Source organism: Hydrogenophaga intermedia, assembly GCF_023715105.1.
In the GTDB taxonomy this organism is placed as follows: Bacteria; Pseudomonadota; Gammaproteobacteria; order Burkholderiales; family Burkholderiaceae_C; genus Hydrogenophaga; species Hydrogenophaga intermedia_A.
The window spans coordinates 1-54,538 of sequence record NZ_JAMBNO010000019.1 but is presented as its reverse complement, the minus strand read 5'-3'; the positions used below and the strand labels follow the sequence as shown (position 1 = coordinate 54,538).

57 protein-coding genes and 1 tRNA gene (1 of these 58 cut by a window edge) are annotated in these 54,538 nt (G+C 64.2%); 16 read left to right on the top strand and 42 right to left on the bottom strand.

Annotated elements, in window-relative coordinates; genetic code table 11:
- The 7 genes from M3149_RS17410 to merT all read right to left on the bottom strand — a co-directional run.
- Nucleotides 1-56: the beginning of a DUF3330 domain-containing protein gene (locus M3149_RS17410; RefSeq protein ID WP_005413391.1), read on the bottom strand. Its footprint begins 148 nt before the window's first position; 56 of the gene's 204 nt are visible here — the first part of the coding sequence; it begins with the start codon at nucleotides 54-56; the stop codon falls past the left edge of the window.
- A gap of 132 nt (nucleotides 57-188) precedes the next feature.
- Entirely contained in the window at nucleotides 189-425 is a 237-nt protein-coding gene (gene merE / locus M3149_RS17405) for a broad-spectrum mercury transporter MerE (RefSeq protein ID WP_005413392.1), read from the bottom strand.
- On the bottom strand, nucleotides 422-787 hold the full coding sequence (merD, locus tag M3149_RS17400; RefSeq protein WP_005798827.1) for a mercury resistance co-regulator MerD: 366 nt from the start codon (nucleotides 785-787) through the stop codon (nucleotides 422-424). Before merD ends, merE begins: the two co-directional genes overlap by 4 nt.
- Before the next feature lie 17 nt (nucleotides 788-804).
- Nucleotides 805-2,490 carry a mercury(II) reductase gene (merA, locus tag M3149_RS17395; RefSeq protein ID WP_005798829.1) on the bottom strand — a complete coding sequence of 562 codons (1,686 nt, stop codon included), beginning with the start codon at nucleotides 2,488-2,490 and terminating at the stop codon, nucleotides 805-807.
- 38 nt (nucleotides 2,491-2,528) lie between these two features.
- On the bottom strand, nucleotides 2,529-2,954 hold the full coding sequence (gene merC / locus M3149_RS17390; RefSeq protein WP_000522996.1) for an organomercurial transporter MerC: 426 nt from the start codon (nucleotides 2,952-2,954) through the stop codon (nucleotides 2,529-2,531).
- A 27-nt stretch (nucleotides 2,955-2,981) separates the two neighbouring features.
- Nucleotides 2,982-3,257 (bottom strand): mercury resistance system periplasmic binding protein MerP, encoded by a 276-nt coding sequence (gene merP, locus M3149_RS17385; RefSeq protein WP_004178136.1) that lies wholly within the window; start codon nucleotides 3,255-3,257, stop codon nucleotides 2,982-2,984.
- Nucleotides 3,258-3,270: 13 nt separating this feature from the next.
- On the bottom strand, nucleotides 3,271-3,621 hold the full coding sequence (gene merT, locus M3149_RS17380; RefSeq protein WP_005798838.1) for a mercuric ion transporter MerT: 351 nt from the start codon (nucleotides 3,619-3,621) through the stop codon (nucleotides 3,271-3,273).
- A gap of 71 nt (nucleotides 3,622-3,692) precedes the next feature.
- On the opposite strand from merT, the gene merR reads away from it, so the two are divergent.
- Nucleotides 3,693-4,127 (top strand): Hg(II)-responsive transcriptional regulator, encoded by a 435-nt coding sequence (gene merR, locus M3149_RS17375; RefSeq protein WP_005798840.1) that lies wholly within the window; start codon nucleotides 3,693-3,695, stop codon nucleotides 4,125-4,127.
- Nucleotides 4,128-4,304: 177 nt separating this feature from the next.
- Here merR and M3149_RS17370 read toward each other — a convergent pair whose 3' ends face one another.
- Entirely contained in the window at nucleotides 4,305-4,613 is a 309-nt protein-coding gene (locus M3149_RS17370) for a putative quinol monooxygenase (protein ID WP_034303872.1), read from the bottom strand.
- Nucleotides 4,614-4,714: 101 nt separating this feature from the next.
- On the opposite strand from M3149_RS17370, the gene M3149_RS17365 reads away from it, so the two are divergent.
- Nucleotides 4,715-5,677: a GlxA family transcriptional regulator gene (locus M3149_RS17365; RefSeq protein ID WP_034303871.1), complete on the top strand. Its 963-nt coding sequence runs from the start codon at nucleotides 4,715-4,717 to the stop codon at nucleotides 5,675-5,677.
- A gap of 97 nt (nucleotides 5,678-5,774) precedes the next feature.
- Nucleotides 5,775-6,842 (top strand): DNA-binding protein, encoded by a 1,068-nt coding sequence (locus M3149_RS17360; RefSeq protein WP_251710806.1) that lies wholly within the window; start codon nucleotides 5,775-5,777, stop codon nucleotides 6,840-6,842.
- On the opposite strand, the gene M3149_RS17355 is transcribed toward M3149_RS17360, so the two are convergent.
- The 7 genes from M3149_RS17355 to M3149_RS17325 all read right to left on the bottom strand — a co-directional run bounded on the left by M3149_RS17355 (nucleotide 6,839) and on the right by M3149_RS17325 (nucleotide 11,974).
- Nucleotides 6,839-7,075 carry a transposase gene (locus tag M3149_RS17355; RefSeq protein WP_251710805.1) on the bottom strand — a complete coding sequence of 79 codons (237 nt, stop codon included), beginning with the start codon at nucleotides 7,073-7,075 and terminating at the stop codon, nucleotides 6,839-6,841. The two genes, M3149_RS17360 and M3149_RS17355, sit on opposite strands and share 4 nt — an antisense overlap.
- Nucleotides 7,076-7,369: 294 nt before the next feature.
- Nucleotides 7,370-7,801: an antitoxin Xre/MbcA/ParS toxin-binding domain-containing protein gene (locus M3149_RS17350; protein ID WP_251710804.1), complete on the bottom strand. Its 432-nt coding sequence runs from the start codon at nucleotides 7,799-7,801 to the stop codon at nucleotides 7,370-7,372.
- 116 nt (nucleotides 7,802-7,917) lie between these two features.
- On the bottom strand, nucleotides 7,918-8,589 hold the full coding sequence (locus M3149_RS17345) for a helix-turn-helix transcriptional regulator (protein WP_251710803.1): 672 nt from the start codon (nucleotides 8,587-8,589) through the stop codon (nucleotides 7,918-7,920).
- A 439-nt stretch (nucleotides 8,590-9,028) separates the two neighbouring features.
- A complete protein-coding gene (locus tag M3149_RS17340) occupies nucleotides 9,029-9,775 on the bottom strand; it encodes a TIGR02391 family protein (RefSeq protein WP_251710802.1) in 747 nt (248 codons plus the stop codon).
- 72 nt (nucleotides 9,776-9,847) lie between these two features.
- Nucleotides 9,848-10,096 (bottom strand): hypothetical protein, encoded by a 249-nt coding sequence (locus M3149_RS17335; protein WP_251710801.1) that lies wholly within the window; start codon nucleotides 10,094-10,096, stop codon nucleotides 9,848-9,850.
- A 16-nt stretch (nucleotides 10,097-10,112) separates the two neighbouring features.
- Nucleotides 10,113-11,321: an XRE family transcriptional regulator gene (locus tag M3149_RS17330; protein ID WP_251710800.1), complete on the bottom strand. Its 1,209-nt coding sequence runs from the start codon at nucleotides 11,319-11,321 to the stop codon at nucleotides 10,113-10,115.
- Nucleotides 11,318-11,974 (bottom strand): alpha/beta hydrolase, encoded by a 657-nt coding sequence (locus tag M3149_RS17325; protein WP_251710799.1) that lies wholly within the window; start codon nucleotides 11,972-11,974, stop codon nucleotides 11,318-11,320. Before M3149_RS17325 ends, M3149_RS17330 begins: the two co-directional genes overlap by 4 nt.
- Before the next feature lie 324 nt (nucleotides 11,975-12,298).
- On the opposite strand from M3149_RS17325, the gene M3149_RS17320 reads away from it, so the two are divergent.
- Both M3149_RS17320 and M3149_RS17315 read left to right on the top strand, forming a co-directional pair.
- The gene (locus tag M3149_RS17320; protein ID WP_251710798.1) at nucleotides 12,299-14,245 is read left to right on the top strand and encodes an ATP-dependent nuclease; all 1,947 of its coding nucleotides are present in this window, start codon (nucleotides 12,299-12,301) and stop codon (nucleotides 14,243-14,245) included.
- The gene (locus tag M3149_RS17315; RefSeq protein WP_251710797.1) at nucleotides 14,242-15,903 is read left to right on the top strand and encodes an ATP-dependent helicase; all 1,662 of its coding nucleotides are present in this window, start codon (nucleotides 14,242-14,244) and stop codon (nucleotides 15,901-15,903) included. The genes M3149_RS17320 and M3149_RS17315 overlap by 4 nt, the downstream gene beginning before the upstream one ends.
- Before the next feature lie 220 nt (nucleotides 15,904-16,123).
- Here the strand turns inward: M3149_RS17315 and M3149_RS17310 are convergent, their stop codons facing one another.
- From M3149_RS17310 to M3149_RS23055, 3 genes are all read right to left on the bottom strand, one after another.
- Nucleotides 16,124-16,846 carry a helix-turn-helix transcriptional regulator gene (locus M3149_RS17310; RefSeq protein ID WP_251710796.1) on the bottom strand — a complete coding sequence of 241 codons (723 nt, stop codon included), beginning with the start codon at nucleotides 16,844-16,846 and terminating at the stop codon, nucleotides 16,124-16,126.
- A gap of 34 nt (nucleotides 16,847-16,880) precedes the next feature.
- Nucleotides 16,881-17,318 (bottom strand): hypothetical protein, encoded by a 438-nt coding sequence (locus M3149_RS17305; protein ID WP_251710795.1) that lies wholly within the window; start codon nucleotides 17,316-17,318, stop codon nucleotides 16,881-16,883.
- Nucleotides 17,319-17,518: 200 nt separating this feature from the next.
- Nucleotides 17,519-18,205 (bottom strand): ACT domain-containing protein, encoded by a 687-nt coding sequence (locus M3149_RS23055; RefSeq protein WP_285887239.1) that lies wholly within the window; start codon nucleotides 18,203-18,205, stop codon nucleotides 17,519-17,521.
- On the opposite strand from M3149_RS23055, the gene M3149_RS17295 reads away from it, so the two are divergent.
- Nucleotides 18,204-19,151, top strand: coding sequence for a fatty acid desaturase family protein (locus M3149_RS17295; RefSeq protein ID WP_251710794.1), 948 nt, complete (start codon nucleotides 18,204-18,206; stop codon nucleotides 19,149-19,151). The two genes, M3149_RS23055 and M3149_RS17295, sit on opposite strands and share 2 nt — an antisense overlap.
- Nucleotides 19,148-20,416 (top strand): hypothetical protein, encoded by a 1,269-nt coding sequence (locus M3149_RS17290; RefSeq protein WP_251710793.1) that lies wholly within the window; start codon nucleotides 19,148-19,150, stop codon nucleotides 20,414-20,416. The genes M3149_RS17295 and M3149_RS17290 overlap by 4 nt, the downstream gene beginning before the upstream one ends.
- Here M3149_RS17290 and argP read toward each other — a convergent pair.
- The gene (argP, locus tag M3149_RS17285; protein ID WP_251710792.1) at nucleotides 20,318-21,376 is read right to left on the bottom strand and encodes an HTH-type transcriptional regulator ArgP; all 1,059 of its coding nucleotides are present in this window, start codon (nucleotides 21,374-21,376) and stop codon (nucleotides 20,318-20,320) included. The genes M3149_RS17290 and argP overlap by 99 nt on opposite strands.
- 695 nt (nucleotides 21,377-22,071) lie before the next feature.
- Between argP and M3149_RS17280 the strand changes: the two genes are divergently transcribed.
- A complete protein-coding gene (locus M3149_RS17280) occupies nucleotides 22,072-22,377 on the top strand; it encodes a hypothetical protein (RefSeq protein ID WP_251710791.1) in 306 nt (101 codons plus the stop codon).
- Nucleotides 22,378-22,393: 16 nt separating this feature from the next.
- On the opposite strand, the gene M3149_RS17275 is transcribed toward M3149_RS17280, so the two are convergent.
- From M3149_RS17275 to M3149_RS17225, 11 genes are all read right to left on the bottom strand, one after another.
- Nucleotides 22,394-23,569 carry a competence protein CoiA family protein gene (locus M3149_RS17275; RefSeq protein ID WP_251710790.1) on the bottom strand — a complete coding sequence of 392 codons (1,176 nt, stop codon included), beginning with the start codon at nucleotides 23,567-23,569 and terminating at the stop codon, nucleotides 22,394-22,396.
- A 412-nt stretch (nucleotides 23,570-23,981) separates the two neighbouring features.
- Complete coding sequence (locus M3149_RS17270) at nucleotides 23,982-24,146, bottom strand: helix-turn-helix transcriptional regulator (protein WP_034693553.1); 165 nt, start codon at nucleotides 24,144-24,146, stop codon at nucleotides 23,982-23,984.
- Nucleotides 24,147-24,468: 322 nt separating this feature from the next.
- Nucleotides 24,469-24,544: transfer RNA gene (locus M3149_RS17265), tRNA-Asn, on the bottom strand.
- A 74-nt stretch (nucleotides 24,545-24,618) separates the two neighbouring features.
- On the bottom strand, nucleotides 24,619-25,671 hold the full coding sequence (locus tag M3149_RS17260; RefSeq protein WP_251710788.1) for an NAD(P)/FAD-dependent oxidoreductase: 1,053 nt from the start codon (nucleotides 25,669-25,671) through the stop codon (nucleotides 24,619-24,621).
- Between the two features lie 4 nt (nucleotides 25,672-25,675).
- The gene (fdxA, locus tag M3149_RS17255; RefSeq protein WP_251710787.1) at nucleotides 25,676-26,005 is read right to left on the bottom strand and encodes a ferredoxin FdxA; all 330 of its coding nucleotides are present in this window, start codon (nucleotides 26,003-26,005) and stop codon (nucleotides 25,676-25,678) included.
- Between the two features lie 110 nt (nucleotides 26,006-26,115).
- Entirely contained in the window at nucleotides 26,116-27,408 is a 1,293-nt protein-coding gene (locus tag M3149_RS17250; protein WP_251710786.1) for a sulfate adenylyltransferase subunit 1, read from the bottom strand.
- Nucleotides 27,408-28,367: a sulfate adenylyltransferase subunit CysD gene (gene cysD, locus M3149_RS17245; RefSeq protein ID WP_251710785.1), complete on the bottom strand. Its 960-nt coding sequence runs from the start codon at nucleotides 28,365-28,367 to the stop codon at nucleotides 27,408-27,410. Before cysD ends, M3149_RS17250 begins: the two co-directional genes overlap by 1 nt.
- A complete protein-coding gene (locus M3149_RS17240; protein WP_251710784.1) occupies nucleotides 28,364-29,113 on the bottom strand; it encodes a phosphoadenylyl-sulfate reductase in 750 nt (249 codons plus the stop codon). Before M3149_RS17240 ends, cysD begins: the two co-directional genes overlap by 4 nt.
- Nucleotides 29,114-29,123: 10 nt before the next feature.
- Complete coding sequence (locus M3149_RS17235; RefSeq protein WP_251710783.1) at nucleotides 29,124-29,507, bottom strand: DUF934 domain-containing protein; 384 nt, start codon at nucleotides 29,505-29,507, stop codon at nucleotides 29,124-29,126.
- Nucleotides 29,508-29,517: 10 nt separating this feature from the next.
- Nucleotides 29,518-31,299, bottom strand: a complete 1,782-nt coding sequence (locus M3149_RS17230) for a nitrite/sulfite reductase (protein ID WP_251710782.1) — start codon at nucleotides 31,297-31,299, stop codon at nucleotides 29,518-29,520.
- Nucleotides 31,300-31,318: 19 nt separating this feature from the next.
- Entirely contained in the window at nucleotides 31,319-32,110 is a 792-nt protein-coding gene (locus tag M3149_RS17225; RefSeq protein ID WP_251710781.1) for a sulfite exporter TauE/SafE family protein, read from the bottom strand.
- A 183-nt stretch (nucleotides 32,111-32,293) separates the two neighbouring features.
- On the opposite strand from M3149_RS17225, the gene M3149_RS17220 reads away from it, so the two are divergent.
- Nucleotides 32,294-33,082: a hypothetical protein gene (locus tag M3149_RS17220; RefSeq protein WP_251710780.1), complete on the top strand. Its 789-nt coding sequence runs from the start codon at nucleotides 32,294-32,296 to the stop codon at nucleotides 33,080-33,082.
- 27 nt (nucleotides 33,083-33,109) lie between these two features.
- Here the strand turns inward: M3149_RS17220 and M3149_RS17215 are convergent, their stop codons facing one another.
- Both M3149_RS17215 and M3149_RS17210 read right to left on the bottom strand, forming a co-directional pair.
- Complete coding sequence (locus M3149_RS17215; protein WP_251710779.1) at nucleotides 33,110-34,237, bottom strand: FAD-dependent oxidoreductase; 1,128 nt, start codon at nucleotides 34,235-34,237, stop codon at nucleotides 33,110-33,112.
- Nucleotides 34,238-34,290: 53 nt separating this feature from the next.
- Nucleotides 34,291-34,566, bottom strand: coding sequence for an oxidative damage protection protein (locus M3149_RS17210; RefSeq protein WP_251710778.1), 276 nt, complete (start codon nucleotides 34,564-34,566; stop codon nucleotides 34,291-34,293).
- Nucleotides 34,567-34,802: 236 nt separating this feature from the next.
- Between M3149_RS17210 and M3149_RS17205 the strand changes: the two genes are divergently transcribed.
- Entirely contained in the window at nucleotides 34,803-35,573 is a 771-nt protein-coding gene (locus M3149_RS17205; RefSeq protein ID WP_251710777.1) for a ferredoxin--NADP reductase, read from the top strand.
- Nucleotides 35,574-35,580: 7 nt separating this feature from the next.
- Entirely contained in the window at nucleotides 35,581-36,093 is a 513-nt protein-coding gene (locus M3149_RS17200; protein WP_251710776.1) for a disulfide bond formation protein B, read from the top strand.
- A 3-nt stretch (nucleotides 36,094-36,096) separates the two neighbouring features.
- On the opposite strand, the gene argA is transcribed toward M3149_RS17200, so the two are convergent.
- Nucleotides 36,097-37,434 (bottom strand): amino-acid N-acetyltransferase, encoded by a 1,338-nt coding sequence (gene argA, locus M3149_RS17195; protein WP_251710775.1) that lies wholly within the window; start codon nucleotides 37,432-37,434, stop codon nucleotides 36,097-36,099.
- 132 nt (nucleotides 37,435-37,566) lie between these two features.
- Between argA and hrpA the strand changes: the two genes are divergently transcribed.
- Nucleotides 37,567-41,379, top strand: coding sequence for an ATP-dependent RNA helicase HrpA (gene hrpA / locus M3149_RS17190; protein ID WP_435370758.1), 3,813 nt, complete (start codon nucleotides 37,567-37,569; stop codon nucleotides 41,377-41,379).
- A 100-nt stretch (nucleotides 41,380-41,479) separates the two neighbouring features.
- Here hrpA and M3149_RS17185 read toward each other — a convergent pair whose 3' ends face one another.
- A complete protein-coding gene (locus M3149_RS17185; protein WP_251710773.1) occupies nucleotides 41,480-42,427 on the bottom strand; it encodes a FecR domain-containing protein in 948 nt (315 codons plus the stop codon).
- A gap of 224 nt (nucleotides 42,428-42,651) precedes the next feature.
- Here M3149_RS17185 and M3149_RS17180 point away from each other — a divergent pair, with 224 nt between their 5' ends.
- Complete coding sequence (locus M3149_RS17180; protein WP_251710772.1) at nucleotides 42,652-43,371, top strand: (2Fe-2S)-binding protein; 720 nt, start codon at nucleotides 42,652-42,654, stop codon at nucleotides 43,369-43,371.
- A gap of 65 nt (nucleotides 43,372-43,436) precedes the next feature.
- Here the strand turns inward: M3149_RS17180 and M3149_RS17175 are convergent, their stop codons facing one another.
- From M3149_RS17175 to lptF, 5 genes are read right to left on the bottom strand one after another with little or no spacing between them, the layout of a single operon-like run.
- Complete coding sequence (locus tag M3149_RS17175) at nucleotides 43,437-44,618, bottom strand: pyridoxal phosphate-dependent aminotransferase (RefSeq protein WP_251710771.1); 1,182 nt, start codon at nucleotides 44,616-44,618, stop codon at nucleotides 43,437-43,439.
- Between the two features lie 4 nt (nucleotides 44,619-44,622).
- A complete protein-coding gene (locus tag M3149_RS17170; protein ID WP_251710770.1) occupies nucleotides 44,623-45,567 on the bottom strand; it encodes a CysB family HTH-type transcriptional regulator in 945 nt (314 codons plus the stop codon).
- Nucleotides 45,564-45,929, bottom strand: coding sequence for a sirohydrochlorin chelatase (locus M3149_RS17165; RefSeq protein ID WP_251710769.1), 366 nt, complete (start codon nucleotides 45,927-45,929; stop codon nucleotides 45,564-45,566). Before M3149_RS17165 ends, M3149_RS17170 begins: the two co-directional genes overlap by 4 nt.
- Nucleotides 45,930-45,933: 4 nt before the next feature.
- Complete coding sequence (gene lptG / locus M3149_RS17160; protein ID WP_251710768.1) at nucleotides 45,934-47,052, bottom strand: LPS export ABC transporter permease LptG; 1,119 nt, start codon at nucleotides 47,050-47,052, stop codon at nucleotides 45,934-45,936.
- Nucleotides 47,049-48,161, bottom strand: a complete 1,113-nt coding sequence (gene lptF / locus M3149_RS17155; RefSeq protein WP_251710767.1) for an LPS export ABC transporter permease LptF — start codon at nucleotides 48,159-48,161, stop codon at nucleotides 47,049-47,051. Before lptF ends, lptG begins: the two co-directional genes overlap by 4 nt.
- Before the next feature lie 27 nt (nucleotides 48,162-48,188).
- Here lptF and M3149_RS17150 point away from each other — a divergent pair, with 27 nt between their 5' ends.
- From M3149_RS17150 to M3149_RS17140, 3 genes are all read left to right on the top strand, one after another.
- A complete protein-coding gene (locus tag M3149_RS17150; RefSeq protein ID WP_251710766.1) occupies nucleotides 48,189-49,691 on the top strand; it encodes a leucyl aminopeptidase in 1,503 nt (500 codons plus the stop codon).
- Between the two features lie 10 nt (nucleotides 49,692-49,701).
- Entirely contained in the window at nucleotides 49,702-50,133 is a 432-nt protein-coding gene (locus M3149_RS17145; protein WP_251710765.1) for a DNA polymerase III subunit chi, read from the top strand.
- Between the two features lie 179 nt (nucleotides 50,134-50,312).
- On the top strand, nucleotides 50,313-51,506 hold the full coding sequence (locus tag M3149_RS17140) for a branched-chain amino acid ABC transporter substrate-binding protein (protein WP_251710764.1): 1,194 nt from the start codon (nucleotides 50,313-50,315) through the stop codon (nucleotides 51,504-51,506).
- A 96-nt stretch (nucleotides 51,507-51,602) separates the two neighbouring features.
- Here M3149_RS17140 and M3149_RS17135 read toward each other — a convergent pair whose 3' ends face one another.
- From M3149_RS17135 to M3149_RS17125, 3 genes are all read right to left on the bottom strand, one after another.
- Complete coding sequence (locus tag M3149_RS17135) at nucleotides 51,603-52,163, bottom strand: glutathione peroxidase (protein WP_251710763.1); 561 nt, start codon at nucleotides 52,161-52,163, stop codon at nucleotides 51,603-51,605.
- Nucleotides 52,164-52,519: 356 nt separating this feature from the next.
- The gene (locus tag M3149_RS17130; protein ID WP_251710762.1) at nucleotides 52,520-53,239 is read right to left on the bottom strand and encodes a hypothetical protein; all 720 of its coding nucleotides are present in this window, start codon (nucleotides 53,237-53,239) and stop codon (nucleotides 52,520-52,522) included.
- On the bottom strand, nucleotides 53,236-54,306 hold the full coding sequence (locus tag M3149_RS17125; RefSeq protein WP_251710761.1) for an Ig-like domain-containing protein: 1,071 nt from the start codon (nucleotides 54,304-54,306) through the stop codon (nucleotides 53,236-53,238). Before M3149_RS17125 ends, M3149_RS17130 begins: the two co-directional genes overlap by 4 nt.
- Nucleotides 54,307-54,538: the final 232 nt, after the last annotated feature.

Below are 54,538 nucleotides of genomic sequence, written 5' to 3'. Positions count from 1 at the left end.
GGAATTTCCTTGCAGCACACGCAGCAACTGGTGGCGGTCGGATCATTTGCATTCATGGTGGCACCCCTCCATTGACTGACGAAGACGGCGAATGCCGCCGCCGGCATCGGCTTTGCGAACAGAAAGCCTTGCCCGCGCTCGAACGCTTGGGCCCTCCGCCGTAGTCCATCCATCCGGCCGGGAAGCGCTCATGATCTTTCCCTGAATGCCCGCAACGCCCGCGCCAGTGACAGAAGAAACAGGCCGGTCAAACCGAGCGCCGTGATGACCCAATACTCGACAAGGAATGCACCGGCGGTTGTGCCGGCCAGCACGGCAGCGAGGATGGACAGGTGGCAGGGGCAAGTCAGCACGGCCAGCGTGCCCCACAGGTAGCCGGTGAACGGTTTGTGCGTCTCGGCCGGCATGCGCTCGGGGCTGTTCATGGCAAACTCTCCGCATGCTGTGCCGGCGCGGTCGGCATGGCGGCCAACTGCACTTCCAGATTGGCCAACGCTTCGCGCCGGCGTTCGACGAACTGACGCAGCACAGCAAGCTGCGCGGCAGTTTCATCGCAGTTCGCCGCATCCAGCGCCCGGCACAGCCGCGCCAATGCGCCGAGGCCGATGCCCGCCTCGAAGGCGGCCCGCACGAAGCACAGTCGCTGCAAGGCGGCGTCATCGAACAGGCCGTAGCCACCCGTGGTGCAGGCGACTGGCCGCAGCAATCCACGCAGCAGGTAATCGCGCACGATATGCACACTCACCCCGGCATCAAAGGCCAACCGGGACACCGTGTAGGCGTTCATCGAACACCTCCTTTTCCTCATCCGGCACAACACGAAAGCTGCTTCACGTCCTTGCTGAAGGTCTGCGCCGCGAGCTTCAACCCCTCGACCATCGTCAGGTAGGGGAACAACTGGTCGGCCAGTTCCTGCACCGTCATGCGGTTGCGAATGGCGAGAACAGCCGTCTGGATCAATTCGCCGGCTTCCGGGGCGACGACCTGCACGCCGATGAGCCGTCCGCTACCTTCCTCGATGACCAGCTTGATAAAGCCGCGTGTGTCGAAGTTGGCAAGCGCACGCGGCACGTTGTCGAGCGTGAGCGTGCGACTGTCGGTTTCGATCCCGTCGTGATGCGCTTCCGCTTCGCTGTAGCCCACGGTTGCTACTTGCGGATCGGTGAACACCACGGCCGGCATCGCGGTTAGATTGATGGCAGCATCCCCTCCGGTCATGTTGATCGCGGCACGGGTGCCGGCCGCTGCCGCCACATAGACGAATTGTGGCTGGTCCGTGCAGTCGCCGGCCGCGTAAATGTGTGGCGTGCTGGTGCGCATGCCCTTGTCGATGACGATGGCACCCTGCGCATTGACGGTGACTCCCGCCGCGTCGAGTGCCAGGCTGCGCGTGTTCGGTGTCCGTCCGGTAGCGACCAGCAGCTTGTCGGCACGTACTTCACCGTGTCCCGTGGTCAGCACGAATTCGCCGTTCACATGCGCGACCTGGCTGGCTTGCGTGTGTTCCAGTACCTTGATCCCTTCGGCACGGAAGGCCGCTGTGACGGCCTCGCCGATGGACGGGTCGTCGCGGAAGAACAGCGTGTTGCGAGCTAGGATCGTGACCTGGCTGCCCAGCCGGGCGAAGGCTTGCGCCAGTTCCAGCGCGACCACCGACGAGCCGATCACGGCTAGGCGTTCGGGAAGGGTGTCGCTGACCAGGGCCTCGGTCGAAGTCCAGTAGGGTGACTCTTTCAGGCCCGGAATCGGCGGCACGGCCGGGCTGGCACCCGTGGCGACTAAGCAGCGGTCGAAAGCTACCACGCGCTCGCCACCATCGTTTAAACGGACGACCAGGCTCTGCTCATCCTTGAAACGCGCCTCACCATGTACAACGGTGATGGCCGGGTTGCCGTCCAGAATGCCTTCGTACTTGGCATGGCGCAGTTCTTCGACGCGCGCCTGCTGCTGGGCCAGTAGTTTGCTGCGGTCAATCGCAGGCACAGTCGCCGCGATACCGCCGTCGAACGGACTTTCCCGACGTAAATGGGCGATGTGGGCGGCGCGAATCATGATCTTGGACGGCACGCAGCCGACGTTGACGCAGGTGCCGCCGATGGTGCCGCGCTCGATCAGCGAGACGTGCGCGCCTTGCTCGACGGCCTTCAGTGCTGCCGCCATTGCCGCGCCACCGCTACCAATGACGACGACCTGCAACGGGCGTTCGTTGCCACTGGGCTTATCAGCGGCCCCTATCCAGCCGCGCATCTTGTCGAGCAGGCCGGCGCGGTTGTCCGTCGGTGGCGCATCGGCAAGCGTTGCCTCGTAGCCCAGTCCGGCCACGGCGGTAGTCAGCGCATCCGATGACGTGCCCGCCTCAATGGCGAGTTGCGCTGTGCCCTTCGGATAGGACACCAGCGCCGATTGCACGCCGGGCACTTTCTCCAAGGCTTCCTTGACGTGAGCCGCGCACGAGTCGCAGGTCATCCCGGTGATTTTCAGGGTGGTCATGTATTTTTCCTTTTCTGTGGTGGCTACGGCTGTTGCCGTCAGCCACGTTGTTCTGGCAATTCACAGCTGTCCGGCCCGCAGCGGCGATGTGCTGGCGAGATGAAATCCCAGACCGACACCCCAACCATCAAGGCCAGGCCGACATAGAGCAGTCCACCGCTCTGCCAGCCGTAAGCCCGCATTAAAAACACCGCTGCCAGCACCAAGATCGGGCCTATCGTGCCGAGCGCCGTGCGTCGCCACTGTCGATGATTGAGCCAAGCGATAGCATTGGCGAGTAACGCGATGCCGGCGAACATCGGCAGCAGGATGCCAATGAATAGCCCCTCGTACTGGCTCAAGAAGCCCAGTCCGATGGCCGCGCCAAAGCTGGCGATGGCAGGAAAACAGGCGGCGCAGCCCATCGCGGAAACGACGCTGCCGAGCGCGCCGGTTTTGCCAGCGATGCGCGTGATGAGTCCCATGTGTCGCTCCCGAGTTCGGTTAACGGATCAGCGTTTGAGGCTGGACGGATAGCCCGCGTCCTCGGTCGCCTTGGTCAACTTCTGGACGTTGGTCTTGGCATCGTCGAAGGTGACGACGGCCTGGCGCTTGTCGAAACTTACGTCGGTCTTGCTCACGCCCTCAACCTTGGAAAGCGCGTGCTTGACAGTGATCGGGCAAGAGGCGCAGGTCATGCCAGGCACGGACAGCGTGACGGTCTGAGTGGCGGCGAACACGGGGGCAACGAAAGCGGCGAGAGCGAGGGAGGCAAACAGCTTTTTCATGATGAACTCCTGATTAGTAGAAAAATGGCATGACGTAGGGAAAACCAAGCGCGACCAAGACCAACACGGCGACGAACCAGAAAATGAGCTTGTAGGTGGTGCGCACTTGCGGAATCGCGCACACCTCGCCCGGCTTGCAGGCTGCGGTCGGTCGGACGATGCGCCGCCAGGCAAAGAACAGTGCAACCAGCGCCGCGCCGATGAAGATCGGCCGATACGGCTCCAATACCGTCAGGTTGCCGATCCAAGCGCCGCTGAACCCCAAGGTGACCAGAACCAGCGGCCCCAGGCAGCAGGCCGAGGCGAGGATGGCAGCCAGCCCGCCGGCGAAGAGCGCCCCGCGCCCGTTTTGTGGTTCAGACATGCGCGTGTCCTTTCGAATTTAAATTGGATAGCGTAACCTTACTTCCGTAGTCATGTACGGAGTCAAGCAATATGGAAAACAATTTGGAAAATCTGACCATCGGCGTTTTCGCCAAGGCGGCCGGGGTCAACGTAGAGACCATCCGGTTCTATCAGCGCAAGGGCTTGTTGCCGGAGCCGGACAAGCCTTACGGCAGCATCCGCCGCTATGGCGAGGCGGATGTAACGCGGGTGCGGTTCGTGAAATCAGCCCAGCGGCTGGGCTTCAGTCTGGATGAAATAGCCGAACTGCTGCGGCTGGAGGATGGCACCCATTGCGAGGAAGCCAGTAGTCTGGCCGAGCACAAGCTCAAGGACGTGCGCGAAAAAATGACTGACTTGGCGCGTATGGAGTCGGTGCTTTCCGAACTTGTGTGTGCCTGCCACCTGCGGCAGGGGAATGTTTCTTGCCCGCTGATTGCTTCACTGCAAGGGAAGAAAGAACCGCGCAGTACCGACGCGGTGTAGCCAAGGGAACTACGCCTAAGCGTGCTTTATTTTCCGTTTTCTGAGGTGACGTCAACCGTCAGAAAAAACCGTGCGGCCGACTTTTGATAATTCGTGCTATCGCCTTCTGAAAATGACAATAGGTCAACTGGACAACGTGAACAGGCCAACGGCTTGGCGCACGATTTCCTTGTGCTTTCAGCTCGCTGCTGGCAACTTAACGGCCAGCACGTCGATTTTTTCGATGACGGGCGCATGAGCCAGCAGTTCAGACGCTTGTGCCATCAGTGCAGCGGCGATCGGCCCGGCCAGATGCGCGTCACGGCCCGCCTCGTCGGCGAAGGCGTCGAAGATGCCAAACGTCGACGGCGTGATCTTGAGCGCGAACCAGAGCGTGGTACCGGCCTCCCGCATGGCCAGCGGCAGTGCGCTCTTGAGAAATGCTTCGACGGCGGCTTCCTTGCCAGGTTTTGCGACCAGTGTGGCGCGAATAGCAAGCTTGACCATGATGTGTGTTCCTTGAGAGTTGTTGATGGAGGAACAAATCTTAGGCTCGGGCGGTAGCGGAGGATAGTGGCGGAATCGCCATTAATGATATATTATCCGCCATGCTCATCTATGTATTTGCCCTCAATGGGGTATTCGATATTGGCCTTGCGTCGCTGCTGGACGTCATCGGTACCGCCAACGAGTTGGGGCAGCGCGAGCAGTCTTCGTTGCAGCTAGACATGCGCCTAGTGGGAGTGCGCCAAGAGGTGCACACGGCGCAGGGGTTGAGCGTTCCCGTCACGCGGGTGACGGCCTTGCCCAGGCCCGATGTCGTGCTGCTCCCCGCACTGGGCAGCAAAATGCCGCAGCCTTTGTTAGCGGCGTTGACGCGTCCCGACGTCATCGAGGCTGGCACCTGGCTGCGGCAATGGGCCGCAGCAGGCGTGCATATTGGAGCCGCCTGCACCAGCACCTTCGTGCTGGCCGAAACCGGGCTGCTCGACGGACAAAGCGCGACCACATCCTGGTGGCTATCAGCGCTGTTTCATCAGCGCTATCCGCTGGTGGCGCTCGACGAATCACGGATGCTGGTTAATTCGCCCGGTTTCACCACGGCAGGCGCGGCGCTGGCCCATCTCGATCTGGGGCTGGGCGTGGTGCGTGGCCAGAGCCCAACGTTGGCCGCGCTATGCGCGCGCTACCTGCTAATCGAGCCGCGCGCGTCGCAAGCAGTGTTCATGATTGCCGATCAGGTAGCGCATGCCGACCCGATCGTCGAGCGCTTCGAACAGTGGGCCAGAGAGCGACTGGCCCTGGGCTTTTCGATGAGCGATGCCGCCCGCTCCGTGGGCAGCAGCGAACGGACGCTGGGACGGCGCCTGCAGGCCGTGCTGGGCAAGTCGCCGTTGACGTATTTCCAAGACTTGCGCGTGGAGCGCGCGGTGCACTTATTGCAGACGACCGAGGAAAGTATCGAGCGCATCGCCGGCTTGGTCGGCTATTCCGACGGCACGACCTTGCGCACCTTGTTGCGTCGCAAACTAGGTCGCGGCGTGCGTGCGCTGCGCGAGCGACATGGCTAAATAGCGCAGCTAAGCACAAAGCACGTCACGGCCCAGCGCAAATCCGGCTTAACGTGCTTTATTTTCCGTTTTCTGAGACGACCCCTACAAGTCTGAAGTGCTGCGTGCCCGCGATAAATTGCTGGCCGCAGGGCGCAATCCGTCCATCGATGCGGTGCGCGAAGAGCTGGGCAGCGGCTCCAAAACCACGATCCATCGCTACCTGAAGGAGATCGAGGAAGAGGAAGGGCCAGCCACCGGCAGCCGCGTAGCCGTCAGCGAGGCAATCCAGGACCTGGTGGGTCGCCTAGCCGCCCGCGTCAATGAAGAAGCGGAAGAGCGGGTCACCACGGCGCAGGCCAAGCACGCCGAGCAGCTGAGCCAACAGCAGCAAGCCGTCGCGGCCCTGAAATCCGAGGCGCTGGCCACGCGCCAGCAGCTGGAGCAAACCCAGCGGGCCCTGGCCGACGAAAAAAACGCTCACGGCAAAACCAGCGAAGCTCTGAGCCGCAAGACCCTGGAAAACACTCAGCTCGTCCAGCAGGTGGCCGACCTGCAGGAGCGCCTCGCGGCCGAAGAGCGCCATCGCCAATCCCTGGAAGAAAAGCACAAGCACGCGCGCCAGGCGCTGGAGCATTTCCGGGAATCCACAAAGGAGCAGCGCGACCAGGACCAGCGCAAGCACGAACAGCAGGTGCAGTACCTGCAGGCCGAGTTGCGCACCGTGAACGAGACCTTGGCCACCAAGCAGCAGGAAGCCGTCCATACCCTTCAGGAAAACGCACGCCTCCTGGGCGATTTGTCGCGCGCCCAGGGCGATCTGCACCAGGCTCAGGAAGAGGTGCGAGGCCTGCGGCCGCTCAAGGATGAACTGGGGTTTGCGCAAAGGCGCTCCGAGGAATTGGGCCGGCGCCTGGTTGAGCAGGACGCGGCCGTCCAGCAGCTCAGCACTTCCAAAGAGCAGTTGCAGGCCAAGGTCGACGAGCTGCTTTCCGCCAAACAACAGCTGGAACTGGCGCTGGCGACGGCCAGGTCATCCGTCACGGCCCAGGAGCAGGTCGTGGCCAGCATGCTTGAGCGCTTCAGTACGCCGGCGACTGGCCCTAATTTGGTTGCGAACCCGGTTGAAGAGGCCGGTCGTCCAGGGAAGAGAGAGTCGAAAAAGTCAACGGGGACAGGCACTTAAGCCTGTTTCTGCTGGGTTTTACATGAATCCCTGCCGACCCTCAATGCGGGAGCCTGGAGTGCAGGCAGCGGGCTGTCATCCTGGCGGCGCCACTTGTGCACGACGTTGGCGTTGATGCCGTGCGACAAGGCGATGCTGGCCACCGAAGCGCCTGGCTCGGCGCACTCGGCGAGGATCTGCTGCTTGAGCTCAGCACCGTACCGCCGGCGGGTCTTCTTCTTGGCTTCATTCATGGTGTCCACCTATTCGCTTGGTGGACACCATCGTTGCCGCTTAGGCCAATCCCTTCAAGGGTGGGATGGCCGCTCGCTTACAACGCTTCCACCTCCGCAGCGCTCATGTCGCGCGGGTGCCGCATCCTTTCACGGCCATGCCAGCAAATGAAAAGCGGGCCCTGAGGAGCATGCAACCGATACATTCATACGCTGTACAGCGTATTGAGCATTCTGGGTGTATGAACGGGCGGGGCAGGGTGAGCATCCCACTTCAACCTGTCTTGTCCCAGCAGGGGCACGCTAAATCTGCAGTTATATGTAGACGCCGTGCTCCATGCACACCAGTTGACTCCGGACGAGTTGAGTGCCTTGCCGTGTTGCAAGGAGTTCGATCGGCCGTTGCCCGCGGAAAGCCACTGCTGGCTGCGCCAACCAATGCTCGGCTTCTTCCATCGAACCCAGCACGTTAACTGCAGTGCGGAGGATGCCTCCCATATCGAGCGCAGCACCTGACACGGCCGGCGTCATCGTCGACGCCTTCCGCTTCAGAAGAGTTTTTTCGCTCAGGCCCAGCACAGCGAGCAGATCGCGCTTGGGAATGGACTTGAATGCGGAGAGGAACTCAGCCACCTCGGCCGTAGGTATCCCTGCGAGCACAACTTGGTGGAGTTCCAATTGGCTCAGTTCTCCTTCCTCCAGGTAACGCGCAAGGTGCGTGGATGCACTTAGGGGTACTTTTTCCATGGCTGCTCAAAATTGCGGTGTCTGGGGGAATCGCGACTTGAATCCTCGCGAATATGGCCCCCACGGTCAACTGGCTGCCGATGATGATGACCTCATCTGATCCGTCTCTTCCCCGTTCATGGCGCCACCTCAGCCGGTGCCTCGTGCAAGACCACACCTTTCTTGAGTGCTGCGATCTGGTCAAGCACCTGCTTACGTGTGTCCGCTGGCAGGATCGTCACCAAGGGAGAGCTTTGCCGCAACGCCTGCGCACGCTGGCCGCTCGCCAGAGCTCTCCTCCACTGACGATTGAGAAGGATTTGCTCCCACTCCAGCCAAAGACTCGTGGAGCGTGATGATCCTTTTTCGAGCCAACGCTTCAGCGTCGCCTGAGCTTTCCCCACCATTGCAGGATCGGCCTTCAACAGGTCCACAGCTGCCAGGTGGAGGGCCAGGCTCTGCAGGTCTTGAACCGCATGCAGAGATTGATCCGCCGTCGCTGTGACGTGAATGGTTGGCTTGCCGCGGCTCGATCGCGCGGCGCCTTTCGGTGCAGGCTGCATCTTGTCGCCTGCCAGCATAGCGAGTTCGCCTGCCACTCCCAGCACCGACATGACCCGCACAAAAGAGCCCACGGAAGGAGAGGGATCACCGTTTTCGATCGCCCTGAGCGTGTTGCGCGAGATGCCCACCAATTTGCTCATCTCGGTGGTGCTCAGTTCCCGTGCCTTGCGCATCTCCTTCAGGCGGTTGCCAAGCCGCAGCAAGAGATGGCGCTCGAGAACAGGAGAGGGAGTCAAGATAGCCATTTGGTCATTATTGTGACCATAGTGGTTGGGTTGGTCAAAAAAATTCGCACTCTAGCTCGTGTGCCCTTGGGAAGAGTTTTCGGCTGGTGGGGATTCGATGCTTCGACTAACACCGAATACTTGACTGCAGTCGGCCGTGACTTTGTGGTCGAGTAGGCAAAACAACCTTCCTCGCGCACGCGAGGACCTTTGTGGCAGGCGCTAACAACTTTACTGGTCTTTATCGTTACAAGTTTAGTTGTCCAGACGGCCGTCGCTCATCTACACCTAGCACTGGTCATTTTGATTCGGACAGGCCCTAGCGGGGGTGAAAACTCGTTGGCGTCTGCTGGCGACAGGGTTAACTGACGTCCGGACGCGCTACGCCTAGCACCGGTCAATTCGGTTCGGGCAGACCCAAGCGGGGGTGAAAGCTGGTTGGAAGTTGCCGGCGACAGGGTTAACTGACGTTGGGAACTGCCGGGAGTTTGAAAGTGGCGGGCTCCGGGCCTGTCCGGGGACCGTCGGATCGGAAGTTGAGGCTGGTCTGCCAGTTGGCAAAGCCTGTCTGCTCACTCTTTTCCGAATCGGTGGTGAGCGGTCCCAAGGCGAGAACGGGTTGCTGGCCTGCGAATGCCTTGTTCACCAAGTCCGCGCCGTCGCCGTTCAGGCCCGATAGCAGGCGAACCCGCTCTGCAACACCTTTCGTCGCCTCGAACACGGCATGGAAGTAGTTTTCGTCAAGCAACTCGGCGCGGCAGTAGTTCAGCACCTCCGCATGGACGACGCGGCTTTCCAGCGCGGCCTTGAGTCGTCCCGCGCGGGCGCGGGCAGCATCAAGCGTCGTGGCCTTATCGGCGTGCCCGACCTTACCGTCTTCGCGCACGTAGAAACCGGAGAAGGCAAGGACGACATTGAGTTCGCCGCGCCGCCAGGCGAACGTCGCAGGATCGCGAGCGTAGTTCACCGGATTCATCGCACGATTGACGAACATAACAAGATGGTTGCCGATCTGGTGGTGATTCTGCGCGCCGGCCAGCGCATTGAACAACCGCTTCCACTTGGTCATGCCAGGCGACGTGTCGGCAATCTCGATTTCTTGCAGCAGGCGTTCGATCTGTGTGCCGCTAAGGCCGCGCTCGGTATCTGCGAGCACGCGGCACGCGGCTTCAAGGTGCTGCGAGCTGAACGGTGGAATGCGTGTCATGAATACCGATTCAGTTGCAGCCAATGACCAATAGTTCAGTCAAAGATCGAGCCTCAACCTCGACAGGCAGCATCAGCGCTGTTTGTTGGCTTGTGAAAGGACTGAGGCCGCAAGTTCTTTCGTGCCTTTGGCGTATCGGTCGCTGGCCAAAACGCGTGCTGCCTTGTCTTCCATCTGGGCACCGGTCTGTTTGTCGCCGCTACGCTGAGACAGTGCCGAGGCGGCCAGACTCTTGGCCACTTGCGACGAACTGCTGCTTTGCAGCGTTTCCGACGCCAGCCGACCAACGCGTGATGACGTCTGCTTTGTGTTCTTGGACATCGCTACTCCTTTCACATCAGGATTTGGAGACGGGCCGGAATGGCACCACCTTATTGCCTCGGGCTGGTTGGTCATCAACCTGCTTCTGGGTTGCTTTCAGTCGCGCAAACTCCACGACATTGGTTTTGCCCTGGAAGTAGCCTTCGGGCAATCCGGCGAGTGCTTCCACGTCGCCCGCAGCCAGTCCGATGTGCCTCGGGATGGCTTCCAAAGGCATGACCTTCTCTTCGGCCAACAGATCGATGGTGCGACGAAGCAGACGTGGCTGCTCTGGTCGACGATCCTCATCTCCAGGTTCCGATTTCGCGCCCCACCTAGCAGAGCGCCGTTTGAAAAGCACCAGAGCGCCATCTTCATCCAGCAACTCAAGAGCCTTCAACCGCATGATGATCGCTGCCGCCGACACGCCCCAGCGGCGCTTCAGCAGCAACAAGTCATCCAGAGTCGGTGGCACACGAACTTCGCTGACGAACGTTTCGGCGGGCAGCAAAAAAGCGCCTGCGAAGCGGTGCGCCTGCTGCTCCATCAGTTTGTGGCGTGCGCTGTCAGTCGTGCGCTGAATGTGACGATGCAGGACAAGATGCCCGATTTCGTGGGCAAGGTCGAAGCGACTGCGATAACCATTGTCCTTGTCGGCGGACAGGAGGATCAACGGTCGGCCCAATACCTCGCTCCAAGCCGACAGCCCTTCAATCTGGGCAACGCCGGTTTCTTCCCGAACGAGGATGACCCCAGCACCTTCCACGGCCAGTGCCGAGTCTTGAATCGCCGAGCGGCCCAGACGCCACAGATCTCGGCATTCGCAGGCAGCCTTCTCGATGTCCTCGTTAGTGATCTGCTCCGGCTCCTTGTAATCCCGAGAGGGCAAATTGACATCGGGGTAGTCAACGTACTCCATCAGGGCAGCCGCCACGTCTTGGGCCCACTCAAGGCGGGCCTCCAGCATGGCTCGTGCAGCGACGTGCGCTGACGCGTTGCTGCGAAAAAGCGGCAACGACAACTTCGCCCCGGGTGCACGGGTAAACCATTCCGGCGTGACGTTGACCACGCCAGCAAGGCGGTCAAGCGCGTCACGCTCGGGCGCTTGCGCTCCCGCGCGCCACTTGCTGATGGTTGCCGGAGAGACATCGACCATCGAGGCCAGCTGGACTTGAGTCAGCCGACGGGCCGCAAGAACTTGGCTAAGTCGATCTTTCTGAAATCCTTGTACTCCACCCCTGCTCATGATCCTGTTCCGTCTTTGTCTTGTTGTTTGCCAATGTTCTTCTTCAGCGTCGGCACAGCCAAATCGTCCTGGCCTGCTGTCGACTGCTGGTCGTAGCGCTTGATGAATGCATCAATGGGTTCCCGGAAAAGCCAGCCTTGCATGTGGCGATCTGGGACCGCGATTTCGATGGAGACGGGTGTGTCCGGCTGGCTGTGCAGCGATCCTGCAAAGCAGGCCACGACGAACACAACCGCTTGGGATGGCTCCACGTAGCCTGAAAAGAGTCCGGGTTGAACCAGTGGCTCGATGGCTGCGTTCGCCAGGGACATCTGTTTTCGGGTTTCGCTACGCCGTCCGCTGTTCCAGACCCCATACTTGGTGTTGAACCGTGCCAAGGTGAAGATCCCAGACCGACCTGTGACGATCTGATTGCCGCGTATCGGTGAAGGAGATGCGTCTGCAACGGCGAGTGCGCGATGAAAGGACTCGTTCATATGAAAGTGGCGCAACTGCCCCACCACGCTGGGCAAGTGCCCGTCATCCATCCCTCGGGCTGCAGCAAAGGCACGTTGAGCGCCGACCAGCTTGGCTTCTTCGAGGCCCATGACAAGCTCACGCGGGATATTCCTCACGAGCAGTTCATAGATCGTTTCATGGTTCGTCAATGCCATTCGCAACTCCTAGTCAGATTTCGTCAAGCGGGAATGTTACACGAAAATATTTCGCTTAGACACCAATTTCTATAAGAATAAGTCTTTATGGCGCTGGGTGTACCGAAAAGCTGCACCTACTTAGGGTCGCAGGAGCAGTTCGGCAATGAGCGAGTGATGAGCAGGGAGGTACATCCCCGCAAGATTGAGCAACCGGCAGTCGCCCACTGACCCAGAGTCGGCGCATCGCAGAGTTGCCTTGGGTCTAGGAGGTGAGACCCGCACAATGGCATGGTTCGCCACAACGGGCAGACGCCCGTTGTCGTTCGTAGAAAGGGAGGCTACGTGAAACTTGTCCGACTTCGACTATCCAACTTTCGCTCGTTCGGTCCCGAACCCACCGTCATCAAGCTGACCGACATGACGTTCTTGCTCGGGCCAAACGGCGCAGGCAAGACTGCCATGCTCCAGGCCCTCGCCCGCATGTTCGGCATCGATCCGGCGCAGCGAAGGATCAAGCGGTCCGACTTTCACGTTCCGGCGAGCGAAGCGCCGGAGGACGCCCCTGAACAGCGGACCCTCTGGATCGAAGCGGATTTCGAGTTTCCCGAATTGGAACAGGATGATGCCGACGGAGCGGCACTCCCAGCGGTGCCTGGCAACTTCGCGCACATGCAACTGGTGGCGGCGGAAGGTCCGGCGCAGGTTCGCTTCCGGTTGAGGGCAACCATCGATCAGGACGACGACATTGAAGAGAGCTTCACGTTCGTTATCAGCGAAGACGAGGACGGAAACCCAACCGAAGAGAGCCGCGTATCGAAGCAGGACCGTAGCGCCATCCATGTCCACTACTTGCCAGCCCGACGCGATCCTGCCGACCACATCTCCTACTCTGCCAACGCACTCCTCGGACGAGCGCTGCGGTCGGCAGACTGGAGCGCTGAGCGCGAGGAGATCAGCACGCTGACGGAGCAGATTGGCGATGAACTCCGCGACAACGCTGCCATCGGTGGGATCGCTACCGCGCTCACTGATCAATGGGGCGGCCTGCACAAGGGAAGCCACTACACAAACCCGTCGGTCTCATTCGGGCGAAACGAGATCGAGAACCTACTGCGGCATCTGAGCATCGGGTTCACGCCGGGCCATGGCGAAAACATCGTGGACTTCACGCGACTCAGCGACGGTCAGCAGTCCCTGCTTTACGTCTCTTTGGTGCTCGCCATGCACGACATCGGCCGCAAGGTCTTGAACGGCGAGCTGGCCGAAGCATTTGACATAGACAAGCTGCGTCCCGCTGTCTTCACGCTCATCGCCATCGAAGAGCCTGAGAACAGCTTGTCGCCCCACTATCTCGGGCGAGTTGTCAGGACGCTGACGACCTTCGCAGAGGGTCAGGACAGTCAGGCGCTGGTAGCGACGCATGCGCCGTCGCTCTTGCGCCGGGTACCGCCGGAGTCGGTCCGGTACCTTCGCCTGAACGAAGAGCGGAGCACTATCGTCAAGAGCATAGAACTTCCGGAGGACGAGTCAGCACAGAAGTTTGTCCGCGAAGGCGTCCAAGCCTTCCCGGAGCTTTACTTCTCTCGCATGGTCATCCTGGGTGAAGGTGACAGCGAGCAGATCGTGCTGCCGCGATTGCTGGAGGCCCGAGGCATCCTCGCCGATGACGCATCCATCTCCGTAGCGCCCCTTGGAGGGCGGCACGTCAATCACCTCTGGCGGCTCCTGAACGGCCTTGGCATCCCGCATGTGACGCTGCTGGATCTCGATGTCGCGAGGTATCAGGGCGGATGGGGCCGCATAAAGTACGCCGCCAATCAGCTTCTGAGCTATGCAGACATCGACGGCAACGACCTGACACTGGAAGAGATCGACGACCTCCCGAAGTGGAACTCCAACGATGGAATCATCCTTGGCGATCTGGGCTGGATCGCTCGCCTTGAGGCGCTCGGGGTCTACTTCTCCACGCCGCTCGATCTCGACTTCATGATGATGACGCACTACCCGGCTGCGTATCGCGTGAAGGACGACGATCTGGAGGAGCCCGACGAAGACACGATCAAGGCCGTGCTTGGCAAGAGCCATGACGTGCTTGAAGGGCAGTACTCTAAAGAGGAGCAGAGCTACTTCGACGCGTACCATCAAAGGTTCAAGCTCGACAGTAAGCCCACGTCGCATATCCGCGCAATGGCGAACCTGGATGACGACGCACTTATCGAGGACATGCCCGATGTGCTCGACCGCATGTTCGATGCGGTCGAGGCGAAGCTCGCGGACCTGCCCGAATGATCAGGGTCGAACATTGGTCCCCCGCTGACGGCCTCTCCCTTGAGCCGAACGCACTAGCGGCGGCCAAAGAGATCGACAGCAACTTGGCGCTTACCGCCGGTCCAGGCGCAGGTAAGACGGAGATGCTGGCGCAGCGTGCCGACTTCCTGCTGCGCACCGGGGCCTGCCGCTATCCCAAGCGCATCCTGGCGATCTCGTTCAAGGTCGATGCCAGCCAGAACCTCAAAGCCCGGGTCCGCAAGCGTTGCGGACCGGAACTGGCGGCACGCTTCGACAGCCACACGTTTCATGCGTTTGCGAAACGCATCATTGATCGCTTCAGGCCAGTGCTGACCGGACAGGATGCGCTTGATCCGGACTACAGCGTCGGTCCTAACCGTATCCAGCGGCGATCTATCACCTTCAATGACATGGTGCCGCTCGCGGTCCAGATCGTGGAGTCCAGTCAGATCGCACGCAACGCGATCCGTCAAACCTACAGTCATGTGTTCCTCGATGAGTTTCAGGACTGCACGAATGCGCAGTACGAGCTCATCAAGGTCTGTTTTCAGGACACGCCTGTCCGACTGACGGCAGTCGGAGACACGAAGCAACGGATCATGGGATGGGCCGGTGCGCTAGAAGGAATCTTCGAGAGCTTTGCGGAAGACTTCGATGCACATCCACTCAACCTCTATCAGAACTTCCGGTCAGAGCCGAGGTTGCGCCGCATGCAAAACGCGATGGTGCGCGTCATGGACCTACCCGCAGCACTGGACGACGCTGACCTTCCAGGCGATGAGGGCGAGATTGAAATTCTAAGGTTCGACGACGATGATGACGAGGCAGAGGCGCTCGCAGAATCTGTGCGCGGCTGGATAGACGACGAAGGCGTCAATCCTTCCGAGATCGCAGTGCTGGTCAGCAAGCAGCAGAACCTCTACTGCCAGAAGCTGCGCGTGGCGCTGGATGCGAAAGGCGTGCCTTACCGCGATGAGGATGCAACCCAGAACCTGGCATCGGAGCCCGTTGCGAATCTGATAGTCGATTTCCTTCTCGTCGCGGCAGGGCATCGCCAGCCCGGCCCCTTTCAGCGACTCCTCGACCTTGTGGTGTTCGGGCGCGGGCTCGATCAGGAGAACGAATATCGCGCTCGATCGCGCTGGAACCGCTACGTCGAGAACGTCAAGAAGAGGCTCGCAGCAGAGGAGGCCGATCTTGCAGACCTAGTCGACCTGCGATGCATCGTGAGCGAGCTACTCGACATCGTCGGACGTGACGCGGTAGTCGGGCTTTCGTCTGAGTACGCGCGTGGGGACTATCTGCAACAGCAGATCGACGCGACGACTGAGCGGGCACACACGCTGTTGTCCGAAGGTGAGGACCCGGTGACAGCCCTTGGCTCGTTCTCAGGTGACCGAGCGGTGAAGATCATGTCGATCCACAAGAGCAAGGGCCTGGAGTTCGACACAGTCGTAGTGTTGGGTGTTGAGAGTCAAACCTTCTGGGGAGACCAGGACGCCGAGCGCTCGGCCTACTTCGTCGGCATCTCGCGCGCGAAGCGTCGCTTGTACCTGACGGTCTGCGAGGAAAGAGAACAGCCTGATGGTGCTCGGTATTGGAAGGTTGCACGGACGGAGCAAGATGAGTTCGTCGGGTACGCAACGCCCTATCTGTAGCAGAGGACGAGAGAAAAAAGTAGGGCTCACATGACCCGGCGCAGGTGGGCTACCTATCGGCAGCATGGGAGGTTGCACCAACAAGTCAAGCAGTGGGGCAATACTCGTCAATCAACTGAAGCCAGTCAGGCGAAGTTAAAGGCAGTCGCTGCATTCCACTAAACGCCAACTCTCGCAAAGATCAGTCATCAGTTGGATTGAAATACCGGGGGCATTCAGCCTAAAGCAGGCCGTAAAGGCGGGCTATGCGTACTGCTGTGCGTCTGTCCGGCGCCCCCAGCTTTGCATTGAGGCGCTGAAACCGGCTGTCGATGGTTTTGGCCTCAAGACTCATGGCCGCACCGATCACTTTGCTGTTGTGTCCGGCGGCCTCGCAGCGCAGGAGCTGCAGGTCGGCTTCTGTAAGGCGCACCCCTTGGAGCAGTTCCTCACGCATGGATTTTGCAATCGAGTGATGCAGCTCCATGGCGAGCGCACGCGCCAGTACTCGCACCTGTGGGTAATTTTCGCCCTCGAACCTTTCGGGGTCAGCTGATCCCAGGCACAGGACTCCTACCCTTGAGAGGCCAACCGAGCTGGGGGCAGGTGCGATCAAAGCAGACGCGAAGCCATGCTCTGCAACTGCGCGGATGAAGGCGATATCTTTGGTTGACGAACAGACCAGGTTGCTTGAGCGGGTGGGTTCCGCGTCGCACGATGCATACCGCAACCAGGGATCATGTTCAAACCAACGTTGGGAAGCGTACTCCGCCGGCCATGCTGGATCGCAGGCCCAAAGCGACCGAAAGGAGGTTCGGGTTGCATCGTCACGAACGCAACTCAGGAAGACGCCCACATCAGCACCCAGGCCCACCACGGCCTCGTGAAAAAGTGACATCACTTCCCCCGAAGATATCGCGTCTGTGAGCAATGGAAGTAGCTGCAAAACGCGAACGTTGTCCACCGTTGCACGCTCGCGTGACACAAGACCGGAGGGGTCAGCGTTGGATGGCAAATGCCGCATGGCCTTCTCGTCTCAGCTTGCTGAACAGCAAACCATCATCAAAACGAAGGGGCTCAACCGCACACCAGCGGTCGAAGCTCTTCACGTCATGAAAGACCATCGTCTGCACCAGCCGCATGCCAGAAGCTTGACGTTGGGTGCGCTCCATCAACAGACCGTAGCTCGTGGCGCGCAGAAGAAAGGTCACAGTGCCATCGTGGTTTGCCAGCAAAGTATCGCCCGCAGCGATGCGGACTGCATTGCGATCTGACGTCGATGCGACAGCGTTGGTGCGCTTTGCGAACAGCGCCAAACGTTTGGCGCCCAATGGGCGGGCGGGCGCGTCGATAGGATCGATACGACGTTTGACCGAAGGGCGTGTCACAACCGCAGATGCTGACGGCGTCACCTCGGGGAGTTGAAGGTTGTTCATGCCCACTCCTGCAGGTCTGGATGACCGACAGGCCACGCAGTGCCAGTACCGCGTAACCCACAAACCAAGTCTCAAGAGACTGGATAGAGGGTAGGGTAGACAAGCGCGTCGCGCGATGTCAAAGGAAATCCGGGCAGGGCGCCCAAATCTGCAGCGGGTTCAGTCGCGCTAAACGAAGAAGACCCTGCATGCGCAGCGAGTCAAATTGCTGCCGGTGCGCTGCTGTGGCTCAAAGCGTTCAGCAAAGAGAACGCGTCGTTGGCTCGCTCAACCGGAATGAACAGGTGATCGTGGTGGAAGGCGGCGACCGCATTGCAAGGGATGCCTGCATTGGCCAGGGCTGTAGCGATCATGGCCAGAAAGCCTATGGCTTCAAGTGACGAATGCACAGTGAGCGTGATGAGTTTGGCCTCAAAGATGAAGGGCACCTTGGCACGAACGGCTTGAGAGCGCTCCACGATGGCCGTCAATCCCTCGGTCTCCCTGAACGTGCAAATGGGAGAGAGGTCAACGGGGAGGCGTTGGTCCTGGAAGGTGCAGTAGACGTAAGTCTCTGGCCGTAGGTCAGGGGCCATCATTTGCTGCAGCCGAACTTGGTCTTTTTCTCCGCTCACTCCGATGTCCTCCTGCACAGGGAAATGGTGTTGGCTTTCGGCGTTGATTATGGGCGGCTGGCGTTGACCCGGCGTGTGCACAAGTGCGCAAGTGCACCGCAGAAGGGACTGGTTTAGCTGAATTGACGCACGGCCAAAGTTCCTAAACCACCGCGCGCAGTTGGGATCTCCTGATACCTTTTGGCGCGGCCTGGGCCTTGTGCTCCGACATTCGTTACCGTGCGCTGCGAGGCCGTCCGCAGCCGCACGCCGTGAAGAAGGAGTGTCCACCATGACAACGACTTCGAATGTCCTTTCGGACATGGCCGCGCTTCGATCAGAGCTGCGCCAACAGGGTGACCCGCACTGTGAACTGTTTCGGCTGGCACCCTGGCGCGCCGTGCTGGACATTGCCTTCGACTGGCTCATCGTCCTCAGCTCGGTGGCGCTAGTCGTTTGGTGGAGCGAGCTGTTCGCGCCACTGGCTGTTGTGCTGATCGCCAACCGTCAACGCGCGCTCGGCAACATTCTTCACGACGCTGGGCATCGGAATCTGTGGAGGGATCGACGGCGTAACGACCTGGTGGCGCGCCTTTTCATCGCACCCTTGTTGTTCGCCAGCCTGACCCGCTACCGCGAAACGCACTTCAAACACCACATGGAACTCGGGGCCGATGGGGGTGACCCCGATCTCCTGTTCTTCGCTCGAAGTGGGCCAACGACTTGGTTCTCGAACTACCTGGACCAAGTCTTTTCCTTAAATGCATGGCTGTCGTCGATGGGTGGACACCTGTTCTCGCGCCAGGTTCGCACGGCCAGTCAGCTATACATCGTTGGATGGTGGCTTGGGGCGGTAGCGTTGATGTGGGTTGTGGCCGGCCCCGACTTCACAGTCACCTTTCTGGTGCTGTGGCTGCTGGCCAGGGCGACGGCATTCCATCTGATCACCACCTTCCGCGAGATGTGCGATCACTTCGGCCTTCAGCCGGGCGGCGTGTTCACCTTTACGCGTGACATGGCTTGCCACGGTGTCTGGCGCTGGCTGATCCACCCGCGCAACAACGGCTACCACCTCACCCACCACCTTCTGCCGGCGGTGCCTTACTACCGACTGCCCGAGGCGCACCGATTACTCAAAGGGCAAGATGTCTTTCGGGATCGCGGCAAGGTCTGCTGTGCCTACTTCACCGGTGCCGATTCAGTGACTGGCGCCTGGCAGACGCAAGGGTGGGTTCCATGAACAGGGCGCTGGGGAGCTTGCAGGTTGCGGCACTTCTGGTTTCGGCCAGCTATGGGATCGGATTTCTTTTCGGGTCGGGGGAACTGGCACTTTCCCACGGCATGGCAGGCAGCATCTATGGGGTAGCTACCGGCTTTGGCATGCTGGTGTTGGCTGCGTTCGCACGGCAGCTCTGGGCAACTGGACTTCCGGTCTGGGATCTGTTTGGCCGTGCCTATGGCAAGCAGCTTCAAGGCGTTGTGGCGTTTCTGTCATTGATCTGGATGTCGGGCGTGCTGGCCGCCCAGATTCAGGGTGGTGTCGCGGTGCTGGAGTTGTTGGGCCTTGAACAGACAAACAGCTACTTGGTGATCTTGCTGTTGATCTACGGCGCATCGCGATTGGATCTGCGGTTCGCATCGGCCTTGTTCGCCATGTGTCTTCTTGCGAGCGCCGCTGTTCTGGTCTACGCGCTGGTCGTTGCCAAAGGCATGGGCGTCTACCTGCAGGCGATTCCCGCTTTTAGCGAAGACCTGTCCACGTTCAGTGCATCCCGCGTGGTGGCCATTTCTTTGGCCGTCGGCTTGCTGGTGTGTACCGGTGCCGATTACCAGCAATTTGTTTTGGCCGCGCGTTCACCCTTGGCCGCCGCGGGTGGTTGTGTTCTTGCAGGGCTGCTGCTCTTCGTGATCGCTTTCTTACCGTCGGCCGTGGTGGTCGCCATGCAGGGTGGTGGCATGTTGGGCGACTTGGCGGACTCCAAGCAGGTAGTGCCCTGGGTGCTGGGGCAGGTCGCTGGGTCGGTGGGGCAGGGCGCAGACAAGTTGACGCTCATCGCGTTGTCGGTGGCAGCGTTGGGTGCAGGCGCTGCGATCTTGCGCGCCATGACGGAAGCGCTGGCGTGTGCCGCCTCTGGCCGCCGTTCAGCGGGTCACCCGATGTTTGCGCTCATTGCCTTGGGTTTGAGCGCGTTGCTGGCCTCACTTGACCAGGGCATTGTAGACACCATGGTGTCGGTCAACGTGGTCTACATCGCCAGCATCGGCGTTTGCTTTGCCACCATGGTCTCGGGCATCGTTGTGCCGCCGCAGCACGCGAAGTGGATCGTGGCGGTTGGCTTCTCAGGTTCAGTCGCCGTGCATCTGGCGGGCTGGTTGGGGCAGTATGGTGAAGACAACGACGTGGTGTCACTGCTGCTCGGATGCTTCTTGTCCGCTGGCACCGCCCTGTGGCTCCGCTTTGTGGCCGGAGGGTGGGCTCGGCGATGGTCCAGTCTGCGCCGTTGATGGCTCGAACCCGACCGAAGGCTCCAGACTGTTTCTGGCCACCTTGACGATCAGGGCAGTGATGTCACTGGCCATTGGTGGTTCGAGGTCCCAGTGGTGCCAGAACAGGTCCACCATCTCTCGCTCATCGGGGCAGACGTCCACGAGCTGTCCCGCTTCCACCAAGGGAGCCGCCTGCCAGCTGGGAATCAGGCCGTAGCCAGCTCCCATGGCAACCCCTTCGAGCAAGGCGACGGGCGAGGGCAGGTAGTGTCTGGCGTACCGCTCAACCGCAAACCCAAAATGCCTTTTCAGGAAGTCGTCGTGCAGCGAGTCCTTGCGGTTGAACAACACCGCCGGTGTTGACAGCACTGCTGGCACCGTGAGCCCGTTTGGAAAGTTCGTGGTAGCGAAGGCGGGCGTCGCATAGCAGCGGTATTCCATGGCGCCCAGGCATTCGGCCAAGAAGCCATCGGCGGGTTTGGCAGATGTCGAAATGCAGCCGATCACATCGCCACGAGCCAGCAGGGCAGAGGTGTGGTCCTGATCGTCTGTGATCACCTCCAGGGCCACCAGCTGCCCCATCAGCAACTCCTTGAGCACTTCAGGAAACCAGGTGGCCAGGGAATCGGCATTCACCGCAATTGCCAGGGACACGGGGGCGTGTGGTTTGGCGGTTGGCGCAAGTTCTTGGAGGGCCGACCCTTCAAGGATGCGAAGCGCCTTCACATGGCGCAGCAGCACTTCACCGGCATGCGTGGCCGCCACCGGCCGTTCGCGCTTGACCAGCACGGTGGACAGCGATTCCTCCAGCGCTTTGATGCGCTGGGAGACAGCGCCCCTTGTGATGCTGAGCACGCTCGCCGCGCGGTCGAAGCTTTGCTGCTCGACCACAGTGGCAAACGTTTCCAACTGATCACGATCCAGCATATGGAGCGGCTCCGGCAGTGCCAGCAACGGCAGTTCGCTGACTGCATCCATTTAGCTGGGAGCTGCGAAATCCTGTCTAGATGGCGCGGGTATCGCGCGTGTCTCATTGGTTTCAAGTCGTTTCCGTCCGTCGGAGCTTCTTGGAACGAATTGATGGCACTCGGGGTTTCACGAACCGAGACTCATGGAGTTGCGTTCCCAATTTTTGGATGGTCCTTCCGATTGTCTCCACATGATGCCGCCCCAAGAAATTCGCCGCTCGCCGACTTGCGAACCATAGCGCTGCTGGCGCATTCGCCAAGGCCTTTCGCGGCATAAACAGCCACCTTCCCACCGCCGTTTCACTCTGGTGGGCCCCTTCCATTTATTCCACGGTGCCCAGGCTTTCGCGCCTTGACCCAGCGCTTTCGGTGTCGCACGGCGACCGACGAATGCGGGGCAGGGTGCACACCTGAACAGACTCGATGATCGAGGGACGGACTCCTAATCCAGCTCCCTCGGAAATTGGGGTAGTGTTCCTTGGGGATCAGACGACACGATTTGGTGGATCACTGGGCTGGCCATGAACCCGCGAGCGATGAAACATCTTTTACGGTTGTTTGCCGTGTGGATTCAATCACCGGTTTCCATGTGGCAATGTTTGAGCGTTTCTCGGATGCCTTTCCATTCTGGTCATTGCCGTGGGCTGAACGGACGAGGAGGGAAACGGACTGGGTCAGTGACGCAAGAAATGACAGGAGGTTGTTATGTGGCTGCTCGTTGCGCGTGAACCCCGGGCCAATGCACCGCACTGGACGGGTCGACGATGGCTCGCGGCCATCGATGCGGTGGGCTGGCCGCTGTTCTGGGTATTCCTGTTGAACCAGATTGATACTCCCGTCGGGATCGTCGGCCCCATGGTCGTTGCGATAGCGCTCCTGGTTTCGGCAGAGCGGATCCACCGCGCGGTATGGGTCAATCACCGTTACTGGTTCACCACCTGGCGCTGGGGTCGTATCGCTGCCTCGCTGTTCGTGATCGGGGTGGTTCTTAAGCTTGCTGTTTCGGTTTGACCGCAGGTTTCCTGTGCTATTTGTTCGAGAACTCCGCTGGATCGTTGGCCGTGTGGGTCCCTTTGGAGCGGGGACTGAGGAAGGTCACCGCCGTGATGTGGTCACGCACCCAGTAGATGCCGTGTTCGGCATCGGCAGAGCCAACGCTGGGCGGAAAGCACTCATCCCACCCTTCGCGTGGGCCGCCCACTGGCGCAATCGCCCAGAGCTTGGTTGGCAGCGGCTGTGCGGCGTTAGCCATCTTCACGTGCTCGTTGATGAAGGCGACATCCATCGGATAGAACACCCACGCCTCATCTGCCCCCAGCCGGAAGAACTGGAAGTTGCATCCCAGCGCGTGGCCTGGATAGGCGGGGAAACGGGTTCCACTGGGCGGGGTGCTTGCAGTAGGTTTCGGCGCTGGGGACGCCTGTAGCGCTACATCACGCAGTACAGGGGGGGCATCGTAAGGTCGCTCCAGACGTTTGCCGATTTCAGCCCATCGTCTCCCCGCTGCGTTGGCGCGTTCGCGCAGCAATGCCTCGGTGCGCTGTCGCACGGCACTCTCTTCGGCCTCTATGGCGGCTTGTGCGGCGGCCCGAAGACCCAGCGTGTCGGGGTGGTACCCCCAGCGAAAGCTCACTGTCTGCTTGAGAATGGCCATGGCGTCCTCGCGCGTGCGAGTGCCTGGTGGCCATGCGGCTGAGACCACCAGTGAGCCGTACGCGCAGTGCTCAGGCAGGTCGTCGACCTGAGGCGCGCCCGCGTCGCCCACCTGGACGAACAGCGCAAAGGCAGCACCCGTGTCCAGCGCACCGGTGGCCACCACCTTGGACTTCGGGGGATGCTCTCTCCATGCGAGAGGGCCTGAAATTTGAGCGTTCCACTCTACGGCTTGTGAGCGGTCCAGCCACGCCGAGATAACGCCTGCCGAGGTCCTGTATTCGGGCAACACCAGCGACCCACGCTCAGCCAACTCGCGTGCAAATTCGATGCCCAGGCTTCTGGCGAGGTTCTCCGCACCGGCTTCGCACTCGGGGCGCTCCTGTGAGGCCTCGTGTGAGAAGTGCCATTCATTCTCTTTCCCCTGTTTGGCCACCAGCGGGCTCTTGCACATGGGGCAGAAACATCCGCACGCAGCCCCTCGTAAGACATCGCCGACGAAGCGTATGGCTCCGCTGGCATCAAACGCCATGATCAGGATGCTGGACATGGGTTGCTCAGTCCTCTCGCGCGTACCGATTCAAAGGTTTCACCAGTGATGCCAGAAGAAGCATGCGTTTGCAGTCCTCGTCCAGCGGCAAGCCCTGGTACAACCCCACTAGATCCAGCAGCTCGGACACGGCTCCGTTTTCCACGCCTGTAGGTTCAAGGTGTTTCATGCACTCCACATCGACCATAACGAGCACGAGGTCCTGGCGATCGACCGGGATGGTGCTGCGCGCTTGTGGGCCTTGAGGGCGCACTTGCGCTCCTCGATAGGCTACGAAGAATGTATTTTGACCCTGAAGTCGGCGACTCGAAGGGGCTCGGACTCATTGAGCAGGCAATCAAACTTCAAAAGCTTGAGGACTCGAATGCCTGACTATCCTCTCCGAGTGGTCCCGATGGAGTGCCTGTCCGTTTCAGTGCGATGTCGCTGGACGTGACTGGCTCCATAGATCCAGTTCGCTGCGGCGCCAGGCCACTGCGCGCACACCGAGACGAACGGGGCAGGGGAACTGTTGTTGGGCGATGAGCCTGTAGATCGTCGATCGACCCAAGCCCGTCATCTGTATGACGGATGGCATGCGCAGAAACACGGTCGATATTTGATCCTGTGTTTCCGGGGGTGGGGCGGAGGTCTGTTGCACGGCAATCTCCCGGTGGAGGCATGTTGGCAACTGTAGGGCGCTGCGGGCGCCTCGGTCATGCTGGATTCGCTGACAAATCTAGCCCACAGAGGTATGTCACCGAGCTCCTCGACGTAGTCGATGCCGTCTGGGCAACGCCAGGCTGTTGCGATCCGGACACATGCATGTGTCCGCGAAGAATTTCGGACACGTGTCGGACACGGGAGATCCAGAAAGCAAAAAAGTCAGCAGGCGCTAACCTGCTGACTCTTGATTTACTTGGCTCCCCGACCTGGACTCGAACCAGGGACCTGCGGATTAACAGTCCGTCGCTCTACCGACTGAGCTATCAGGGAACAGCCTCAAATTATAGCGTCGTTTTGGACCGATTTCGAACGTCGGGTCGGTGGGCGCGAAAAAGGGCGCAACTTCATCGCGGTGCCACACCCAGCAGGCGGTGCAAGCGCGGGCTGGTGGTGGTGTATTGCAGGGGCACGCGTTCGTCCGGTCGCAGCAGCGCGGCCGCGGCGAAGGCTGCCAGCGTCGCCTCATGGAAACCGCAGAGGATGAGCTTCTTCTTGCCCGGGTAGGTGTTGATGTCGCCCACGGCGAACAGGCCCGCCTCGCTGGTCTCGCTGCTTGCAGGGTTGACCACCAGCTGCTTTCGATCCATGGCAAGTCCCCAGTCGGCGATGGGGCCGAGCCTGGGCGACAGGCCGAGTGCCACCAGCACATGGTCCACATGCAGTGCGGTGGCGTTGCCTTGCGGGTCGAGCATGTCCAGGGCGGTGAGGCGGGAACCCTCGCTGCGCAGGCCCACGGGTTGGCCGACGACGAGTTCGATGCGTCCGTCGTCGATGGCGGCGCGCACGCGCTGCAGGGCCAAGGTGTCGTCGGATTGCAGCACGTCTCGGCGGTGCAGCAGGCTCAGGTGCGCAGGTGGCGTGGCACTGTCGAGCAGGCGCAACGCCCAGTCGATGGCGAGGTCGTCGCCGCCGTGCACGAGCACGCGTTGCCCTGCGAACGCCAGGGGGTCGTCGAGCCGGTGCTGCACCTGTCCCGGCTCGAAGGCCTCGATGCCGTCGAGCTTGAGCCGCTTGGGCTGGAACGCGCCGACGCCGGCGGCGACAAACACCGTGCGGGCAACAAAGGCTTGTCCGGCGCTGGTCTGCAATGCCCAGCGGCCATCGACCTCCCTTCGCAGGGTGGTCACTGCTTGTCCGAGGTGCATCGCCGGTGCAAATGGGCGAACCTGCTCCTGCAGGCGTTGCACGAGCTCGCGGCCGGTGCATACCGGGATGCCCGGTATGTCGTAGATGGGTTTGTCGGGATAGAGCTCGCCGGGCTGGCCGCCGGCGTGCGGCAGGGCATCTACGACGTGGCAGCGGATGTCCTGCAGGCCGAGCTGGAACACCTGCCACAGCCCGACGGGGCCGGCGCCGATGACCAGCGCATCGGTCTCGATCGGCGCAGGTGCGGTCATCGACTCAGCGGATCAGCTCGCCGAGCTTGCCGGTCTTGTCTTTCCAGTCGTCGGCGTCGGGCAAGGGCGCCTTGCGCTTGGTGATGCTCTTCCAGCCGGGCAGTCTGGCCAGCTCGGCGTTGAGCTCGGTCATGTGCAGCTGGTCCTTGGGCAGGTCTTCTTCCGCGTAGATGGCGCTCACCGGGCATTCGGGAATGCACACCGCGCAATCGATGCACTCGTCGGGGTCGATGGTGAGGAAGTTCGGACCTTCGCGAAAGCAGTCCACGGGGCAGACATCGACGCAGTCGGTGTATTTGCAGCGGATGCAGGCTTCGGTGACGACGTGGGTCATGGTGGCGGGGCGGGAGGTCGGAAAACGGCGATTTTACGGTGCCGGGGCATGACGGCCCCGGGCAAACCCTTGCTGGCGGTCCGGTCTGTACGGGGCAGGGTGCGGAATGCTCAGCGCACCAGCACCGCAGCGGCCGTGCGGTGGCTGGCGGTATCCACCAGCACGAGCGAACCCAAGGCGCGCGAGCGTGCGAACGGCTGCACCGCCAGGGGCTCCTGCAAGGCCAGTTCCAGGTGGCCGATGGCGTTGGGCGGCAGTTCGCTGGCGTCGTGCTCGGCCAGGGTGTGGATGTCGAGCTGGTGCACGATGCGCTTGACGCGGGCCTTGACCCAGCGGTGGCCATGCAGCGCCCAGTAGGTGCGTCCTGGCACGAGAGGCTCGTCGTCGAGCCAGGCCACGGTGGCAGCGATCTCGCGTTGAGGCGCGAGCGACTCGCCGGCCTCGTCCACCGCCAGCAGCCAGTCGCCACGCGAGACGTCGAGTTCGCGATCGAGCACGATGCCCGCGCTGTGGCCGGCGCTCACCGCGCCGGGCTGGCGCACATGGTCGAGCACCTGGGCAACGACGGCGGTCTGACCATTCGGGGCCACGCGCACGCGCTGGCCCACCGTCAGTTCCCCCGCGGCCACGCGGCCCCAGAACACGCGACGGCCTTGCGAAGTGTCGGACGACGACGAGAATTTCTCCACCCATTGCACGGGAAAGGCCAGCGGCAGGTCAGCGTCGGGTTCGGTGACGGGCAGGTGTTCCAGCAGTTCGAGCAGCGTGGGGCCCTGGTAGCCGCACCAACCGGCGGTCTCGGGGCCGTCGACCACGTTCCAGCCCTTGAGCGCCGACACCGGCACCACGGCGGCCACGGCGATGCCCGCTTGCTCAGCGAACGCGCGCAGTGCAGCGCCGATATGGGCGTAGGCCAGGGCGCCGTCTTCCACGGCGTCGAGCTTGTTCACCGCAAACACCACCGAGGGCACGCGCAGCAGCTTGAGCAGCAGGCTGTGGCGGCGCGTCTGGGGCAGCAGCTTGAGTGCGGAATTTCCCCAGTCGAGCTTGGTCGCGTCGACCAGCACCACCGCGGCATCGGCGCTGCTGGCGGCGGTGACCATGTTGCGCGTGTACTGCTCGTGGCCCGGCGCGTCGCCGATGATGAATTTGCGCGCCTCGGTGCTGAAGTAGCGGTAGGCCACGTCGATGGTGATGCCTTGCTCGCGCTCGGCGGACAGACCGTCGGTGAGCAACGCGAGATCCGTCTGGCCCTGGCGCTGAACGCCGGCGAGGTGGTCCTGCAGCACGGCCTTGCTGTCGACCAGCAGGCGGCCGATCAACGTGCTCTTGCCATCGTCGACGCTGCCGCAGGTGATCAGGCGCAGCGCGGCGCGGGTGTCTTGCTGGGTGGCGGTGCTCATCAGAAATACCCGTCTTTCTTTCGTTTTTCCATCGAGGCGTCGCTGGTCTTGTCGTCCATGCGCGTGGCGCCGCGCTCGCTGACCTCGGCCGCCAGGGTCTCGATCACGATCTGCTGCGGTGTGGCGGCGGTGCTTTCCACCGGGCAGGTGCAGGTGATGTCGCCCACGGTGCGAAAGCGCACGTCGCGCACCTGCACCTGTTCGCCCTCGCGCGGCGGCGTGAGTTCGGTCACCGGCACCAGCAGGCCGCGGCGGTCCACCACCTTGCGCTGGTGCGTGTAGTAGATCGAAGGCAGGCCGATGTTCTCGCGCGCGATGTACTGCCAGACGTCGAGCTCGGTCCAGTTGCTGATGGGGAACACGCGGAAATGCTCGCCCGGTTGCAGACGGGTGTTGAACAGCGTCCAGAGCTCGGGGCGCTGGGCCTTGGGCTGCCACTGGCCGAAGCTGTCGCGGTGCGAAAAGATGCGTTCCTTGGCGCGGGCCTTCTCTTCGTCGCGTCGTGCACCGCCGATGAGCGCATCGAAGCGGAACTCCTCGATCGCTTCAAGCAGCGTCACCGACTGGTGCACGTTGCGGCTTTCACCCGGGTGGGCCAGGCGCACGGTGCCGCGCTTCATCGAGTCCTCGACGCTGCGCACGATCAGTTCGGCGCCGAGCTCGTTCGCTCGTTGGTCGCGGAAGTCGGTGACTTCAGGGAAGTTGTGGCCGGTGTCGATCATCAGCAGCGGGTAAGGCAGGCGGCCCACCCCGAAGGCCTTTTCTGCGCACTTGAGCATGACCAGCGAATCCTTGCCGCCCGAGAACAGCAGGGCCGGGCGCTCGAAGGCGGCGGCGACTTCGCGCAGGATGAAGATCGTCTCTTCCTCCAGCGCGTCCAGGTGGGCGTTGCTGAGCTGATGGCTCACCTCGTGCAACAGGGCAGTTTCGATCACGGCGGGTTCGGTGCGGGCGTTCATGCGGATGTCCGTTCGAGGGAGGACACGAGGGGGGAGGCTTCGGGTTGCACGTGCAGCCCGCATTCCTTGGCGCTTTCCTGCTCCCACCACCAGCGGCCGGCGCGGAAGTCCTCGCCGACGCTGATGGCGCGGGTGCAGGGCTCGCAGCCGATGCTGGGGAAGAAGCGGTCGTGCAGTGCGTTGTAGGGCAGGTGGTGCGTGGCGATGAAATGCCAGACGTCGCCCCAGGTCCAGTCCACCAGCGGGCTGACCTTCACGCGGGCGGGCTCCTGCACGACCTCGGCGACGTCGGCACGTGCGTTCGACTGCTCGCGCCGCAGGCCGGTGATCCAGCCGTCGTGGCCCTCCAGGGCACGCGAAAGCGGTTCCATCTTGCGCAAATCGCAACAGGCCTTGCGCAGCTCGATGCTGCGGTACATGGCGTCTTCGCCGTTCTTGCGCACGAAGTGCACCACGGCCTCCTGCCGGGGCCGGAACACGCGCACGCTGGTGGCGTAGCGCTGCTCGATCTGCGGAATCACCGCCAGCGTCTCGGCGTGCAGCTTGCCGGTTTCGAGCACGAACACGCTGGCCTCGATACCCGCGAGATGGATGAGGTGGGTGACCACCATGTCCTCGGCGCCCACGCTGGAGGCCTGGGTGAGCTTCGGGTGCAACGCTGCCTGTTCGCGCAGCAGCGCGATGGCGCGCTCGACCTTGGCATTGAAATCGGAGGAGGGGCGGTTGTAGAGGTCGATTGCGGACATGGCGTGGACCTCAGGCAGCGACGAAGCGCGGGGCGATCTGCAGTGCATCGCCCTGGTAGAAGGCGGGGTAGTGCGCCAGCAGGCGCTGCGCGTGCTCGATGCGCTGGCCGGTGGCCAGCACGGCCTGCGTGAAGCCGCTGCGCTGCATCTGCAGCACCTGGTCGACCAGCACGTCGCCGGTGGCGCGGATCTCGCCCGCAAAACCCAACCGGCGGCGCAGCAGGAAGGCCTGGCTGAAGGCGCGGCCGTCGCTGAACTTGGGGAATTGCAGTTCCACCACGCGCACGCCGGTGAGGTCGATGTCGCGCGGGTCTTCGGTGTTGGCGAGCACGCGGCGCTCTGCCTCTTGCTCGGGGGCGCTGAAGTTGTCGGCCTGGAAGAGCTGGATCGTCATGGCAGTGTCCTCAAGCGGTCTCGGGCGTGCGGGCGGTGGCGCTGCGCACGGCGTTTGCAGCGGCCTTGAAGGGGTCGAGGCCGACCCGGCGCAAGGTGTTCACGAACGCTTCGCCCTGCTCGCGCTCGGTGCGGTAGGTGTCAAGCAGGGCTTCGATGACCTCGGGAACCTCGCTGGCCGCGAAGGACGGGCCGATCACCTTGCCCGGTGTGGCGCTGCCCGACAGGCGCGAGCCGTCGGAGCCGCCCAGCGTGACCTGGTACCACTCCTGGCCGTCCTTGTCGACGCCCAGGATGCCGATGTGCCCACTGTGGTGGTGGCCGCAGCTGTTGATGCAGCCGCTCATGTGCAGGTCGATCTCGCCCAGGTCGTGCAGTTCGTCGAGGTCGGTGTAGCGCGAGAGCACGGCCTGCGCGATCGGCAGCGAGCGCGCGTTCGCAAGGTCGCAGAAATCGCCGCCAGGGCAGGCGATCATGTCGGTGAGCAGGCCGATGTTGGGCTTGGCCAGGCCGAGGCGGCGCGCCTCTCGCCACAGTTCGGGCAGCTGGTCGCAACGCACCCACGGCAGCAGCAGGTTCTGCTCGTGCGTGACGCGCGCCTCGCCCCCCGAGAATCGATCGGCCAGTTCGGCCGCGCGCTCCAGTTGTTCGGCGGTGGCGTCACCCGGGGCCTGGCCCACGCGCTTGAACGACAGCGTGACAGCGCGCAGGTCGGGGTTCTGGTGCGGCTTCACGTTGCGCGTGAGCCAGCGGCTGAAATCCAGGTCGTCCTCGGCCGCGGCCTTGAGGATGTGGGCGATCTTCGCGTCGGCGCTCTTGCGATCGCAGGCCAGCGCTGGCGGCGCGAAGAAGGCGCTCACGCGGTCAAGCTCGGCCTGCGTGATGGTGTGCGGTGCGCCGTCCTTCTCGACGATGTCCCGGTACTCGGCTTCCACCGCATCGGTGAAGGCCTGCCCCTCGGCCTTCACCAGGATCTTGATGCGCGCCTTGTACATGTTGTCGCGCCGGCCGAAGCGGTTGTAGGCCCGCACCACGGCTTCCAGGTAGTTCAGCACCTGGTTCCAGGGCAGGAACTCGCGGATCACGGTGCCGATGATGGGCGTGCGGCCCATGCCGCCGCCCACGCGCACCTGGAAGCCCAGTTCGCCGTCGACGTTGTGCCACAGGCGCAGGCCGACGTCGTGCCAGGGCGTGGCGGCGCGGTCCTCGCGCGCGCCGGTGATGGCCACCTTGAACTTGCGCGGCAGGAAGGCGAATTCGGGGTGCAGCGTGCTCCACTGGCGCAGGATCTCGGCGAAGGGCCGCGGGTCAGCCACCTCGTCCACCGCAATGCCGGCCAGCGCGTCGGTGGTGATGTTGCGGATGCAGTTGCCGCTGGTCTGGATGCCGTGCAGGCCGACCGTGGCCAGCAGGTCCATCACATCGGCCGAACGCTCGATCGGGATCCAGTTGTATTGCACGTTCGAGCGCGTGGTGAAGTGCGCCGTGCGGTCGGGCAGCGTGGGCACCTCGGCCAGGCCGGCGTTGGCCTTGCTGGTGTCGTGCGCTTCCTTGTGGTCGAACTCGCGCGCCACGCGGGCGAGCACGCGCAACTGTGCGCTGTTGATCTCGCCGTAGGGCACGGCCACGCGCAGCATGGGCGCGAAGCGCTGGATATACCAGCCGTTTTGCAGGCGCAGCGGTTTGAAGGCGTCATCGCTCAGCGTGCCGGCCTGCCAGCGCTCGAGCTGGTCGCGGTACTGGGCGGCGCGCAACTGCACGAACTGGCGGTCGAAGTCGTTGTAGCGGTACATGGCAAAAACGTGGAGGAAATCAGAGGGCGATCAGCTTGAGGCCGGCGTAGCCGATCAGCAGCGACAGGGCCGAGCGCACCAGGCGCTCTGGCGTGTGGCGGATGAGCCGGGTGCCGAGCCAGATGCCGGGCAGCGAGCCGCACAGCAACAGGCCGAGCAGCCGCCAGTCGACCGAACCCAGGCTCGCGTGGCCCAGGCCAGCCAGCAGCGTGAGCGGCACCGCGTAGGCAATGTCGGCGGCCACGATGCGCGGCAGCGGCAGCAAGGGAAACAGCAACAGCAGCACCGACACACCGATGGCGCCCGCGCCCACCGAGGTGAGCGTGACGAGCGTGCCGATCAGTGCGCCGAAGAGCACCGGCAGCGCGGCGTGGCGCGGCTGGCTGGCGCGGGCCAGATCGGCCCCGGCCACAGAGCGGGGGAGTTGTTTGCCGCGCGCGGCCTTGTAGAACATGGCGACGGCCGTGAGCAGCAAGGCCGCACCCAGGGAAAGCGTCATGACCTTCTGGACCGGCTCGCTGGCCGGGCCCACACGGTGCAATGCGTACAGGGTGATGGCCGCGGCCGGCAGGCTGCCCGCCGACAGCAGGCCCACCACGCGCCAAGGCACCAACTTCTGCCGCGCCAGGCTCAGCGTGCCGCCGGCCTTGGTGACGGCCGCGAACAGCAGGTCGGTGCCCACAGCCAGGTAGGGCTTGATGCCGAAGAAGAAGATGAGGATGGGCGTCATGAGCGAGCCGCCCCCCACCCCGGTCAACCCCACGATGAGGCCGACCGCGAAACCGGCAATGACGATCGCGTATTCGGGCATGGCCGGCACTGTAGGCAGCCCGCCTTATTCGACGAACTACATTTTTCTCATGCTCGTATAGCCAGACGGAATAAAGACCGGGCGCTTCGATTTCGTGAACCAATGCACGCGCGCCCGGTACCTTCCCGCAGGCCAGGTTCGGCGCGGGCCGGGCCCACCGAATCGGCACTACCATCGCGGCCCATGTGGAGTGCGGGCGTTTTGGTGCAGGTCGTCGGGTTTTCGGATGTGGAGCGTCATGCGCTCAACACCGTTTTTCGCCTCTCGCGCGAACGCGAGGTGTCCTACGCGCCCTGGGTGGCGGGTGACATGGCCGCAGAACCGGCGCCCGTGCTGCTGGTGGACGGCAGTTGTGCCGAAGCGGTGCTCGCGTCGGCCCGCGCGCCGCGCGAGGGCCAGCGGTTGATCTGGGTGGGCGAGGACGCGCCGGAGCATGCGTGGCGCGTGGTGAGCCGCCCGATCGCCTGGTCCGAACTGCTGCACGACCTGGACGCGGTGTTCGCTGCCACCCAGAGCGACTCCGGCCTGCTCGACCTGGACGTCACCCAGCCCGCGCCTTTGGACATCGAGGTCGGCGCGTTTCCTTCCGGCGGCATTCGTCGGGCCCTGGTGGTGGGCGTGGGTGCGGAGGAGGGCATGTACCTTCGCACGCGGCTGTCGCTGGCGGCGGTGCCTTTCGTGGACGAAGCGCAGACCACGGAGCGCGCAGCAGCGTGCATGTCGCAGCACCACTACCTGTGCGGTGTGTTCAACCTCGATGACCACCACATCGACGCCTGGGGGCTGATGCAGCTCTTTCGCGAGCGCTACCCGCAGGCCATGACCCTGGCCACCACCGAGCTCGTGAGCGAGCAAGGCGGTTGGTGGCGCCGGCGCCGCATGCGCCAGCACACGCAGCGGCTGGGGGTGTCGGCGGTACTCTCGCGCCCCTTGCAGCCGCCTGCCATCGCCAAGTGGCTGGACATGCTCTAAGGCGGTAGCGCCAGGGCCGCTAGCCGCTCAGGACCGTCCGCGTCGCGCAGCGCGCCATGCGAAGCGTGCCGGATCCACGGCGTCGCGTAGCGCCGGCGCCAGCGGCATCGCCTCACCGTCGATGGCTGCAGCCAGCGCCTCGCCTGCCAGGGCCGCCAGCGCCAGACCGCGTGAACCGAAGGCACAGCACAGGTACAGGCCCGGCAGCCGTGGCAGATCCACCAGGGCGGGCTGGGCTGGCGGCTTGGTCCCCAGACCTGCGGGATCCGGTGCTGCGCCGATCAGCGGCAGGCGGTCGAGCGAGGCGCAGCGCACCCCCGCCCAGCCCAGCACCTGAGAACGGGCCAGTGCGGCTTCCATGGCATCGGCGGCAGTCGCCGACAGCGCACGCAGCCGGGCCAGGTTGTCGCGGTGCGCGTCCTGCGTGATCGCCGTGTCTGTCGCTCCCCGGCGGTAGGTGGAGCCGATCGCCCACACCGCCTCGGGCCAGTGCGGTGCCAGGCCGGCGTCGCGGTATTCGGGCACATACACGCCGTCGTCGCGCTGCGGCCGCTCGGCAAGTGCGGGGCCCTGAAGGGGGCCGAAGCTCAGTTGGCCTTGCACCGGGTGCAGCGGCAGCGCCAGACCCAGCCCCTCGGCCAAGGCGCGGCTGCCCAGGGCTGCGGCCAGCACCACGGTGCCTGCACGAGCGATCTCCGTGCCGTCGGCGGCCAGCAGGCGCCACAGGCCGTCATCGCGTGCGACGCCCGCCACGGGCGAGCCCAGGTGCAAGGCGAGGCGACCGGTGTTCTGCGCCTCGTCGACCCAGGCTTGCACCAGGGCAGCGGGGCGCACCAGCGCCGCGGCGTGCCGGCCCGGATCGTGCCCGCGGTTGTCCACCTCCACCGGTGTCCAGCCTGCCCCCACCGGCACCAGGCGCTCAAGGGCTTGCCGGGTGCAGGCCACGCCGAGCGCTGTCAGCCTGGACATCGGCGTGGGCGAGCGCGTGACGTGCGGGCTGAGCATGCCCACGGGCAGCCCGGAGGCGCCATCGGCCAGCCGCGGGGCCGCGCCCAGCAGGCTGACGCGCCAGCCACGGCGCACCAGTGCATTGGCCACGCCCGCGCCGGCCAGTCCGGCCCCGATGACGCAGGCCTCGCGCGAAGCGGTGTTCATTCAGAAAGCAACAGGCCCGCGCGGGGCGGGCCTTGCAGGGTGGCTGGCGGGCATCAGGACGCGGCAGGCGGCACGTAGCCGGCGGCGGCGTCGGCACCCTCGCCGAAAAAGTGCTTCTCCATCTGACGCGCCAGGTACTGGCGGGCACGCGCGTCGGCCAGGTTCAGGCGGTTCTCGTTGAGCAGCATGGTCTGGTGCTTGAGCCAGGCGGCCCAGGCCTCTTTGCTGACGTTCTCGAAGATCTTCTTGCCGAGCTCGCCCGGGTAGGGCGGGAAATCCAGCCCTTCGGCCTCTTTGCCCAGTTTGATGCATTGAACCATTCGTGCCATGGGCAACTCCTCGTGATCTGCGCGCTGTGGTGGGGATTCGTTATGTGCGAGGGGTTATATCGGTTGGAAGAAACGGTTCGTTCGTTTTTCCGCCAAGGCAAGGCATCATCCATGCCCGGTTGCCCGCACCCCACGCGGTGAAGGCACGCACTGTAGCAAGCTTCGCCCGTCCTCAACGGTCACAGGGTCAGGCCGCCTTTCTAAAATAACGACTTGTTCGCATCCCGGGATCCTTCATGAGTGCTTTCAACGAGGAGCGCGTGCTCAGCGTCCACCACTGGACCGACCGCCTCTTCAGCTTCACCACCACGCGCGACACTTCGCTGCGCTTCTCCAACGGCCACTTCACCATGATCGGCCTGCGGGTGGACGGCAAGCCGCTGCTGCGCGCCTACAGCATCGTCAGCCCCAACTGGGCCGAGCATCTGGAGTTCCTGAGCATCAAGGTGCAGGACGGCCCGCTCACCTCGCGCCTGCAGCACATCCAGCCCGGCGACACCATCATCGTCGGCAAGAAGCCCACCGGCACGCTGCTCATCGACTACCTGCTGCCCGCCAAACGCCTGTACCTGCTGGGCACGGGCACCGGCCTGGCGCCGTTCATGAGCATCATCCGCGACCCGGAAACGTACGAACGCTACGAACAGGTGGTGCTCATCCACGGTGTGCGCCAGGTCAAGGAACTCGCCTACCGCGAGCTCATCACAGAGCAGCTCAAGCAGGACGAATTCCTCGGCGACATGGTCAAACAGAAGCTGCTCTACTACCCCACGGTCACGCGCGAACCCTTCGTGCACCAGGGCCGCATTCCGCAGCTGCTGGCCGACGGCATCATCGCCAAGGATCTGGGCATTCCCCCGCTGAACCCGGCCGAAGACCGCGTGATGATCTGCGGCAGCCCCGAAATGCTGCGCGACCTCAAGGCCCTGTGCGAGAAGCTCGGCTTCAAGGAAGGCAACACGACGACGCCCGGTGACTTCGTCATCGAGCGCGCCTTCGTGAGTTGACCCCGGCATGAACGCCTTGCTTGCGCTGCCCGGCCAGCGCCCCCGTCTGGTGCTCGCGCTCATCGCCGGGGTGAGCGTGGCCTTGCTGGCCTTCGGCATGTACCTGCAGCTCGTCGTCGGGCTGGAGCCGTGCCCGATGTGCATCGTGCAGCGTTACGCGCTGATCCTGGTGGCGCTGGTGGCGGGCATCGCGGCCTGCTTCAAGGGCCGCGGTTGGATGGTCGGTGGCGCCATCGGCATGGGCGCCTTCGCCGCGTTCGGCGCCTTCACCGCGGCGCGACAGAGCTGGCTGCAGTGGAACCCGCCCGAGATCCTGTCCTGCGGGCGCGACTTCTTCGGGATGATCGAGTCCTTCCCCCTGCGCCGCGCCATCCCCATGATTTTTCGCGGCAGCGGCGACTGCACCAAGATCGACTGGACCTTCCTCGGCCTGACGATCGCGAACTGGTCGTTCCTGTGGTTTGCGGCCTTCACGCTGCTGGCAGTGTGGTTGCTGCTGGCGCGCCGCCCGGCCGCCTGAGGCTCAGAGCTTCTTCATCAGCACCTGGCTGCGCCGGTCCCAGTTGTACTTGCGCTTGCGCGCTTCGGGCAGCCAGTCGGCCCCCACCTGCACGAAGCCGCGCTTGACGAACCAGTGCATGGTGCGCGTGGTCAGCACGAAGATGCTTTGCAGCCCCTGTGCCCTGGCGCGGGCCTCGATGCGCTTGAGCAGGCGCTCGCCGTCGCCCTGGCTTTGCGATTGCGGCGACACAGTGAGCGCGGCCATCTCGCCGGTGCGTTCCTCGGGGTAGGGGTAGAGCGCGGCGCAGCCGAAGATGACGCCGTCGTGTTCGATGATGGTGTAGTTGCCGGCGTCGCGCTCGATCTCGTGGCGGTCGCGCTTGACCAGGGTGCCGTCGCGCTCGTAGGGTTCGATCAGGGCGACGATGCCGCTCACGTCGTCGATGGTGGCTTCGCGCACGCTTTCCAGCTTTTCGTCCACCACCATGGTGCCGATGCCGTCGTGGGTGTAGATCTCGAGCAGCAGCGCGCCGTCCACCGCGAAGGGCAGGATGTGGCTGCGTTCCACGCCGCCCTGGCAGGCGCGGATGCAGTGCTGCAGGTAGAAGGCGGTGTCGGTGGGGCGCTCGGCCCTCGGCAGTGCGGCCAGCATGCGCTGGGCGTCGGCCAGTGGCAGTTCGGTGTCGATCTCGCTGTCGGGGTCGTTGGCGTCCACGCGAATGCCCGGGATCTCGGTCAGGAACATCAACTTGTCGGCCTGCAGCGCAACCGCCACCGAGGTGGCCACGTCTTCCATGGTGAGGTTGAAGGCCTCACCCGTGGGCGAGAAACCGAACGGCGAAAGCAGCACCATGGCGCCCATGTCCAACGTGCGCTGGATGCCGTCGGTGTCGACCTTGCGCACCAGGCCCGAGTGCATGAAGTCCACCCCGTCGATCAGACCCACCGGGCGAGCGGTGATGAAGTTGCCCGAGATGACGCGCACCGTGGCGCCGGCCATGGGGGTGTTGGGCAGGCCCTGGCTGAAAGCGGCCTCGATCTCGTAGCGCAACTGGCCCGCGGCCTCCTGCGCGCAGTCGAGCGCAATTTCGTCGGTGATGCGCATGCCGTGCGAATACTTTGCCTCGTGGCCCTTGAGGCGCAATTGCTCGTTCACCTGCGGCCGAAAGCCGTGCACCAGCACGATCTTCACGCCCATGCTCTGGATGAGCGCGAGGTCCTGCACGATGTTCTGCAACTTCCCCGAGGCGATGGCCTCGCCCGCGATGCCCACCACCAGGGTGTTGCTGCGGTGCTTGTGGATATAGGGTGCGACCGAGCGGAACCAGGGAACGAAGGTGAAGTTGAAGACGTTGGACATCGCAGGATGGCGGGCAGGTCGGGTTCCGGGTGAGCCGGGATAATCGCGGGCTCGCCGATTGTGTCCCAAGTCTCCCTTTTGCCCGCCTTGTCTTCCACCGCCCTCCGCCTTGAATTTCCCGAATCGTTGCCCGTGTCCGCGCGCCGGCACGAGATCGAGGCCGCCATCCGCGAGCATCAGGTGGTCATCGTCTGCGGCGAGACCGGCTCGGGCAAGACCACGCAGTTGCCCAAGATCGCGCTCGCCATGGGGCGAGGCAAGCTCAACGCGAGGCCGGGCGAGCGCGGCCGCCTGATCGGCCACACCCAGCCGCGCCGCATTGCCGCCAGTTCGGTGGCCAAGCGCATCGCCGAAGAGCTGCAGACGCCGCTGGGCGAGGTGGTGGGCTTCAAGGTGCGCTTCCAGGACCGGCTCTCGCGCGACGCTTCCGTCAAGCTGATGACCGACGGCATCTTGCTGGCCGAGACGCAGACCGACCCGGACCTCAGCGCCTACGACACCATCATCATCGACGAGGCCCACGAGCGCAGCCTCAACATCGACTTCCTGCTCGGCTACCTGCGCCAGTTGCTGCCGCGCCGGCCCGACCTGAAGATCATCGTCACCTCGGCCACCATCGATGCGGACCGCTTTGCCGAGTACTTCTCGTCGGCGAGGGGGCGGGCACCGGTGCTCATGGTGTCCGGGCGCACCTACCCGGTAGAGGTGCGCTGGCGCCCCTTCGAGGAAAGCCGCGAATATGACCTGAACAACGCCATCGCCGACGGTGTGGACGAGTTGTGGCGGGGCGGGCAGGGCGGCGACGTGCTCGTCTTTCTTCCCGGCGAACGCGAGATCCGCGAGGCCGCCGACCACCTGCGCAAGCACCTGGCGCACCAGCCGCTGCATCGCAATGCCGAGGTGTTGCCGCTGTTTGCGCGCCTCTCCCAGGCCGAGCAGGACCGCATCTTCCAGCCGCACGGCCAGCGTCGCATCGTGCTCGCCACCAACGTGGCCGAGACCTCGCTCACCGTGCCGGGCATCCGCTACGTCATCGACGCCGGCACCGCGCGCGTCAAGCGCTACAGCTTTCGCCAGAAGGTCGAGCAGCTGCAGATCGAACCCATCAGCCAGGCGGCGGCCAACCAGCGCGCGGGCCGCTGCGGTCGTGTGGCCGACGGCATCTGCATCCGCCTCTACGACGAAGCGGACTTCAACAACCGCCCGCGTTTCACCGACCCCGAGATCCTGCGCAGCTCGCTGGCCGGGGTGATCCTGCGCATGAAGGCGCTTCGCCTGGGTGCGGTTGAAGAGTTTGCCTTCGTCGACGCGCCGCAGCGTCGCGCTATCGCCGACGGCTACCAGTTGCTGGCCGAGCTCGGCGCGGTGGACGACGACAACGAGCTCACCGCCATCGGCCAGTCGCTGTCGCGCCTGCCGCTGGATCCGCGCGTGGGCCGCATGATCCTGTCCGCCCGCGAGCAGAACGCGCTCGACGAGGTGCTGGTGATCGCCGCCGCGCTCAGCGTGCAGGACGTGCGCGACCGCCCGATCGACAAGCAGTCGCAGGCCGACCAGGCGCACGCGAAGTTCGACGACGAGAAGAGCGAATTCGTCGGCACGCTCAAGCTCTGGAAATGGCTGGAGGACAGCAAGGGCGGCCGCGGCAAGGACCACAAACTCAGCCACCGCCAGTACGAAAACCTGCTGCGCGAGCACTTCATCAACGTGCGCCGCGTGCGCGAATGGCGCGACACCCACAGCCAGCTGCACACCGTGGTCGGCGAGCAGGGCTGGAAGCTCAACACGACGCCGGCGACGTATGAGCAGCTGCACTGCGCCATGCTCGCCGGCCTGTTGGGCAACATCGGCTGCAAGAACGACACCGAAGACTGGTACCTGGGCGCACGCGGCATCAAGTTCCACCGCCACCCCGGGGCCAACCTGAGCAAGAAGCCCGGGCGCTGGATCGTCTGCGCCGAACTCGTGGAGACCGCACGGCTGTTCGGCCGCGGCATCGCCGCCATCGAGCCCGCCTGGGTCGAGCGCGTGGGCGCGCACCTGCTCAAGAAACAGCTGCTCGACCCGCACTGGGAAAAGAAGGCAGCGCGTGTGTCGGCGCTGGAGCGCGCCACGCTTTACGGCCTGGTGCTCTACAGCAACCGCCGCGCCGACTACAGCCGTGTCGACCCGGTCGGTGCGCGCGAGATCTTCATCCGCGAAGCGCTGGTGCACGGCGAATGGGACACGAAGCTGCCGTTCCTGGCCTCCAACCAGAAGCTGGTGCGCCAGGTGATGGAACTCGAGCACAAGGCGAGGCGGCAGGACGTGCTGGTGGACGACGAGGTCATCTACGCGTGGTACGACGAGCAAATTCCGGCCGAGGTGTGCAGCGGTGTGTCGTTCGAGCGCTGGTATGGACAGGCACTGCGCGAGAACCCCAAGCTGCTGTTCCTCACGCGCGAGGACCTGATGCGCCACGAGGCTGCGGGCATCACCGCACAGGCCTTTCCGCGCACCGTGCGCCTGGGGGGCGTGGACTGCGCCGCGAGTTACCTGCACGAACCCGGCGATCCGCGCGACGGCCTGTCCGTCACGGTGCCGATCTACGCGCTCAACCAGGTCAACGACGAGCGCTGCGAGTGGCTCGTTCCCGGCATGCTCAAGGACAAGGTGCTGGCCCTGCTCAAGACCCTGCACCAGCGCCCGCGCTCGCGCCTGGTGCAGCTGCCGGCCACAGCCGAGCGTTTCACCGAGGCACTGTGCGCGCCCGAGGCCTTCGGTCAGGGCAGCCTGGTCGATGCCGTCCTCAAGCTGGTGCGTGCGGCCACGCAGCTCGACATCGTGCGCAACGACATCAAGGTCGACCAGTTGCCGCCGCACCTGTTCATGCACCTGCGGGTGGTGGACGAGCACGGCCGCCAGCTGGGGCAGGGCCGGCACCTGGCCGCGCTCAAGGCCGAACTGGGCGCGCAGGCGCGCGGTGCGTTCCAGGCACTGGCGGCGCTCAAGACGGCGCCGGCGCCTGCCCCCGCGGCGAGCGGCGCCACCCGCGTGCCCAAGGTCGCCCCCGCGCCCGCGGCGCCAACGGTGGACGCCGCGCAGCGCCACACCCGCTGGGACTTTGGCGAACTGCCCGAGCTGCTCGAAATCCGCCGCGGCGGCCAGACCTTGATCGGCTTTCCCGCGTTGGTGGACGACGGCGATGCGGTGCGCATCGAGGTCTTCGACGAGCCCGATGTCGCGCAGGCCCGTCACCGCGAAGGACTGCGCCGCCTGTTCGCGCTGCAGATCAAGGACGCGCTGAAGTACCTGGAGAAGAACATCCCGGGCCTGCAGGCCATGGGCGCGGCGTTCATGGGCGTGGATAAGGAACGTGGCGGCGGCACGCTGGATGAGCTGCGCACGCAGCTCATCGACCTGGCGCTGGACCGCGCCTTCCTGATCGACCCCTTGCCCGCTGATGCCCGCGCCTTTGAGCAGCGCGTGGCCGATGGCCGAGGCCGGCTAAATCTCATCGCGGCCGAGATCGCGCGCAGCGCTGGCGCCATCCTCACCGAGTTCGCGGCTGCCCAGCGCAAGCTCAAGGACGCCAGACCACCCGCCGACGTGGTGGGCGACATCACCCAGCAGCTGCAGCGGTTGGTGACGCGACGCTTCCTGGTCGAGACGCCGCACGCACAACTGCAGCACCTGCCGCGCTACCTGAAGGCGGTGCAGTTGCGGCTGGACAAGCTGCGCGCCGACCCGGCGCGTGACGCCGCCCGCCTGGCCGAGCTGCGCCCGCAAGAGCAACGCTTCTGGCGACTGGTGGCCGAGCGCAAGGGCGTGCAGGACGCGCGCCTGCAGGAGTTGCGCTGGCTGCTGGAGGAGTTGCGCGTGAGCTTCTTCGCGCAGGAGTTGCGCACACCGCAGCCGGTCAGCCTGAAGCGGCTGGAGAAAGCCTGGGCTCAGGTGAGTTCTTGAGCCCCCACGCTGCGCCGCTGCGCGGGTCGCTGCCCCCCCCGAGGGGGCTGATTCGCCTTGGGGCGGCCCGGCGGCGAATCGCCTGAGCCCCGCCGCAAGATCAGCGCGCGCGAACCACGCGGCCCTGCGTCACGCCCAGCGGCGCAAGGCGTGCCAGCACGGCCTGTGCATCCTGCTCGGTGGCGAACTGGTTGATGCGCACCTCGAAACCTTTGTCCAGCGCTGCCACGCGCGCCGGGTAGCCAGCCTCCTGCAGGCGGGTGCGCAGGGCGTTGGCTTCGGGGCCGTTGGCGCCACTGGCCGCCACCAGGCGCCATTCGCCGCCTTGCAGCAGAACGCCTCTGCCGGGTTGCATCTCGGCCTGGCCGATGAACTTGGCCAGCTGATCCGGGGTGGCTTGGCCGGCCGGCTTCTCGGGCTGGTTGGTGAACACCACCCAGAAGGCGCCTGGCTTTTGCAGATCGATGGTCGGTTTGGCGTCGCGCTCGACCGCCACGTGGCCCTCGAACACGCACACCGCGTCGTGGTCGGCGTCCGTCATGGCCCAGAAATCGGTGCCGCGGATACCCACCGTGGCGGTCGCCAGCTCCAAGTTGAGCGTGGTCTTGTTGCCCAGCGCCTTGCTGGCGTAGTCGGTGGCGTAGCGGAACACGCCGGTGATGAGCTTGAGGCCGGTGGTGATCTGGCGCGCGTCCCCGCTGGGGCTGTTGTCCAGCGAATCGATCAGGAACTGCGTGGCCTCGCCCAGGCGGATCGTGCTGCGATCGGACAGGCGCAGCAGCATGCGCGATCCCGTGTCGGTGATGGCTTTGTCGCCGGTGCGCAGCAAGGCACCCGGCTCCGCGGCGCGGCGTTGGCCCGATCGTTCGATGTGCGCGGGCAGCTGCACCGCTTCAACCACCGTGGCGTCGGCCGCGGCGTGGGCGTTGTGGGCCGTCAGCACCGCGGCGGTGGCGAGCAAGGCGGCGCCCAGGTGCAGCACCAGGCGGCGCGACGGGGCAAACAAGGGCATGGCGGCGGGCGAAAGGCGGCGGGCGGTCGGTTTCATGGGCAGCGTCTCGCGTGATACGGGAGGGGGTTCCCTGGCAGATACGCATGCTTACTCATATCGGATGCATCGGCCCGAGCTGAAATCGCACCGCAGGCGCGTTCATGTGCGATATGTCGCACCGCAAGGGATTCCTCTGTAAACCCTGGGTGTATGAAACCGCACGGTTGACAGCCGCAGCGGCGCTGCGCTTCACTCGACCCATCAAGAGGAGACCCCCGCCGATGGATCGCCGTGAATTCGTTGAAGGTTGCGCCCTGGGCGCCACCGCCCTGGCCAGCGCCGCCCTGAGCTCAACCGCCTGGGCCGCCAATGCGCAACCCCGCCGCTATGCCCGGGTGCTGCTGGTGGACGAGCTCGACCAGCCGATCAAGGCCTCGCGCCTGCGGCCGCAGGTGAACTACGTGTTCCATTACCCGTTCGAGGCGACGCCCGTCTTCCTGCTGGACCTGGGCAAGGCCACCCAGCCGACGCGCTTGCTCACCAAGGACAAGCTGGCCTACGACTGGCCCGGGGGCGTGGGCCAGCGCCGCAGCGTCGTGGCGTTCTCGGCCATCTGCGCGCACCAGCTCGTCTATCCCAACAAGGACCTGAGCTTCATCAGCTTCCGCAAGGGCCCGGTGGCCAACCCGCAGACACCGAGCAGGGGCAACGACCTGATCCACTGCTGCGCCGACCACAGCCAGTACGACCCGGCGCGCGGCGCCCAGGTGCTGGGTGGCCCGGCCGAGCAGCCGCTGTGCGCCGTGCTGCTGGAGCACGACCCCGCCACCGACCAGCTCACCGCCACCGGCACCCTCGGTGGCGAGTTGTTCGACGCCTTCTTCAAGAAATACGAAATGAAGCTCAGCCTGGAAGCCGGGCCGGCGGCGCGCAACGCGGTGGCGGAGCGCTCGGTGGTGCGGGAGCTGGAGCGGTTCTGCCGCAACCCGGTGCGGTGTTGAGTACTGGCCTGCCGGGCGGGCGCGCTGAGGATCCGGCACGCGCGCCTGGTCAGGCAGCAAAACCGTCAGAGCCGCGACAGCCGCTTCAGCGCCTCACCCAGCGTCTCGTCCTTCTTCGCGAAGCAAAAGCGGATGACCTTCTGGTCGAAGCCGTTGCCGTAGAAGGCCGATAGCGGGATGGCGGCGACCCCGATCTCCTGGGTGAGCCAGCGGCAGAAATCGGCTTCGGGCAGGTCGCGTTCGGGCACGGCGAGCGCGGAGATGTCCACGCACTGGAAGTAGGTGCCTTCGCCGGGCAGCAGCTTGAAGCGCGTGCCCGCCAGACCGTCGCGGAACAGGTCGCGCTTGCGCTGGTAGAAGGCGGGCAGATCGAGGTAGGGCGCGGGGTTGGCCATGTAGGCAGCCAGTGCGTGCTGCATCGGCGTGTTCACGGTGAACACGTTGAACTGATGCACCTTGCGGAACTCGGCCATCAGCGGGGCAGGCGCCAGCACGGTGCCGACTTTCCAGCCGGTCACGTGGTAGGTCTTGCCGAAGCTGCTGACGATGAAGGCGCGCGCGGCCAGGCCGGGGTAGCGCGCGGCGCTGTGGTGCAGCTGGCCGTCGAAAACCATGTGCTCGTAGACCTCGTCACTGATCAGCAGCACGTCGGTGGGAGCGAGCAAGTCGTCGAGCTGGCGCATCTCGGCGTCGGTCCAGCACATGCCGCTGGGGTTGTGCGGGCTGTTGACGAGGATGGCGCGCGTGCGCGGGGTGATGGCCGCCGCGATGGCGTCGAAGTCGGGACGAAAGCTGCCTGGTTTGAGCGGCACGCGCACCACGGTGCCGCCCGCGAGTTCGATGTTGGGCACGTAGCTGTCGTAGCACGGCTCGAGCACGACGACCTCGTCACCCGGGTGCACGATGGCCAGAATGGCGGTCAGGATGGCCTGCGTCGCGCCAGCGGTCACCGTGATTTCGCTGTTGGGGTCATAGCGGCGCCCGTAGAGCTTCTCCACCTTGGACGCCATGGCCTCGCGCAGCGCCGGTACGCCGGTCATCGGTGGGTACTGGTTGTGGCCGGCGCGCATGGCCGCGTCCACGGCGTCGAGCAGGGCCGGGTCACAGCCGAAATCGGGAAACCCCTGGCCGAGATTGACGGCGCGGTGTTCGGTCGCCAGGGCCGACATGACGGTGAAGATGGTGGTGCCCACCTGCGGCAGGCGCGAGGTGAGGGCGGGGGTGCGGGGCTTCGTCACGGTGTCCATGGGGTCAGATGTCGTATTCGTCGGGGTCACCCGCCATGGCGCGAAGGATGCTGTCGCGCGAAAGGCGGTCGGAAAGCAGCTCGGCAAAACGCAGCACGAAATGGCGCAGGTAGGTGCCGCGCTTGAAAGCCACCCGTGCCAGGTTGTGGCCGAAAAGATTGCCGGCCGGGCGCGACACGAGATCCGGCGTCTGGTTCTCGCCCTTGACCGCCATCTCGGCCACGATGCCCACGCCCATGCCGAGCTTCACGTAGGTCTTGATGACGTCCGAGTCGATCGCCTCGAGCACGACGTTGGGTTGGAGGTGGCGCAGCGCGAACGCCTGGTCGATGCGCGTGCGACCGGTGAAGCTGGGGTGGTAGGTGATCAGCGGCACCTGGGCGAGTTCTTCAAGGCCGATGCGCTCGCGCGCGAGCAGCGGGTGGTCGAACGGGAACACCAGCACGTGCTGCCATTCGTAGGCCGGCAGCGTCACGAGCTCGGGGTAGTTCACCAGCGACTCGGTGGCCATGCCGATCTCGGCCACCTCTTCGATCAGCATGCGCGCCACCTGGTCGGGCGAGCCCTGGTGAAGGCTGACGCCCACCTTGGGGTAAGCCTGGCGCAATGCGGCCACTGGCCCGGGCAGCACGTAGCGCGCCTGGGTGTGCGTGGTCGCGATGGACAGCGTGCCGCTGTCCTGCGCCGAGTATTGCTCGCCGATACGCTTGAGGTTGTTCACCTCGCGCAGGATGATGTCGATGCTCTTGAGCACCTGCTGACCGGGTTCGGTAACGCGCTTGATGCGCTTGCCGTGGCGCGCAAAGATCTCGATGCCGAGTTCGTCCTCGAGCTCGATGATGGCCTTGGACACGCCAGGCTGCGAGGTGTGCAGCGCCTTGGCGGCCTCCGTCAGGTTCAGGTTGCGGCGCACCGCTTCCTGCACGAACTTGAACTGGTGCAGGTTCATGGAGCGTCCTTCAGGGCGAGCGTGGCCAACAGGTCGATGAGGCGCGGGTCTTCCCCGGCGGTGGGCAATTGCTCGAAGGCCACTGCCGGGTGCTCATGGCGCAGCGCATCCATCAGTTGCGGCAGGTCTTCGCGGGCGTGCTTGCCCATGCCCAGAAACATGGGCAGCACGTGCAGCCGCGTGGCACCGGCGGCCACCATCTCGCGCGCCACCGTGGGCAGGTCGGGCTCGGTGAGCTCGAGGTAGGCGGTGCCCACACGGGTGCCCGGTGCGCGTTCGCCGATGCGCCGCGCCACGGCCTCCACCGGAGCGCGCCACAGCGGGTCGCGTGAGCCATGGGCAAATACGATCACGCCGAGCATGGGATTACCGCCGTAGCACCAGCCAGCCGAAGGCGCCGAGCGACACCACCGAATAGATCAGCGCCGGTGAGGCCGCGGCCAGCCAGGGCTGCCACTGGTTGAGGTTGCCGATGTAGCCGAACACGTTGTTCAGCAAGAAGAAGCTGATGCCAATCATCACGCCACCGAACACGTAGCCCGTGATGCTGCCGGAGCGAAAGTGCAGGTAGGCAAAGGGCAGGGCCAGCACCACCATCACCAGGCACGAGAGCGGGTAGAACACCTTGCGCCAGAACTCGATCTCGTGGCGTTGCGCGGTCTGGCCGTTGGCCTCCAGGTGGCGGATGTAGGCGAACAGGTCGGTGGTGCGCATGCGCTCGGGCTTGAGCAGCGCCACCGAGACCATCTCGGTGTTGATGCCGCTCGGCCAGCGGAAGCTGTCGTGCGTGGTGCGATCCACCCGCACCGTGCCCAGCCCGGCGGCGTCGAACTCGCGCCGCTCCACGTTGCGCAGCGTCCAGCTCTCATCGCCCTCGATGCGCCCCGAGCGGGCGTGCATGGTCGAGACCAGCAGGCCCTGGTTGTTGAATTCGAAGATGCGTACGTTGCCCAGCTCACCGTCGGCCGACAGCGCACCGACATTGACCGAAAAATTGCTGTACGGCTGGCGTTCCTTGAGCCAGGCACCCGTCTGCCCGAGGCTGATGGCGCCTTCGAATCGCGCCTTGTGCAGTTGCGCCACGCGGTCGGCCATGGGAGCGAGGTAGTCGCCCATCGCGAACGTGAGCAGCACGAATACCGAGCCCAGCCCCAGCAGGGTGCGCAACGCGCGCCACGGGCCCAGGCCGCTGGTCCGCAGGATGGTGTACTCCGAGCCCTGCGCCAGCCGTGCCAGCACGAACACCGAGCCGATCAGCACCGCGATCGGCAGCAGCTCGTAGATGCGGCTGGGCACCAGCAGTCCCACATACATCAGCGCATCGGCCAGGCTGTAGACCCGGTCGGGATCGAGCGCGGAGCGCCGGCCCACGTCGGGCAGTTCGTCCACCAGGTCGAAGAAGACGAACAACGACAGGAATGCCAGCAGCACGAAGAACACGGCTGCGAAGACCTCGCCATAGATGAGGCGACGGATCGTCCTCATGCGGTGCCCTCGCGGCCACGACGCAGCCAGGTCGTCAGCAGGGTGCGCAAGCTCAGGCCCTGGTGGCGCTTGTAAAACCACAGCAGGGTCAGTGCCAGCACGCCCCCGTGCAGCGCCAGCGTGAACGGCAACAGCTCGACCACGCCGCGCGCCACCCAGTTCTGGCCGATGTTGAGCAGGTTGTAATAAAAGACGAAGGCGAACAAGGTGAAGAACAGGTTGCCGCTGCGCCCGGCGCGCGGATTGCCGACCGTGGTGGCCAGGGCAATCAGCACGAAGTTGAAGGCCGTGACCGCCAGGCCGATGCGCCAGCCCAGTTCGGCCAGGTTGGGCCGCGTGGGCGAGGTGATGAGCTCCCAGCTGGGCCGGGCCTTGAGCTCCACGCCCGAGCTGCGCGCAGCGCCCGCCTGACCGATCTGCGTGCCGTACTCGGCGAACTCGCTCACGCGCAGCGCGTCATCGGCCTGCGACTCCAGCCGTTGGCCGTTGTTCAGGAGCAGGAACTGACGGTCTTCCAGCCATTCGATGCGGCCCGAGCGCGCCGAGGTGACGGTCTCGCGGCCGTCGGGTTCGGTACTCGAGATGAACACGTTGCGCCCCTCGGCGCCATCGGCGGTGTCCTTGTCGATGAAGAACACGCGCCGCCCGCTCGACGACTCCTGAAATTGCCCCGGCGCCACGCGTTCGAGGTCGCCGCGCCGCTCGAAGCGGTCGCGCAGATCATTGACCTGCTGGTTGGCCCAGGGCCAGACGAAGAACACCATGAGCGTGATGACTGCCAGCACCGGCCAGGCAAAGCGCATCACCGGCGCCAGAAAGCCCCCGAGCGAGCGCCCGCTGGCGAACCAGATGATCATTTCGCTGTCCCGGTACATGCGCGAGAGCGTGAACACGATGGAGATGAACAAAGCCAGCGTGAGCACCGTGGGCATGCGCCCGAGCACGGTATAGCCCAGCACCAGCATCACCTCCTCGGGGTTCACGCTGCCTTTGGATGCAGCACCCAGGGTGCGGATGAGCAGCATGGTGAGCACGATGGTGAAAAGCACCACCAGCGTCGCCCCGAAGCTGCGGGCAAGCTCTTTGCGCAGAGACGAATGGAATAACATCGATCGCTGTTAGAACGAAAGCGGATTATGAACGTCGAACTCAAGACCCTGAATGCCGAACAGGCTGCCGATTTCGCGGCCGATGCCTTGCTGGTTCTCGTGCCGGATGCAGCGCCCAAGGGCGACTCACCAATGCACAGCATGATCGCGCAGGCGCTCAAGGGTTCGGACCTGGAGGCCGGCGTCGGCAAACTGTTGACGGCCTACCGGCCGGCGGGCTTCAAGGCGGCACGCGTGGTGCTGGTGCGCGCCGGTCAGGCCGACGCGGCCTCGCTGCGCAAGGCGGTGGCAGCCGGCGTGGGTGCGCTCAAGGGTCCGGGCGTGGCCCACCTGGGTCTGGTGGCCTCGCTGGTGGCCATCGACAACGCGGGCCTGCGTGCCGCGATCCAGGCCGTGGCCGAAGCGTCCTACGTGTTCACCACCACCAAGCCCAGCGCCAAGCCTCGAGCGCTGGCGCGCGTGAGCGTCGGCGTGGCCGATGCGGGTTCGCTGCGCGACGGCCTGCGCGAAGGCCGGGCCATGGTGGCGGGGGTGGAGTTCGCCAAGGAATGGGCCAACCGCCCGGCCAACCACGCCACGCCCACCATGCTGGCCGAGGCGGCGAAGAAGCTGGCGCGCGGCGGCGTGATCAAGACCGACGTGCTCGGGCCCAAGCAGGTGGAAGCCCTGGGCATGGGCTCGTTCATGGCGGTCGCCCGAGGCTCGGCAGAGCCGCTGCGCTTCATCGTCATGCACTACCAGGGTGCGGCCAAGGCCGACGCGCCGGTGGTGCTGGTGGGCAAGGGCATCACGTTCGACACCGGCGGCATCAGCCTCAAGCCCGCCGCCGAGATGGACGAGATGAAGTTCGACATGGGTGGCGCGGCCAGCGTGCTGGGCACCTTTGCGGCATTGGCCGAGCTCAAGCCGGCCATCAACGTGGTGGGCCTCATCCCCACCTGCGAGAACATGCCCGATGGCCTGGCCGTGAAGCCGGGCGACGTGGTGCGCAGCATGAGCGGGCAGACGATCGAGATCCTCAACACCGACGCCGAGGGCCGCCTGATCCTGTGCGACGCGCTCAGCTATGCAGCGCGCTTCAAGCCGCGCGCGGTGGTCGACATCGCCACGCTGACCGGCGCCTGCGTGATCGCGCTGGGCGCCGTGCGCAGCGGCCTTTTCAGCGCCGACGACGCGCTGGCCGCGCAGTTGCACCAGGCTGGAGAGTCCGCTGGCGACCTGTGCTGGCGCATGCCGCTGGACGACGAGTACGCCGAGGGCCTGAAGTCCAACTTTGCCGACATGGCCAACGTGGCCGGGCGCGCGGGCGGTGCCATCACCGCGGCCAAGTTCCTGCAGAAGTTCACCGCCGATTTGCGCTGGGCGCACCTGGACATCGCGGGCACCGCCTGGAAGAGCGGCGCGGCCAAGGGCGCCACCGGGCGCCCCGTGCCCCTGCTGCTGCAATACCTGATCGACGAGTCGCAGCGCCCCGCGCCCGATGCGGCCAAGCCCGCCAAGGCCACCCGAGGCGCGCGGCGCAAGGGCTGAGCCCGCATCCATGGCCGAGGTCGCCTTCCACTTCAACGCGCCCGACAAGCTCGCCTACACGGCGCGCCTGCTTCGCAAGGCGTGGCTCAAGGGCGCGCGCGTGGTCGTGTTGTCGCCCCCCGAAGCGATCGAAGAACTCGACCGCCACATCTGGCTGGTCGGGCAGGGCGACTTCGTTCCCCACGCCCGCCCTGGCGACCCGCCGGCCGTGCAGCGGCACTCGCCGATCCTGCTCACCGATCGGCTGGAGGGCGGCGACGCCGCCGCCGTGCTCGTGAACCTGCAGGCCGGTGCCGTCGACGAGCCTGCCGCTTTCGCACGCGTGATCGAGGTGGTCGGCCTGGACGAGGCCGATCGCGCCGCCGCGCGCCAGCGCTGGCGCGCCTACACAGCCGCTGGCATCGAGCCCTTGCGTCACGACTTGAAACAGTCTGGCGCCTGAGTCGTCAGGCCTGTTGCAGCGGGGCAATCGGCTGCCCGCCGATCCCCTTGCGGAAAACCCTTGACATGCCCTCAAAGGGTTGTGATGCGGTCAGAAGTGCACGTTATTTGGAGTAGATTCACGCGGTGGAGAAAAAAAGTTCCCTCCGCGATTCAACCCATCCTTACCGAGGAAAACCCATGCAAGTGAACATGAAACTGGCAGTGCTTGCCGCCGCCGTCGCGCTCGCCGCCTGCGGCAAGAAGGAAGAGGCTGCTCCCGCCCCGGCCGCTGCGCCGGCCGCCGCTCCCGCACCGGCCGCCGAGGTCGTGGTCAAGATCGGTCACGTCGGCCCCACCAGCGGCGCCATCGCGCACCTGGGTAAGGACAACGAGAACGGCGCCCGCATGGCAATCGAAGAGCTCAACGCCGCCGGCCTGAGCATCGGTGGCGCCAAGGCCAAGTTCGAACTGCTGGCCGAAGACGACGCCGCCGATCCCAAGCAGGGCACGGCCGCCGCTCAGAAGCTGGTCGACGCCAAGGTCAATGGCGTCATCGGCCACCTGAACTCGGGCACCACCATTCCCGCCTCGCAGCTCTACAACGACGCTGGCATCCCCCAGATCTCGCCCTCGGCGACCAACCCCAAGTACACCCGCCAGGGCTTCGCGGGCGCCTTCCGCGTGGTGGCTGACGACGTGCACCTGGGCGGCACGCTCGGCAAGTACGCCATCGAAACTCTCAAGGCCAAGAACGTGGCCGTCATCGACGACCGCACCGCCTATGGCCAGGGCGTCGCCGACGAATTCGAGAAGGGCGTGAAGGCCGCTGGTGGCACCGTGGTGGGCCGCGAGTTCACGAACGACAAGGCGACCGACTTCAACGCCATCCTGACCACCCTGAAGGCCAAGAAGCCCGACGTGGTGTTCTTCGGCGGCATGGACGCCGTGGCCGGCCCGATGCTCAAGCAGATGAAGCAGCTCGGCATCAACGCCAAGTTCATGGGTGGCGACGGCATCTGCACCAGCGAGCTGCCCAAGCTGGCCGGCGACGGCATGGCTGACGAGCAGGTGTACTGCGCCGAAGCCGGTGGTGTTGAAGGCGAGCAGAAGGCTGGCATGGACAAGTTCCGCGCCGACTTCAAGACCAAGTTCAACGCCGACGTGCAGGTGTATGCCCCGTACGTGTACGACGCCGTCAAGGTCATGGCCAACGCCATGGTCACCGCCGGTTCGGCCGACCCGAAGGTCTACCTGCCCGCACTCAAGTCCACCAGCTACAACGGTGTGACCGGCAAGATCGAGTTCGACGAGAAGGGCGACATCAAGAACGGCGCGCTCACGCTCATGACCTACAAGGGCGGCGCTCGCACCACCCTGGCCGTGATCCGCTGATTTCCCTCAGCTTGCGGCAACGAGAAAGCCACCGCGAATGCGGTGGCTTTTTCTTTTTGGGGTCTCTCGCAGGGGTTCTTTGGGGGGCGCCAGCGGTCAGCCTTTGGCGCTCAGCGCCGCCTCGATCGCCCGCGTGAGCGTGCGCCCGGTGGGCTCGATCATGCTGTTGTACTGATCGATCACCTTGCCGTCGCGGCCGACCAGGTACTTGTGGAAGTTCCAGCGCGGGGCCACGCCGGTGGCCTGCTGCAGCTGCCGGTACAGGCCGTTGGCGTCCTTGCCCTTGACCATCGTCTTGTCGAACATCGGGAACTTCACGCCGTAGGTGTTGAAGCACAGCTCGGCGATCTGCTCGCGGCTGCCCGATTCCTGCTGAAAATCGTTCGACGGAAAACCGAGCACCACCAGGCCGCGCTCGCGGTAGCGCGCGTACAGCGCCTCCAGGCCCTCGTACTGGCCGGTGAAGCCGCAGTAGCTGGCCGTGTTCACGATGAGCAGCACCTTGCCGGAGAACTGGCAGAGGTCCTGCGGTGCGCCATCCTGCAGGCGCGGGAAGCGGTGGTTGAGCAGGGCGGGGCAGGTGGCCGTCTGGGCCAGCAGCCGCTGCGGGTCCAGCAGGACAGTCAGTGCTGTCAGGGTGAGGACGCGACGATTCATCGCTGCATTGTCCCGCTGCGACGGCCGATACCAGAATTGCCCGAGCCCGGTGAGGGTGTTTCCAAGCATGCGCATCCGGCCAAGATGTCACTGTTTGCTCCCCGCTTGCGCATCCTGCACCGCCTCCACCGCTACTCACCACCGCTCGTTCCGCTGGCAGCGAGCCAATGAAAAAGCGGCCCAAAGGCCGCTTGATGCTTAAATCCCTGGCGGGAGGGCGTCGTTCACATGTCGGGCCAGCAACATCGTCGTTGCTAGATATTGATCAGGTACGCGATCAGTCTACCAACGAAAGTACCAACAGCGGAGAGCGGCTCCTGGACAATCGGTTTTGCGCTCATTGGTTCGGTCTGTCGCTAGATGGTCTTCGGCCGCTTCTCGAGGCGCTCATCAGTGCGCTTGCGCAGGATGTTGAGCTCTGTCTGAAAACGCTCCTGCATCTCTGCGTGCAGCAACAGCATGGTGGATAGCTGGTGGGGGGTTATGACGCTGCTGCCGACCTGCAGCCCTCCCGCTCCTGACTTGTTGGCTCCGGCAGCAGCCAACGCTCGCTCCAGGATGGTTTGCACGTCGGCTAGGCGGCTCTGTAGGGTGTTGGCGTTGCTCCGCACTGTGATATCCCAAAAACCGCAGGCATCATTGAACGTCAGCGAATTGCTGTCGTTGTTCAAGCGCTTGCGCGCGGCTGGCGTCGAGAAGATGCGGAGCAGCGCACCGGCGGTTTGCCGGTCTAGTTCGGCTCTTAGCGCTTGGCTACCTTCGTCCTGCCTGCCGTGAGGCTGCCCGTTCAAGAGCACTTCGCCGTCGGACAGTCCAGTCGAGCTAAGTCGGTATTGCTTCTCGCCAACCTTGCGCAACCAGCCTTTCCCGCGCATCCCCTTTGTGCCCATGATGTTGGTCAGTACGCGGTTCGAGTCAGGGTACTGGCTCGCGTACCCCGAAAGACCAAACGTGTCCGGGTACTTTTTCCATGCCTCGACCACGAGGTCTTCGGCGCTGAAAGTCGGATGACTCTCGCGCACTGCTAGCGCCGCGAGCAGCAGTTTCTCAGAAACTGTGAGCCGGTCGTCACTCATGTAGCCTCTATTTCCACATCACCGCCAGCCAGGAAAGCCGTGAGAGTCTCGACGGCTCGCTGCTGCATGGCTGCAGCCTCCTCCTCCCAACGCCTAAGCATGGTTTCAAAGGTGAGCGTCTCGCCGTGGCTGTAGTCGTAGGAGAGAACAATCTTCACCATGATCTCGACGTACCGCTCCAGCAGGTAGACGCGCCACTCAGGGCTCTTAGCGCCACCTCTGGCTTCATCGATGTAGCGGCGCGCCAGCGGGCTAGCTAGATTAATCCACCAGATGTTCGCATCCACGTCTTGGGGCCGCTGGTAGACAGGCGGGTCCGAACTGCTGAACTTGGGTGGCCCTTCCCCCAGCGGGTCGTTGTCGATCTCCGAGAGAAGGATTTGCGGGAAACCGCTCCCCTTCTGCCCGGCCTCATCTCGCTGGGTAATCGTCACCACGCAAGGCTGTCCAGCATCGGCGGCATCGTCGCCGGCAGTCACGATAGAGGTACCAGGGATGAGCCCATAGACCATCCCACTCGCACCAACCGAAACCACCGAGCGGTCGCCTTCGGTCCAGATGAGATAGACGCCCTGCAATCTGCGGCCGTCTTTGGTCTCAACGGTCGCTGTCATTGGCGCGCAACTGCCGGCTGGAAGCTCAAGTGAGCTAGGTGTTATGGCTATCGACGCGATATCGAGCACCTCAATTTCCACGGTGTTTGATTCAACCCCAGACTCCCGACACACCACGGTGAGGCTTGAACGCCCAGGCTTGCCAGTTACCAGCATGTTGATGCTGCGATCGAACGAGGCCACGGCCTTGTCCGACGCTACCCACTCATGCAGCACAGGGCGGACGCGCGTCCCCGTCGCATCGAAGAATTTCACGGTCGGCTGAAACGCGACACCCTGTCCAGCCTGGTGGTGCGAGATTTCCAGTATGACGCTTGCGACTGGCGCGCGCGGCAGTGGTTTGCGTTCTGTCGTCCCCCCACCAGTACCCTTCGACGTTTCGCCGACCCCCCCGAACTCATGCTCAAGGAAGGCGTTCTTCCAGTCGTTAAGCGCCTTGTTCAGCCGGCTCAACTCATCCTGCTGTTCCTTGCTCGCGTGCAGCCGGTCGAGCTCCTCGAACTCTGCAGAGTACGTGTTGATTTGCCCTTGAATCCAGTTGCGCAGCGCTCGGGTGAGGTGAGATAGCCCCCCAAATCCCCGGACCCGTCCTATCGCTTATCTTTAAAGATAGGAGTAGGACTGTGAGTACGACTAGGCATACGGACACTGTTGAAGTCATCTTGAAAGACCAGCGCCGCAGGCG

Coding starts and splice junctions, on each gene's coding strand:
- merE (WP_005413392.1), bottom strand. CDS start 425: ATGAACAGCCCCGAGCGCATGCCGGCCGAGACGCACAAACCGTTCACC.
- merD (WP_005798827.1), bottom strand. CDS start 787: ATGAACGCCTACACGGTGTCCCGGTTGGCCTTTGATGCCGGGGTGAGT.
- merA (WP_005798829.1), bottom strand. CDS start 2,490: ATGACCACCCTGAAAATCACCGGGATGACCTGCGACTCGTGCGCGGCT.
- merC (WP_000522996.1), bottom strand. CDS start 2,954: ATGGGACTCATCACGCGCATCGCTGGCAAAACCGGCGCGCTCGGCAGC.
- merP (WP_004178136.1), bottom strand. CDS start 3,257: ATGAAAAAGCTGTTTGCCTCCCTCGCTCTCGCCGCTTTCGTTGCCCCC.
- merT (WP_005798838.1), bottom strand. CDS start 3,621: ATGTCTGAACCACAAAACGGGCGCGGGGCGCTCTTCGCCGGCGGGCTG.
- merR (WP_005798840.1), top strand. CDS start 3,693: ATGGAAAACAATTTGGAAAATCTGACCATCGGCGTTTTCGCCAAGGCG.
- M3149_RS17370 (WP_034303872.1), bottom strand. CDS start 4,613: ATGGTCAAGCTTGCTATTCGCGCCACACTGGTCGCAAAACCTGGCAAG.
- M3149_RS17365 (WP_034303871.1), top strand. CDS start 4,715: ATGCTCATCTATGTATTTGCCCTCAATGGGGTATTCGATATTGGCCTT.
- M3149_RS17355 (WP_251710805.1), bottom strand. CDS start 7,075: ATGAATGAAGCCAAGAAGAAGACCCGCCGGCGGTACGGTGCTGAGCTC.
- M3149_RS17350 (WP_251710804.1), bottom strand. CDS start 7,801: ATGGAAAAAGTACCCCTAAGTGCATCCACGCACCTTGCGCGTTACCTG.
- M3149_RS17345 (WP_251710803.1), bottom strand. CDS start 8,589: ATGGCTATCTTGACTCCCTCTCCTGTTCTCGAGCGCCATCTCTTGCTG.
- M3149_RS17340 (WP_251710802.1), bottom strand. CDS start 9,775: ATGACACGCATTCCACCGTTCAGCTCGCAGCACCTTGAAGCCGCGTGC.
- M3149_RS17335 (WP_251710801.1), bottom strand. CDS start 10,096: ATGTCCAAGAACACAAAGCAGACGTCATCACGCGTTGGTCGGCTGGCG.
- M3149_RS17330 (WP_251710800.1), bottom strand. CDS start 11,321: ATGAGCAGGGGTGGAGTACAAGGATTTCAGAAAGATCGACTTAGCCAA.
- M3149_RS17325 (WP_251710799.1), bottom strand. CDS start 11,974: ATGGCATTGACGAACCATGAAACGATCTATGAACTGCTCGTGAGGAAT.
- M3149_RS17315 (WP_251710797.1), top strand. CDS start 14,242: ATGATCAGGGTCGAACATTGGTCCCCCGCTGACGGCCTCTCCCTTGAG.
- M3149_RS17305 (WP_251710795.1), bottom strand. CDS start 17,318: ATGAACAACCTTCAACTCCCCGAGGTGACGCCGTCAGCATCTGCGGTT.
- M3149_RS17295 (WP_251710794.1), top strand. CDS start 18,204: ATGACAACGACTTCGAATGTCCTTTCGGACATGGCCGCGCTTCGATCA.
- M3149_RS23055 (WP_285887239.1), bottom strand. CDS start 18,205: ATGGTGGACACTCCTTCTTCACGGCGTGCGGCTGCGGACGGCCTCGCA.
- M3149_RS17290 (WP_251710793.1), top strand. CDS start 19,148: ATGAACAGGGCGCTGGGGAGCTTGCAGGTTGCGGCACTTCTGGTTTCG.
- argP (WP_251710792.1), bottom strand. CDS start 21,376: ATGGATGCAGTCAGCGAACTGCCGTTGCTGGCACTGCCGGAGCCGCTC.
- M3149_RS17280 (WP_251710791.1), top strand. CDS start 22,072: ATGTGGCTGCTCGTTGCGCGTGAACCCCGGGCCAATGCACCGCACTGG.
- M3149_RS17275 (WP_251710790.1), bottom strand. CDS start 23,569: ATGTCCAGCATCCTGATCATGGCGTTTGATGCCAGCGGAGCCATACGC.
- M3149_RS17270 (WP_034693553.1), bottom strand. CDS start 24,146: ATGCCATCCGTCATACAGATGACGGGCTTGGGTCGATCGACGATCTAC.
- M3149_RS17260 (WP_251710788.1), bottom strand. CDS start 25,671: ATGACCGCACCTGCGCCGATCGAGACCGATGCGCTGGTCATCGGCGCC.
- fdxA (WP_251710787.1), bottom strand. CDS start 26,005: ATGACCCACGTCGTCACCGAAGCCTGCATCCGCTGCAAATACACCGAC.
- M3149_RS17250 (WP_251710786.1), bottom strand. CDS start 27,408: ATGAGCACCGCCACCCAGCAAGACACCCGCGCCGCGCTGCGCCTGATC.
- cysD (WP_251710785.1), bottom strand. CDS start 28,367: ATGAACGCCCGCACCGAACCCGCCGTGATCGAAACTGCCCTGTTGCAC.
- M3149_RS17240 (WP_251710784.1), bottom strand. CDS start 29,113: ATGTCCGCAATCGACCTCTACAACCGCCCCTCCTCCGATTTCAATGCC.
- M3149_RS17235 (WP_251710783.1), bottom strand. CDS start 29,507: ATGACGATCCAGCTCTTCCAGGCCGACAACTTCAGCGCCCCCGAGCAA.
- M3149_RS17230 (WP_251710782.1), bottom strand. CDS start 31,299: ATGTACCGCTACAACGACTTCGACCGCCAGTTCGTGCAGTTGCGCGCC.
- M3149_RS17225 (WP_251710781.1), bottom strand. CDS start 32,110: ATGCCCGAATACGCGATCGTCATTGCCGGTTTCGCGGTCGGCCTCATC.
- M3149_RS17220 (WP_251710780.1), top strand. CDS start 32,294: ATGTGGAGTGCGGGCGTTTTGGTGCAGGTCGTCGGGTTTTCGGATGTG.
- M3149_RS17215 (WP_251710779.1), bottom strand. CDS start 34,237: ATGAACACCGCTTCGCGCGAGGCCTGCGTCATCGGGGCCGGACTGGCC.
- M3149_RS17210 (WP_251710778.1), bottom strand. CDS start 34,566: ATGGCACGAATGGTTCAATGCATCAAACTGGGCAAAGAGGCCGAAGGG.
- M3149_RS17205 (WP_251710777.1), top strand. CDS start 34,803: ATGAGTGCTTTCAACGAGGAGCGCGTGCTCAGCGTCCACCACTGGACC.
- M3149_RS17200 (WP_251710776.1), top strand. CDS start 35,581: ATGAACGCCTTGCTTGCGCTGCCCGGCCAGCGCCCCCGTCTGGTGCTC.
- argA (WP_251710775.1), bottom strand. CDS start 37,434: ATGTCCAACGTCTTCAACTTCACCTTCGTTCCCTGGTTCCGCTCGGTC.
- M3149_RS17185 (WP_251710773.1), bottom strand. CDS start 42,427: ATGAAACCGACCGCCCGCCGCCTTTCGCCCGCCGCCATGCCCTTGTTT.
- M3149_RS17180 (WP_251710772.1), top strand. CDS start 42,652: ATGGATCGCCGTGAATTCGTTGAAGGTTGCGCCCTGGGCGCCACCGCC.
- M3149_RS17175 (WP_251710771.1), bottom strand. CDS start 44,618: ATGGACACCGTGACGAAGCCCCGCACCCCCGCCCTCACCTCGCGCCTG.
- M3149_RS17170 (WP_251710770.1), bottom strand. CDS start 45,567: ATGAACCTGCACCAGTTCAAGTTCGTGCAGGAAGCGGTGCGCCGCAAC.
- M3149_RS17165 (WP_251710769.1), bottom strand. CDS start 45,929: ATGCTCGGCGTGATCGTATTTGCCCATGGCTCACGCGACCCGCTGTGG.
- lptG (WP_251710768.1), bottom strand. CDS start 47,052: ATGAGGACGATCCGTCGCCTCATCTATGGCGAGGTCTTCGCAGCCGTG.
- lptF (WP_251710767.1), bottom strand. CDS start 48,161: ATGTTATTCCATTCGTCTCTGCGCAAAGAGCTTGCCCGCAGCTTCGGG.
- M3149_RS17150 (WP_251710766.1), top strand. CDS start 48,189: ATGAACGTCGAACTCAAGACCCTGAATGCCGAACAGGCTGCCGATTTC.
- M3149_RS17145 (WP_251710765.1), top strand. CDS start 49,702: ATGGCCGAGGTCGCCTTCCACTTCAACGCGCCCGACAAGCTCGCCTAC.
- M3149_RS17140 (WP_251710764.1), top strand. CDS start 50,313: ATGCAAGTGAACATGAAACTGGCAGTGCTTGCCGCCGCCGTCGCGCTC.
- M3149_RS17135 (WP_251710763.1), bottom strand. CDS start 52,163: ATGAATCGTCGCGTCCTCACCCTGACAGCACTGACTGTCCTGCTGGAC.
- M3149_RS17130 (WP_251710762.1), bottom strand. CDS start 53,239: ATGAGTGACGACCGGCTCACAGTTTCTGAGAAACTGCTGCTCGCGGCG.